The sequence below is a fragment of the Acetobacteroides hydrogenigenes genome (assembly GCF_004340205.1).
Lineage (GTDB): Bacteria > Bacteroidota > Bacteroidia > Bacteroidales > ZOR0009 > Acetobacteroides > Acetobacteroides hydrogenigenes.
Map to the genome: position 1 here is coordinate 230,686 of NZ_SLWB01000002.1, position 57,671 is coordinate 288,356.

Consider the following 57,671-nt stretch of genomic DNA (forward strand, 5'->3'; position numbering starts at 1 on the left):
TGCAATTGTGGATAACTACTACAAGCTGGGCAAGACCGATAAGGCCAATAGGATTGCCGAGGAGATGCTCAACCGAAACGTGAAAAACCTTAGCTTCTTCTTGAAGCTTGATCCAAAGATCGGCAACAACCTAGGCATGGAGAAGCAGCTGGGCTTCCAGAGCATCCTGTTTGTTTCGGAGGTGGTGAAGAAGTACAACCAGCCGGCCCTGTACAAGAAGTACGAGGATGCGCTGAACAGCTTCTACCCCTACTTTGCTCCATCGTTCCAGGAGCAGCAGCCGGAGTTAACCGATAGCATCGTTCAGGAATAGGCTACTTGTAGCTAATAGATAAAGAAAGAGAGAGCCCTAGGGCTCTCTCTTTCTTGTTTACGATGGTTGGCCTATATCTCCTGCAGCTTGAGCCGCTTTATCTGATCTTCGAAGACGGTTCTTATCTTCTGTAGATTTTCGAGGTGTATGTTGGGGTCGAAGATACGGACGGCATCAACGATGCCCTTTTTGCGGCAGAACACGGCAAGGGCGGCGTCGAAGCCTGTGTAGTCGATGTTATTCTTTACGGCTTCGCTTACCTTGCGAAACTGCCCGAAATCGAGCTTGCTCGATAGCGCGATGTAGCGCTCGCCCGGCTCGTCCAAATCCTGGTAGATGCCCTCTACGATTTCCTCGATGCAGAAGAGCTTCTGTATTTGGATGGCGGCCTCCTCGTCTATTCGCCTGTACTTAAGGAAGGCGATTCCTTCGGCCTTCAGAAAGTCTTGTAGCGCCTTCATCATGTCAAAATCCTTGAGGTACTTTACGCGGATGGCGTTGTAGCTGTCGGCGAAGATCGAGATCTTAGCGGGGGTAACGTCGATGTCGCAGCCGAGCACCTTGCGGGCCTCGTAGCCGAGCCGTACGACGTGCTCGATGCTGTACGCCTCTTTGGTGACAAAGAAGATGGTGCGGGGCTTGTCGGTATCCAGATCGTGTGCGCTGTAGTAGCCGGGGTAGGGCTGCGTGATTTCGAGGATGAGGGCGTTCGGGTGCCGCTGGTGGTTAAGGCTCATTACGTGCTCGAGCTTGGTAAGCAGCCCGAAGGTTTCGATAAATAGTCTTCGTTCCATGGTTTGTGTTGATTAGCCACAACAAATTACGAAAACCGTAGGGCGAAGTCAAGCGGACGGGGAAAAGTTTCGGCTAGGGGAGGCGGGGTGCAGGCGCGGGGCGGCTGCCCTTGCGCAAAAGGCAATCCCCAGTAGGCATCGCGCGTGCTGGGGATTTAGTGAAAAAAATTGAACTCATAATTAGTTCTTTCCTATTTCGTTGTGGCATTCTGATCGTTTTCGGAGCGGGTGGCGCGCTGCTTCTGCAGGGTCACGTACTTGGCGATAATCGTGTTGAGCTTAAACACTAGGTCCTTTAGCTCGGCCTTGTTGTAGAACTCGATTTCGCTCTCGATAAAGCGGAACTCCTTAGCGATGGCCTCGCCGAGCTCCTTGGCGGCCTGTACGGTGTTGCTCTTGGCCTCCTGCGCTGCGGTCTTGTCGACGCGTGCGGTGGAGTGCTGCTTGAAGCTGGCCTGTGCTTCCTCTATTTCGGTAACCCATTCTTGGGCCTGAATGGTTTCTACGGCCTGCCGGAGCTCGGGCTCGTTCTTGAGCATGCTCAGGAGGGTGTCTACGCGGGTGGTTTCGTCGGCGTAGGCCATTCGGTCCATATCCCAACCAATCTTGCGGTAGGTGTTTACGATGAGCTGCCCGGCCTGTGCCCAGGCGGCGTTCTTGCGTTCGGTGCAGAGCTGTGCGTAGTCGCGTAGGTTGGTCAAGCCGTTGTCGCGGTGGTCGTCGTCGCTTTCGATGAGGCTGCTTAGGTCTACCATGCTCAGCTTTTCGAGCGATTTGCGGTAGATGGCCAGCCTATCGTCTACGGTTTTCTTGTAGGCGGCCAGGGCGGGCATGGTTGCGGCAAAAGGGGCGGTGGCATCAGCGACTTCGGCAGCGAAGGTGCCTTTTTCGTTGATGTGCATTTTCTTAAAGTAGTATCCGTTGATCATTAGTTTACATATTTAGATTGTTATGGCCTTAAAGATATAATAAAAATTAATTCGATGCTTTTTTTGTGTTAAAAAATCATCCTTGATGTACAAAAAATTTAGCTGGAATAGCTGCGGTAGGGGGCTCTTGGGTGCTGCTTTGGGGGTACTTCCTATGGGTATAAGCCTGCCGCAGGGTTGCAGCGGCCCAATCCCCATGGGTATAAGCCTGCCGCAGAGCTGCAGCACCCCAATCCCTATGGGGATAAGCTTGCCGCAGAGCTGCAGCGGCCCAATCCCTATGGGTATAAGCTTGCCGCAGAGCTGCAGCAGCCCAATCCCTATGGGGATAAGCTTGCCGCAGAGCTGCAGCGGCCCAATCCCTATGGGTATAAGCTTGCCGCAGAGCTGCAGCAGCCCAATCCCTATGGGGATAAGCTTGCCGCAGAGCTGCAGCGGCCCAATCCCTATGGGTATAAGCTTGCCGCAGAGCTGCAGCAGCCCAATCCCTATGGGTATAAGCTTGCCGCAGAGCTGCAGCAGCCCAATCCCTATGGGTATAAGCTTGCCGCAGAATTGCAGCGGCCCAATCCCTATGGTCTTTTTTTGTTGGCTAGCGGCTGGCTACTCCATCCGCAGGAGCTCGGCGGCGGCTTGGGCGGGGTTGTCGTAGTCGAGGACGATGTCGATGAGGGCCTCGGGCGGGCGCTTCTGGTTTTGGATGAGGTAGGCCTTGTCGTAGTAGGCGAGGGTGAGGTCGGCGATGCGGGCGTAGTCGCTCTGGGCAAGGGCCTCCACGCACACCTTGTAGGTGTCGAGGCCCAGGCGGCGCTCGATCTTGTCGAGGGCCTGGCGGATGACCTCGCTGCCGAAGCCGGCGTAGTCGGCCACCAGGCGCTTAACGCGGAGCTCCTTGGGGATGCTGATGCGGTAGACGCTGGCGGCGCGCATCTTGGTAAAGAGCTCGTCGCAGATGGCCACGCGGCCGATGTTCTTGCTCTCGTCCTCGATCCAGATGGGCCTACCGAAGTCGAAGGTTCTCCACTCGTCGAAGAGCCGGTTCTCGAACATCTCGGCAAAGGGCTGGGGCTCCTGCCCGATGGCGCCGAAGGCCGATCCCTTGTGGTTGGCGTAGCCCTCGAGGTCGAGCACCTGCGCGCCCTGCCGCTTCATCTCCAGCAGGATGTCGGTTTTGCCGCTGCCGGTGTTGCCGCCCAGGATGCGGATGTCGGCCTGCTGGCTGCCGAGCTGCTCGCGGAGGTAGGTGCGGTAGGCCTTGTAGCCGCCGCGGAGCAGGTACACCTTAAAGCCGGCGGTTTCGAGCAGCCAGGCCACGCTGGCGCTGCGCATGCCGCCCCGCCAGCAGTGCACGGCAATCTCGCCTTGGGCGTTTACCTTTTTGCGGCCAAAGCGCACCATGTCGGCCAGCTTGGGGCCTACGAATTCGAGGCCGGCCAGCACCGCCAGGTCCTTGCCCTGCCGGGTGTACTTGGTGCCCACCACGGCGCGCTCCTCGTCGGTGAACAGGGGCATGCTTAGCGCCCCCGGGATGTGGCCTTTGGCGTACTCCTGGGGCGATCGAACGTCGAGAATGGCGGTATTGGGGCGCAGCTCCAAAAACTTGTCTGGGCTTAGGGTTGTTGGCATGGCGGCTTTGCTGATTTTCGGAGGGCAAAGGTATAAAAAAGGAGGCTAACGCCTCCCTTTTGCCTACTCTTCGTAGAACTTGCCGAGGATTTTACCCTCGTTTAGGTGCAGCTGGTGGATGCAGGTGGTGATGGTTTGGATCATCTTTTTGATGGGGTGCGACTGCATCCATACCTTACCGCTGCCGCTTAGCGTTGCCAGGGTGGCGCCGCTGTTGCCCAGCACCATAGTTTTTAGGCGGTCGTTGGCATCAACCGATAGGCTAATGCCGGGCTGAAAGGCTACAATGCTGCTGGTTTCGGCATGGATGGTTTCGTTGTGGAGCTCGCGCTCGATCAGCAGGCCACCTATGGAAACGTACACTTCGCCCTCGCCGCTGATCTTCTCGAGCGGCATGGTGTCGTTCTTGGCCGCTGCGCCCGTTCTGTTGAACAGGTAGGGCTGCAGCTTAAGGCCCTTAGGCCCGCATATAAAGGCGTTGCGCTGTATCACGATCTCGTGGTTGAACGATGCCAGGTCGATCAGGTGGATGCTGCCCACGTAGGGGGTAGAGAACGATATCTTCCGGCTTCCCCTGCCGTAGTTGGTAAAGTAGGTAAGGAAGAGCGTTTCGCAGGGTAGCGGTCTCGAACCGGAGGGGAATAGCTTGCCCATGATGCCCGGATTGGGCTCGGTGCCATCGCCAAGGCAGGTCTCGTACGATATGCCCTCCTCCATGAAGATCATGGCGCCGGCTTCGGCAATAATGGTTTCGCCTGGACTAAGGGTTACATCGAGGGTTTGGTAGCTTCCCCCCGTAATTTGGTAGCTAACTGGTTGCGGAATCATCGCGTGCTGATGTTAGATTTTGGTGACACAACTTAAATTTTAAGTTGGTTAACACAGCACGTCGGCGATTGTTTACTTAGGTGCAAAAAAGTTTTGGATCCGCTAAAACTTTGTGCGGTATTTTTCGTCCTCGTCCTCAAGTATTTTAAGGTAGCTCTCGTAGCGCGATAGGGCAATCTGCTCGTTGGTTACGGCCTCCTTTACGGCGCAGCCCGGCTCGTGCGTATGGGTGCAGTTGTAGAACTTGCAGCCTTCGGAGTACCTAAATATATCCTTAAAGAAGTGGAAGAGCTCGTCCTTCTTCACGTCGATAATGCCGAACCCCTTAATTCCGGGGGTGTCGATAACGTACCCGTTGCTGCCAAAGGGGAACATCTCCGAGAAGGTGGTGGTGTGGGTGCCCTTGTGGTGGTAGTCCGATATCTTGCCGGTTCTCAGCTCGAGGTTGATGTCGAGGGCATTCAGCAGGGTCGACTTGCCGACACCCGAGTTGCCCGAGAACACGCTCACCTTGCCCTCTAGACGGCTGCGGAGCGCGTCGAGGTTGGTACCTTCGGTGGCCGAAACCTCCATTACCTCGTATCCCGCAAGGGCGTAGTCCATCTTAAAGAGCTCGAGCTCCACCTTGGCATCGATGTCGTAAAGGTCTATCTTGTTTACAACGATGGTGGCTGGCACCTTGTAGGCCTCGGCGGCAACCAAAAATCGGTCCACAAACTCGCGGCTGGTCTTAGGCAAATCGATGGTAACCACCAGGAACACCTGGTCGATGTTGGCGGCAATGATGTGCGCCTCCTTCGAAAGGTTCGTCGAGCGGCGGATGATGTAGTTCCTGCGCTCATGGATTTTGGAGATGACGCCAATCTCGTCCTCGTCCGAGAAGTCGACCTTTACGTAGTCGCCTACCACGATAGGGTTGGTGGTTTTCACATCCTTCAGGCGGATTTTACCGCGTATCTTGCACTCCAGCTTCTCGCCCGTTTCGCGGTTTACCACCGTGTACCAGCTGCCGGTTGCCTTAACCACGAGTCCTATAAATTCTTTCGATTGTGCCATGACCATTATTTTGTCCAAATTTAGGAATAAAGATCGGGAATGGGGCCTATGCGGCTACTCGTCCCATTCCACCTTAAACTTTGTCTTCTTCTCCTCCTTTTTGGGCTCTTTTCTTTCGTTTTTTACCTGTGCGGTGGGTTGCTGCCCTGTTGCTTTACGCTGCGTAGACACCTCTTCGCCATCCCACTGCAGCTTAAAGCTTTTTGGTGGAGCGCTGGGCTTTGGCTCTTCCACCTTTTTGGGCGTTCCGTTTATAGGGGCCAATTCGGGGAGGTGCCAGCTTTTTCCGCTCCAATCGTAGCTCACTTTCGAAGTTTTACTGTTGCCCTCTATTTTGAAGTAGAGCAGAGTATTGTCTTCGAACTCTTGTTGAGAAATCTGCTTCCTTAATCCAGATCGGGCCTTTTTGAACAGAACATCCTTCAGCGCCAGCTTCACCCTATAGCTGTAGTCGCCATCAAAGCTGTGCGTGCCAATAAGGCCGAGGTTAATTGCCGTAGAGGCAATGTACATGGCAGGGATGTTAACCATTCCGTTTTTAATGGTTATCTGGTTCTTAAGGTTCGCAAATCGAATATTCTCCAGCTCTTTCAGGTCGATATACTTCGAGAGCTTGTATGCAGGCTCGAATTTGATCAGCTGCCCGTTGCTTATGGTGATGTTGGATACACAATCAATTGATTTGATGTCGAGCTTTCCGTTTTGGAAGTGCTGACCCCTAAAGGCGATATCGCCGCTTGCTGTTCCTCTTATGTTCTGGTTGGTTAGCGTCTTTTGCCCAAAATTGTTGAATGAAGAGAATAGCGACTCAATGCTAATGCTGTCTACCTGAGCGTATAGATCTACGTCAATTTTGTTTTTTAGGTTTGGCTCAATTTTGCCCACCATGTTGACTTTTCCTCCAAAGGCATTAGCGTTAAGGTGCGAGAAGGCAATTGTAGATCCCTCTTTCTGTATTATTGCTTCGAGGTTGTTCATTCGTACCCCCCTCAGAATTGCAGATTTTGATTTTACGTTTAAGGTTAGGTTAGCAAGATTAAGCTCCTTTTTAATAGTGCTTTTATTTTTTTTGAAGTTGAGCGAAAGCAGGTTGTCGAAGTTGATATCCTTTGTGTTGGCGGTAATGTCTACGTTGAATGGTTTTTCTAGCATTAATCCATCGTAGAGGTCGCTAACCGTTGCAGATATCTCCCCATTTATTGAGTTAGATATAAAGCTTATGTTAGCCTTTGTAATTGTCGGAATAAAAGATATTTCTCCTTTAAGAATATTGTATCTATTCCCATTAATAGGGAAGCTTACTTCGCTAAGCTTAAAGTTGCCATTGTTAACAAGTCGGACGAGCTTAAGCACCGAAAGCGAGTCAAAGTCTACAATTCCGTTTGCCGTGATATTACCTATTACCGTTCCATCAATTTGTTTTGTAGAATCTATGTGGTAAGCTTCGTTTAATTGACTGATAAATAAGTTAAAATTAGAAGACAAGCTAATTAGAGGTTTATTGAAATTGGTAAGCGTGAACTTCCCTTCAAAATCTCCAAAATTGGTGTTCACCTTGTACGAATCTAGAGTTATAAACGCTTTGTTGATATCTCCCTTCCCATTAGAAAAAGAGCCTTTCATGTTTACAGAAGCAATGCTTTTGTCTGTGAGCAGCTCGCTTTTCCCACCACGTACGTCAAATTCTCCATAAACAAAAGGATGATGCTTGTTATTCCAAAATCCTACTGCTTTTGCGCTTATGTTTACTTTTCCTTCAAAATTTATCTTTTCGAGGTTCTGGCTGACTTTAGGAATAAGCTCGTTCATTTCTTTAAGCACCAAATCTGTTCCGCTAATTGCCGCATCAACATAAAAGTTGTTTTCTGTCGAAAAACCACCGTCTACCGTTAGCTTATTACTCTTATAGGTAACTATAAAGTCTGCAAAGTTAAATGACTTGTAGGCTGCGGACTTAATTCTTCCTGAAAATTCGAATCGTTTACTGCTTACGTAGCTAATCTTACCAATAGCAAGCTGGTTTACTATTACATCTGCCTTAGATTTTACGTCGAACGTGTTGAGGCTAAAGCGCCCATTGCTCTTAAGGTTCTTTACAGTGTTTACCAGTGCAATTTGCTTGTTGAGATTTATGAATCGGAGCTTTGTTCGCTGAATCTTAACTTCGTTAACCTTTAGAAGTATTTCCTCTTTTTTTTCGCCTTCTTTGCTTTTCTTTACTATCTGATAGTTGTTCTTTCCTCTTTTGTCAACAAGAAGGTTTAGCTCGCCATCCTTTATGGCTATTTGCTTTAGCGTGATTTTGTTGTTGATAAGATCTAAAACATTTAGCCTAATGTTAAGGGCGCGGGCTTTTAGAAGCGTGTCGGGCTTAATTATTTGTCGAAAATCTTTGCGGGCAATATCTTTTGTTGATAGTATAGATACATCGTATAAGCGGATAGATGCGTAGGGGAAGTCTTTAATAAGCGAGAAAGATGCATCTCCAATGGTGATGCGGCTGCGAATGTTCTTCCGAATATTGTCTAGTGCAGAGCTGATGATTTTATCTTGGAAAATAAAACCCATAAGCGTTAGCAAGAATACAGCACCAATAGTTGAAAAAAATACGATCTTAGCAACTCTCCTTTTCATTTTAATACTCTAAATTTCCACCTTGTTAACCAAATTACACAAGAAACTTTTCCTATGGAATGGAGGCGGTTAAAGATAGCCCTTTTTACATCTACCTACATGCTTTTGATGGTTTGGCTAGCTTTTTTTGTGCGCTATCTTTGGGGCGATAGCATGCCTAATCTTGGAATAATGCCTCGCGATTGGGCTAGTGTGGCTAACTTTCTGGTCTCGCCACTTATTCATACCGGATTAGACCATCTTTTCAACAATAGCATAGCGTTTTTTATCCTTTTTCTTACGTGCTTCTACTTTTATGGGGGTATTGCGCTTTGGGTCGTGTTAGGCGGTGTAGTCTCTGGTTTTTTTGTCTGGATTTTTGGTCGTGAGGCCTACCATGTAGGGTTGAGTGGGGTATGCTATTGCCTGGCATCGTTCCTTTTTTTTAGCGGTATAATTCGAAAGAACCTGTCGCTTATGACTATTTCGCTGCTGGTTGTTTTTCTGCAAAGCGAGATGATTTGGGGTTTGTTTCCTTCGCTAAACGAGCCGCTCAACATCTCGTGGGAAGGGCACCTTTCGGGAGGGGTCGTTGGCTTTTTTCTTGCGTTTCGTTACCGTAAGCAAGGACCCCCTAATGATTCAATGCCGGAAGAGGATGACGATGAAGAAGAAGAAGATGATGTTGAAGATAATCAATATGAACGCGATGGTAGTTTATTAGATGAAGAAAATAGATAACTACAAATAAAGCTAAAGATGTGAAGATCGACGTACAAAAAGAATGTGCATTGCTTTAAGTTATATATTTGTCCAAATCTCAAGTAAAATGAAAATTCTAGGGAACATGGCGAAGAATACAGAGGTAGAGCCAATGTCTAATAATTTGAATATTATTGGTTTTGGTTCGGAAATTAAGGGGGAAGTGAGCACTAATGGCGACATCCGTATTGATGGATCGCTCAACGGAAACATTACGGCTAAAGGAAAGATTGTTGTGGGGGAAACAGGCCGTATTGTGGGTAATGTTTTTTGCAAGCAATGCGATGTTTTTGGCTATATTGAGGGGAATGTAAACACTCAGGATATTCTATCGCTAAAGGTATCTGCCAATGTTAATGGAGATATGGTTTGCTCTAAGCTTTCTATAGAGCCAGGTGCAAAGTTTAGCGGTAAGTGCGATATGAACCAAACTCTTGGAGAGGTTCTATAAGTAGAAATATTTTTGCTAGAGGATTTTGCTCTGCATATAGCTAAAGTCCTCTAGCGCATTTATACGAATCAAGAAAATGATGTTGTTTGTCCTTGGTGCAGGGGCAAACAATTTTTATATTTAGGGATATATTCAGCTTATACTATATGTACTCATTTACCGACCTACAAGCCATTGTCGAAAAGTCGCTTGTACAGCTTCAGCTTCCAAGCGAACCCCAAAATCTTTACGATCCCATTTCGTATACGATCTCATTAGGCGGCAAGCGCATTAGACCTGTTCTATGTTTGATGTCTGCTAACCTGTTCTCCGATATTGTTGATAAAGCGGTAAAACCAGCCTTGGCCCTCGAGATCTTTCACAACTTTACCCTTATTCACGATGATATTATGGATAAGGCAGAGGTGCGAAGAGGAAAGCCTACGGTTTACCGCAAGTGGAACACCAATGTGGCTATTCTATCCGGTGATGCCGCTTGTATCCTTGCCTATAAGTACCTTGTCCAAACGAATGCCGCCATCCTTCCGGAGGTGCTCAAGGTGTTTACCACCACCGCGCTGGAGGTCTGCGATGGGCAGCAGCTCGATATGGAGTTCGAGCATCTTCCCTTCGTAACCGAGGAGGATTACCTTCGGATGATCGAGCTTAAGACCTCGGTTCTGCTGGCTGGCGCTGCAAAAATTGGGGCGCTCATCGGCGGGGCATCGATGGTTGATGCCGATCGCATCTACAACTTCGGGCGCTACCTTGGCCTGGCCTTCCAGCTGCAGGACGACCTGCTGGATACCTACGGCGATCCAAAGGTATTCGGAAAGGCCATCGGCGGTGATATTCTGGCCAACAAGAAAACCTTCCTAATGATAAACGCGCTTAAGCTTGCAGGGAAAGAGAGCCTTGCTAAGCTGCACCTGATGATGAAGGCCGCTGATGTTTTGCCCGAGGTGAAAATTGCCCAGGTGAAGCAGGTTTTCGACGAGGTTGGGGTGAGAACGATTGCCGAGGACAAAATTGCCCACTACTACGGGCTGGCCCTTGCTGAGCTGGGCAAGGTTACCGTTCGCGAGGAGCGCAAGAGCGTTCTCCTTCATTTTGCCGAAAAGCTGATGGGCCGAAACCGTTAGCCGGGGATACCCTTTTGGCTGTAAGAATCCCCAAAGGAGCGATTAGGCGTAAGATATTGGGCGAGGAGCGCAGGCGGAACGGTATAGCCTTCCGCTAAGCGCTCCTCGCTACATTTTTGCCGATAGGTAAGAGGATTCTTCCCAATACCTCGAAGGTGCTCCTGCTGCCGCTTCACGAAGCTCGAACACCCGTTGGAGCCATTCGTCAGATGCCTTTAATGTATTTCCAATATACCTCGAAAGTATTTCCGATATACAATTAAAGTATATCCAATATACTATTAATGTATCTTCGATATACATTAATAGTATATAAAGTATACTATGTAAGTATTCCAGATATACATTAAAAGTATTATCAATATAGCTGTAATGTATATCTAATATACCTCGAAAGTATTTCTGATATACTATTAATGTATATCCAATATACTTTGAATGTATTTCTGATATACCTTTTGCCTAGCTAGAGGATTTCTTAGATGCTGCAGAGCGGGTGGTGTAGGCTATTTTCTGGGGGCTACGTAGCCAATTCCGGCCTCCAAAGATTGCTTGGGTTGATGGTAAAGTATCCCTTTATTTCCTTGCCTGCTTACATTTTGCCCGTAAATATTCATCGGTTGCGGCATAATTTGCTTTCTTTGTGAGTTAAAATCGTTGAATTGCATGTCCGCATCATCAAAAATTATAAAGGCGCCTGTTTTAGAGGAGATGGCATCGTTCGAAGGGTACTTCAAGAATGCGATGGCCTCGAAGATCCCATTTCTGCAGACGATCGTAAACTACATCCTTCGCCGAAAGGGCAAGCAGCTGCGTCCAACCATTGTATTTCTTACCGCTAAGCTCAACGGAGCTGTTACCGAGAAAACCTACGTGGCCGCTTCGATGATTGAGATGCTGCATACGGCCACGCTTATTCACGACGATGTGGTGGATGAGGCCTACGAGCGGCGAGGGGCGCTATCCATCAACGCCATGTGGCGCTCCAAGATTGCGGTGCTCCTTGGCGACTACCTCTTGGCGCGTGGCCTACAGCTTTCGGTGGATTCCAGCTCGTTCGACTTGCTCCGCATCATGTCGGAGGCCGTTAAGGAGATGAGCGAGGGCGAGCTGCTACAAATCGAGAAGGCCCGCAAGCTCGACATCACCGAGGAGGTGTACTTCGATATTATCCGCAAGAAAACAGCTACGCTGATTGCATCCTGCGCGGCAAACGGGGCACAGTCGGTTGGGGCCGAACCCGAGGTTGTACAGCGGATGAGGCTGTATGGCGAGTATATCGGTGTTGCTTTCCAGCTGAAGGATGATCTGTTCGACTACCAGCATACCAACCTTGTCGGTAAGCCTACGGGTAACGATATCAAGGAAAAAAAGATGACGCTTCCGCTGATCTATGCGCTCCACCATTCATCCAAGGATGAGCGTAAGCGCGTGCTTAAGCTGGTTCGTGGAGCCCGATCGAAGCCCAAAAATGTAGGAGAAGTTGTCGACTTTGTTACGGCAAGTGGCGGTATTGCCTACACCGAAAAGCTTATGCACGACTATCGTGATAAGGCCATAGCCATACTTGCAGCCTATCCCGAAAGTGAGGTTAAGGCTGCACTGGTTGAGCTGGCACACTATACCACGCAGCGGAACAAGTAGCTTTCCGTTTTTCACCCTAAAGATGGGTAATTCCTAGCTTTTTAGGGTAATTAGTTCTACCTTCGTACATGTTATGAGCGATTTTAAGTTTATAGATCTATTTTGTGGAATTGGGGGATTCCATTCAGCAATGAGCCAGCTAGGTGGCGAGTGCGTATTTGCTGCCGATATCGATGCTGACTGCCGTAAGGTATACGAGAATAACTATGGATTGGCGCCGCACAGCGATGTTAGCGCGGTGGATGCCGCCGATATACCCCAGCACGATGTCCTCTGTGCCGGCTTTCCCTGTCAGGCATTCTCTAAAGCTGGTAAGCAAGCTGGGATGAACGACCCTCGCGGTACTCTTTTCTTCGATATTGTTCGGATTGCCAAGCATCATAAGCCAAGCTACATGCTGCTCGAAAACGTCCGTAACCTTGTTGGACACGACAACGGCAACACCTGGCGCGTAATAAAGGCGAACCTCGATGAGCTAGGGTACGAATTCTCGCACGAGCCCATCATCTTTAGTCCGCATAACATAGGAATACCACAGTTTCGCGAGCGTGTTTTCATCCTCTGCAAGCGTAAGGATGTTAAGCGTGGTGAGGTGGAGTTTAGCGAGCCTCGTAAGCGTCCGCACTGCGATATCAGAAAAGTAGTAGACCGTTCGCTAACCGACGAACGCTATACCATTACCGACAGCGAGCGCGAGATCCTCGAAATCTGGAACGATTTTGCCAAGAACGTAAGCAAGCCACTACCCACATTCCCCGTTTGGACCGCCGAATTTGAACCTGAAAACCTAAAGGCTGATATCTCTGGCTATCCGAAGTGGAAGAAGCGGATTATCGAGCAAAATAGGGCGCTCTGGGAGCAAAATAAGCCATTCCTGAAGGATTGGTGTGCCAAGGCAAAGAAGAACAAAAATTTCACCGGAGCCAAGGCAAAATTCGAATGGCAGGTGGGCGATGCAAAGCCCGAAGTTTGGAGCCACCTCATACAGTTTCGTCCATCGGGTGTTCGCATAAAAAAGGCCACCTACTTTCCGGCACTGGTGGCTATTACGCAAACATCAATAGTGGGCGAGCTATCTCGCCGAATAACACCCAAAGAAGCGGCAGCGCTACAGTCGTTTCCTTCTAGCTTCAAGCTGCATCCTGTTGATAGGATCGCCTACAAGCAGCTTGGCAATGCGGTAAACGTAGAGGTCGTTAAGTTCTTTGCCAAGCGGCTACTTGGCAAGTAGGGGAGAAATAGGTCTAGCCTATTCGTTCTCCTCCTTTGCCGCAGTACCCTTTTTGCTAGTCTTGGCAGTCTTCTTATCCTTTACGTAAACCTGACGTTCGAATGCTTGGTCTAACGAAATAAGGGTTTCAGTACGTGCCACGCCAGGAATCTTTTGTACCGTATTAACCAGCACATCTAAAAGGTGGTCGTTGTCGCGGCAGTAAATCTTTAGCAGCACGGCGTAATCTCCGGTAACAAAGTGGCATTCCACAACTTCAGGTATTCGCTTAATAACCTCTACGGCCTCGGTGTAGTAGCTGGTTTGAATGAGCGATACTCCAACAAAGGCGCATACGTCGTAGCCAAGGGCTTTGGGTTTAACAATCAGGCGCGAACCGTCTATGATACCGGCATCTTCCATTTTTTTTACGCGCTGGTGGATTGCAGCTCCCGAAATACCGCATTCTCTTGCAATTTCCAAGAACGGCATACGGGCATTTTTAATTAGGTACGACAAGATCTTTTGGTCGATGTTGTCTAGATGAATTTTACCTGCCATAACGTTGCAATTATTACTTGTTTTGCGAATATAACTATTAATTTGAAAGATCCAAGAGTTAAAAAAAATAAATCAACTTGTAAGAGCCAGTATTGTAGCTATTTGATGGCTTATATATTGTAATCGTTTAGCTAATGCTATGAATTTGAAGCTTTATTTTTAGCGTTTGCTATTACAAACTGTAACGAAAATGCCTTATTTAATGATACTTTAAAGTGGCTATTCTTCTATTTCTTAATAATAGAATTGCAGCTTACAATTTGTAACCGATAGCGCTTTTTAAGGCGCATCAATCGCGTTATAGAACGGATGGAATCTGGCATTATGTCGTATGAAAAAGGGGAGAGTCTGAACAAAGTCCGAATACGCTCCGTTCGTATCCCGATGTCAAATTGGCATATCCCTGCGGGGAATGGTTATGCTCTTCGCTTTGGTTTCGTAAAATCGTTTACGTAGACTTGCCGATATTAGTCTTGAATAGAGGGGGAGTAAGGGTTTAGAGTGTAAAAGAGTAGGGAACTATTTGGTGTTCTTTTTATTTGGGTGTTAACAAAAAAAGTCGTCACTAAAATCAGCGACGACTTTTGTAGCTCCAACAGGACTCGAACCTGTATTTAAAGTTTAGGAAACTTCCGTTCTATCCCTTGAACTATGGAGCCATTCGGAACGCGAATGTAGTAAAAATATCGCGTTCGAGCAATGCTTTTTTACTTGCCGACCTTCTCGCCGTCGTAAGCCCACTTAAGGTAGAGTGCACCCCAAGTAAAGCCACCGCCAAAGGCCGCAAATATGATGTTGTCACCCTTCTTCAGCTGCTTCTCGTAGTCCCAAAGGCAAAGAGGAAGCGTTGCAGAGGTAGTATTTCCGTACTTTTCGATGTTGATCATTACCTTTTCGCGCTCAACGTTTGCACGGTTAGCGGTAGCGTCGATGATTCGAAGGTTGGCTTGATGGGGAACCAACCAAGCGATATCTTCGCCTTTAAGATTGTTTTTTTCCATCAACTCTAGGGTGGTGTCGGCCATGTTCGAAACAGCCCATTTGAAAACCGCTTGACCTTCTTGGTAGATGTAATGTTCGCGATTTTCTACCGTTTCGTGTGTTGCAGGATAACATGAACCGCCAGCCTTCATGTTTAAGTGTTTGCGTCCAACTCCATCAGAGCGAAGGATCGAGTCAACAACACCTAGACCTTCGTAGTTAGGTTCCAAAAGAACCGCTGCTGCACCATCTCCAAAAATTGGACAGGTAGTTCTATCAGTATAGTCAACAATAGCTGACATCTTGTCTGATCCTACTACAATTACCTTTTTGTGGCTTCCAGACTCGATAAACTTCTGTGCAACAGTTAGGGAGTATAGGAAACTCGAGCAGGCTGCGTTTACGTCAAAACCAAAGGCATTTTTAATGCCGCACTTGTCGGCAATGATGTTTGCCGTAGCAGGAAACATCATGTCGTGGGTTACGGTAGCGCAGATGATCAGATCAACATCTTCAGGATTGGTATTCGTTTTTTCAAGAAGTTGGTTAACTGCAGCTGCACCCATATCTGAGGCTCCTTTGCCTTCGCCTTTTAGGATATGGCGGGTTTTTATTCCAATCCGAGTCATTATCCACTCATCGGTGGTATCCACCATGGTACTTAACTCGTCGTTGGTGAGAATATATTCGGGAATATATCCTCCAATACCTGTTATTGCAGCCGAAATTTTCTCCATCTGACTTGTTTTAGTACCTCTCTTTAATGGGAGAGGTATAAGTTAAACAAACCTCACCCATTAGAAATGGATGAGGTTTAAATTTATTGTAAGTTTTCGCGAATGTGCTCTACAATTCCTCCGTTGGCGCAATCAATCGCCTGTTTTATCATGTTTTTGATTGCCTTTGCGTTGGAAATGCCGTGGCCGATAATTACCACGCCGTTAACACCTAGCACAGGGGTACCCCCAATGTTCTCGAAGTTGAAGCCTTCAAAGAATTCGTTTCTGATGCCTTCTTTGTGTAGCAAACCGTAAAAGCTTTCTGCTGTTTTGAGCAGTACATTTCCGGTAAAGCCATCTGTTACGATAACATCGGCTTTTCCATGAAATACATCGTGGCCTTCGATGTTGCCAATAAAGTTTATTCCGCTAGCATCCTTTAGCTGGCCGTAGGTGGCTTGGGTTAGAATGCTACCTTTTTCTTCCTCTTCGCCAATATTCAGCAAGCCAACGCGTGGGTTTTCGATTCCAAGCACGTATTGCGCGTAAACCGATCCTAGCATAGCATACTGTACGAGTACTTCAGGCTTACAGTCGGGATTTAGCCCAACATCTAAAAGGATGGCCTTTTTGTCTAGGCTAACAGGAATAGGACTTGCAATTGCAGGACGCAACAAGCCAGGAATCTGCTTGATGGTGTACATTGCGCCAACCATCATACCTCCTGTACTTCCAGCACTGGCAAAACCTTGGATTTTGTCCTCCATAAGGAGCTTAAATCCGATTGCAATGCTAGATTGTGGCTTTGAACTAAAAGCTTTTACAGGATGTTCACCCATCTCAATCACCTGGTCGGTATGTACTATGTCAAAACTAGCGATATCGGCACCCTCACGAACGAGGACTTCTTCAATCCTAGCCTTGTCGCCTATCAGCACCAAGCGAACATCTGAAAATTGCTTTTGGGCTTCGATTGCTCCTAAAACTACTGCTTCAGGAGCAAAATCGCCACCCATTGCATCAACTCCAATTTTCATACAACTTTAATTGATAAGTTTGTTTGAAAGCGGATTATGCGTTTACTTGTTTTTCTACTACAAGACGTCCTCTGTAAAAGCCGCACTCTGGACATACTCTGTGGTATTGTACAGTAGCACCGCAGTTTGAGCATGTAGAAATCGTTGGAGCTACAGCTTTGTAGTGAGTTCTACGCTTATCTCTTCTTGTCTTCGAGATTTTGTGTTTGGGATGTGCCATTTTACAACTTGTTTATCGTGTTAACTATTTTACTGTCCGGTGATTTTCTTTTTTTGCTCTTAAAGCATTTCGTCTTCTTCCTCCTCTTCCACCTCTTCCTCTTCGTTGTCCGAAGGTTCTTCGTAGAAGTTGGTTTCGATTGCCTCTAAGCGTTCCAGCATTTCTGGATTGCAGGTGCTTTTGCCATTCTCGTCCATCGGATGAATCTTCTGGTAGGGTAGGCTTAGGCAAATGCTTTCGTAGATATACCGGGCAAGATTTAACTCGCCTTCATTAGGATCGACATAGATGACATCACCTTCTTCTTCTTTAATCAAGGAAGAAAACTTTACAAACAGGCTTCCTTCGAAGCGGATATTTTGAGAATATTCTTCTAAGCAGCGATCGCACGTAACCATGACATTCCCTTCAATATCGAAATCGAGTTCGATAAAGGAACTTGCTTTTTTTGCATGCACTAGAACGTTGACATCTCCTTTTTGTATCTCCGAATCCTCGAAGCATTTAAAGAACTTGTCGTTAACGTCGTAGCTTACTTCATGCTCTCCTAAGGCCAAGCCCTTAACGGGAATCGTATAGCAGTTTAGATAGCTCACTTGTAAAAAATATCGCGCAAAGGTAGAAATTAATCTCGTATTTAAAAATAGTAAACAGCTTTAAGCCAGCCGATGTTGTCTCGGATGGCTTAAATACAGCTTCTTACTATCTTGAATTGCGCTTCCGTTGGTTTTCGTCGAGGAATATCTTACGGAGACGCATTGAGTTTGGTGTAATTTCCACGTACTCATCTTCTTGTATGTACTCTAGGGCTTCTTCTAGGCTAAATACGATTGGAGGAGCAATGGCGGTTTTCTCGTCGGAACCGCTGGCGCGCATGTTGGTTAGCTTCTTCGATTTGGTGACGTTGATAACCAAGTCGCCAGCACGGGTATGTTCTCCAATTACCTGTCCAGCGTAAACGTCCTCGCCAGGTGCGATGAAGAACTTGCCTCTGTCCTGAAGTTTATTGATGGAGTATGCGTAGGCGTTGCCGGTTTCCATTGCGATGAGCGAACCGTTGATGCGCATTTCGATGTCGCCCTTGTAGGGTTCGAATCCTTTTACGCGGTGGGCAACGATAGCCTCGCCTTGGGTTGCGGTAAGCAGGTTGCTACGTAAACCAATAATACCACGCGATGGAATTTCGAATTCGAGGTGTGAGCGGTCGCCGCGTTGTTCCATGTTCATCATTACACCCTTACGCTTGGTAACAAGCTCGATGGCTTTACCTGCTACTTCTTCGGGAAGGTCGATGGTTAGGAACTCGATTGGTTCGCATTTCTTGCCGTTAACTTCTTTGAAGATAACTTTTGGCTGACCAACCTGAAGCTCGTAACCTTCGCGGCGCATGGTTTCGATAAGCACGCTGATGTGGAGTACACCACGTCCAAACACAATAAATGAGTCGGCCGTTTCGCCACTCTCTACGCGAAGGGCAAGGTTCTTTTCAAGCTCCTTCTCAAGGCGTTCCTTAAGGTGGCGCGAGGTTACGAATTTACCATCTTTGCCAAAGAATGGCGAGTCGTTGATGGTGAAGAGCATGCTCATGGTTGGCTCGTCGATGGCGATCGGCTCCAGAGGCTCTGGGTTTTCGTAGTCGCAGATGGTGTCGCCGATTTCGAATCCTTCGATTCCTACTAGGGCGCAGATTTCACCTGCTTGTACTTCTTCTACCTTTGCCTTGCCAAGTCCTTCGAAAACCATAAGGTCTTTAATGCGGGTTTTTACCTGGCTGCCATCGCGCTTCGAAAGAATAACTGGCATGTTTGCCTTAAGCGTTCCGCGGTGTAGTCGGCCAATGGCAATACGGCCTACGTACGACGAGTACTCCAGCGAGGTAATAAGCATTTGGGGAGTTCCCTCGTGCGCCTCGGGTGCTGGAATGTTTTCGATGATGCAGTCGAGCAGCGCAGTGATGTCGGTAGTTGGGTTTTGCCAATCGGTAGACATCCAGCCCTGCTTTGCGCTACCGTAAATGGTAGGGAAGTCGAGCTGCTCTTCGGTAGCATCGAGGTGGAACATTAGGTCGAATACCTCTTCGTGCACCTCATCGGGGCGGCAGTTAGGCTTGTCTACCTTATTTACTACTACAATAGGCTTCTTACCCAGCGCTAGCGCCTTTTGGAGCACGAAGCGGGTTTGGGGCATGGTGCCTTCGAATGCGTCAACCAGCAGAAGAACACCATCGGCCATGTTAAGCACGCGCTCAACCTCGCCACCGAAGTCGGCGTGGCCTGGGGTATCAATAATGTTGATCTTAAATCCTTTGTACTGAACAGATACGTTCTTTGCAAGAATGGTAATACCGCGTTCGCGTTCTAGATCGTTGTTGTCGAGAATAAGCTCTCCTGCCTTGTCGGAATCTCTAAAGAGCTTACCCTGAAGGATCATCTTATCCACGAGCGTAGTCTTACCATGGTCTACGTGGGCGATGATCGCAATGTTCCTAATATGTTCCATCGAATGAAATTTGGACTGCAAATGTAAACATTAATTGCAGTCCCGATAAGTTGTTAAAAATCATATTACTAAAAATTAGCTTAGGAAAAAGGAGGGTTCTTTTGGCAAAAAATATACCTTTGGAGGTGTCGATGGTTTTGCACGAAACAATGCGTTTCAGCAAATTAAAAGGGAATCAGGTGTGACTCCTGAACAGTTCCCGCTGCTGTAATTTCGGAGAAGAGTCGAGGCAATCAGAGCCACTGTGCGAACGGGAAGGCGCCTACGATGCGAGAAAGTCAGAAGACCTGCCAGTCGATGTTCGATTTAAAGCTTTCGGGTAAAAAGCGAGGGTCCTTCCACACTCCTCATTCATTCCCCCGAACAAAAAGAAAAGCGAGGTAGTGCTTCCTGCCATAACAATGTTGCACTACTTCGCTATTTTTGTATCACGATCACGTATTATCACTAGAATATGCAAATGAAAAAGGCAACCGTTGGGGTTGCCTTTTTACTTATACGGTCATTATCTCTTTTTCCTTTAGGGCGAGTAGCTCGTCTATTTTTTTGTTATAGCTGTCGGTTACCTTTTGTACTTCGGCTTCGCCGTCTTTAGCCACATCTTCGGGAAGGCTTTCGGCTTTGATCAGCTTTTTAATGGCTTCGTTGGCATCGCGGCGGATGTTACGAAGGGCAACGCGGGCATTTTCGCCTTCGTTGCGCACCTGCTTTACGAGTTCCTTACGGCGATCCTCGGTAAGCGGTGGAATAATCAAGCGGATGTGCTCTCCATTGTTGCTTGGGGTTAGCCCAATTCCTGAGGTAAGAATTGCCTTTTCGATAACGGGAAGCATCTTCTTTTCCCAAGGAGCAACAATAATGGTTTTGGCATCGGGGGTGTTGATGCTGGCAACTTGGTTGATGGGCATCATGCTGCCGTAGTAGTCTACCATTACAGGGTTAAGGATGGCTGGGTTTGCTTTACCCGCGCGGATGGTTACCAACGATTCTTCGAGGTGAAGAACAGCCTTTTCCATCTTCTCCTTGCCTTGTGCTATAATTGCTTTAACTTCTGTCATATGCGGTTATCTTGATTGTCAAATCAAAATTAATAATTCTTTACGATTGTTCCAATCTTTTCACCTAAAAGGAGCTTTTTTAGGTTACCGGCGGTATTCATGTCGAATACGATGATTGGGAGGTTGTTCTCCTTGCACATGGCAAACGAGGTAAGGTCCATCACCTTCAGATTCTTGTTGTAGGCCTCGTCGAACGAGAGCTCGTCGTACTTAATGGCGGCTGGGTCTTTCTCGGGATCGGCGGTGTAAACGCCATCGACGCGGGTACCCTTAAGCAGAACCTCGGCTTCGATCTCCACTCCGCGGAGCGACGAAGCGGTGTCGGTGGTGAAGAAGGGGTTGCCGGTGCCACCGCCGATAATCACTACGTAGCCTTGGGCAAAGAGCTCAAGCGCCTTATCCTTCGAGTAGATTTCGCCGACAGGAGCCATGTTGATGGAGGTTAGTACCTTTGCCTTTTGGCCGATGCTGTTGAGGGCCGATTGGATAGCAATGGAGTTGATAACCGTTGCCAGCATCCCCATTTGGTCGCCCTTTACGCGGTCGAACCCTTTGTTTACGCCCGAGAGGCCGCGGAAGATGTTGCCGCCGCCGATTACTATTCCTACTTCAACGCCCAACTGGGCAACTTCCTTGATTTGTTCGGCGTACTCGTTGAGCACTTTGGTGTTAATGCCGTACTTGTCGGCGCCCATCAGGGCCTCGCCGCTAAGCTTTAGCAGAACTCTCTTATACTTGAGCATGAACGTATGATTTTGGAGGCAAAGGTATTCAATTCGTACGAATTGGCAATAATTTAGTGAGTAGCGAACAGTGATTAGTGAATCGGGCGGATGGTGGAAGTATCGCTAGTCGAAGAGCTCGTGCACCACGCTGAGCGACTTTAGCTCGATGCTCCCTCCAAAGTGAATGGAGTAGAACTCCAGCATTTTTTTGATGAATTCCTGGCGCTCGGAGCGGCTCATGTGTACGGAGGCTAGGCTGGCAAGCGGAATGGAGTAGAGCTGCTCGAAGCAGCGCGAAAGGTGGCGGTTCATATACAAGGGGTGCTTGGGCTCGATAGGGGTAAAGTGGCCCGACTTTAGGTCGAAGAAGGCGGGTGTACCCTCGTCGAGCAGGGTGGGGTGAAGGCCGAGGTACTTGGTGAGCTGCACCATCAGGTAGAGGTGAAAGTTGTATACCCCCTCGTCGAGCACATCGAGAGCGATGAGGGCGTTGGATAGGAACTCGAATAGCTGTGGATTTGGATGCTCCTCCCTAAGCAGCTTGTAGAGCAGCTCGCTGATGAAGAAGGCCAGCGAACTTTTAACCGGGTCGAAGGGGATGCTCTGGTAGGGCGTGCTGAGGCGGAAATCCTTTACCCGCTGAATCTCGGCCTTATCGTTTTGGTGGACGTCGAGGTCGAGCAGGAAAAGGGGCTGCAGCATGGCTGCCTTCCCCTTGCTCTTAGCCTTGTATACGCCGTTAAAGATGTAGGTCTTACGGCCAAACGTGCTGGTGTAGATGTGGCAGATGAGGCTGGTCTCCTTAAAGCGAATGCCGTGCAGTATGATTCCTTTTACCTTGTGCTCCATCTGCCCATGTTTTTATAGGTTGTTTAAGAATGCTACCAGCTTGGCAACAGCGCGGCCGCGATGGCTGATGGCGTTCTTGGCGTCGAGCGACATCTCGGCGAAGCTCTCGGTGTAGCCTTCGGGCCTGAAGATGGGGTCGTATCCGAAGCCGTCGGTGCCGTGGCGCTCGGTGAGGATGTCGCCATCCACGCGCCCTTCGAAGAGGGTTTCCTTGCCGTCGAGGATTAGGGCGATTACGGTGCGGAAGCACGCCTTGCGGTTGCTGCTGTCGCCCAGCTTAGCTAGCACCTTGTCGATGTTATCCTCCGACGATTTTTGCTCGCCAGCGTAGCGGGCCGAGTACACGCCAGGCTCGTTGTCGAGCGCCGCTACCTCTAGTCCGGTATCGTCGGCAAAGCAGCTGTAGCCGTACTTCTCGAAGATGTAGCGGGCCTTCTGCAGCGCATTCCCTTCGAGGGTAGGATAGTCTTCGGGAATATCCTCGTTGATGTTGACCTGTGCGAGGGTTAGCAGCTCGATATCCTGAGGAAGCATCTCCTGAACCTCCTTTACCTTGTGGAGGTTGTTGGTGGCAAAAACGATTTTCATCTAATGGCAAAATTTTGAGCAAAAGTAGGAATTCGCCGCTTTTGTTGTGAGCTACTTACCGCAATTTGTGGGTTGGCTGCCTTACGAGTGCGGTTAATGTCCGTAAAATCAACCTTCAACGATTTTGATAAAAATATAGCGTTAACACACAGTTAAAAAGTAATAATTTATATATTTACGCAGTTCAAGAATTCTTTTAATAAGCGGTTTATGGATAAGGGAAAAACTTACATTGTTGTCTTGTGGGATGGCTCGGAGCAAGCGGAAAATGCGTACAGGCATGCACAGTTCATGAGAAAAAAAATTGAGTACCCGGTTCTGCTTGTTAGAATAGTAAAGGAGAAGGGCCTGTTCGAATCGAAGGCTTCCTACGATATGGAGGTGGAACGGGAACGGGAGCTGTTAAAATCGGCCGCCGAAGAGCTGGGCCGTAAGTATGGCATTGTGCCGGATTGTATCGTAAAGCAGGGTGCTTTTAAGAGCTGTATGAAAGAGGTCTTGAACGAGTACAGCTGCTCCATTATTATTTCACCCGAAACCTACTCCATTCCAAAGGGCGAAGAGGTTGCTATTGCACGCGAGTACTCGAAGTACGGCGATACCGACGTGGCGGTTTTGGTTACCAACAAGGCCCCCCAAACTAAGCATAGCTCCATCGAAATCGTTATCCCCATGGAGCATGAGGCGGAGTTTAAGGATGTGATCGATTGCGTAATTGCGTTTTCGCGCAAGTACGAGTGCAACTTCAACTTTGTAAAGCCGGTTCTTTCGGATGCCCAGCCCAAGCGCGAGCTGCTTAGCAACATCTACTTCACCAAGCAGGTTCTCGAAGCTAACAACATCGTGTACGGAATAAAATCGGCCACCGGATCGGATAATTTCGTGGACGAGATCTTCAGCTTTGCGGGTAGCATCGAGGCCGACTACATCCTTACCACCTCCATCAACTACGGGCTGATTCGGAAGAATCCAAAGTACGGCGAAGTCCCCATAATTTGGATCAACCCCCATAAGCGACTTCTACAGAATTTCAACTAGCAGCATAGCATAAGGGCTGTCTTAAAAGGCGTATCAGGTATTGCGATATGCGAATTGCGACATGCTAAACCACGTTGCCGTAGGCCGTGGTGGCGTTTCGTGATTCTTGATACCAGTGCCGAGATACTTTTAAGACAGCCCTTTTTGTATCGTTTAGCGGGCCGATGCTGGCTCTCCCGCCTTCAGCGTTCGGTTTAGGAAATCGACCATCAGCTTAACCGTTGGGCTAAACCAGGGATGGAAGAGCCAGAACGGGTGCACCTTCACGTCGATGTTGTGCACCTGGTGGTAGATGCCGTGCTGGTTGAGGATGCCCACCATCTCGTCTTGCCCCGCGTGGAAGCGCGGAAGGCCGCTGTTGATGAAGAGATAGGGCACCGTGCTCTTGCCCACCCAGAAGATGGGCGAGGCCTCCTTCCATACCTCGGGCTTCTGGACGAAGGTGCCGCCAAACCACCCTACATCGGCAGCATCGGGCTTACGGATGAGGTTGAGCGAGGCCGGTGCCAGAAAGTCGACCACCCCGTCGATGTCGATAACGGCCTGCACCGCGCTCGAGTGCTGGAGGTTTCCTTGGTTTCCCTCGAACTTAGAGATGCCGTTGGTGGCGCCAACCAGCGCGGCCAGCTGCCCACCTGCCGAGCAGCCCGATATGGCGATGCGGCTGGTGTCGATGCCGTACCTGTTGGCGTTGGCGCGCAGCCAGCGGATGGCCGCCTTAACGTTGTGCACCGCCGCAGGGTAGGTGGCCTCGAGCGAGAGCTGGTACTCCACCGTCACCGTAATGTAGCCGTTGGCCGCCAGCTGCATGGCCAGGGGGTGCTGCATCGATCGGTCGCCCGAGCGCCAGCCTCCGCCATGCACCATCACCACGGCGGGGTAGCTTCCGGCTTTGCGGGGGTGGAACAGGTCGAGGTGCAGCGTGCGCGGGCCCCAAACGGTGCTGTCGAGCACCGCGTAGGCGATGCTGCGCTCGGCGGTAACGCCCTCGGGCAGCACGGGTAGGGCGGGCGCGGCATCGGGGTACGCCTTGCGCACCTTAAGCAGCGATTGGTATACGGTATAGCTGGTATCCCTAGGGATGGCGCCCTGTCCGATGGCCTCCTGCGCCATCGGCGCCGAGCACATCAGCCCCCAAAGGGCGGAAACAAGGATTCTTCTTCGCATGACGGTTTACGTTAGGTGGTGGCTAAGGTATAAAAAATGGGCAAGCGGCATGATGGCCTGGGCGTGCTGCCTCCGAGTGTCAGCATCGGTGATATTCGTTCCAGCATCCCATTTGTCGGATTGCACAAATGGCTTTTACGATCCAACATCTCGTTTGTTGAGTCGAACAAATGGCTTGTACGATCCAACATCTCGTTTGTTGAGTCGAACATATGGTTTGTAGGCTTCAACATCCCATTTGTCGGATCGAACAAATGGCCTGTACGATCCAACATCTCGTTTGTTGAGTCGCACAAATGGCTTGTACGATCCAACATCTCATTTGTCGGATCGCACAAATGGCTTGTACGATCCAACATCCCATTTGTTGAGTCGAACATATGGCCTGTACGATCCAACATCTCATTTGTTGAGTTGCACAAATGGCTTGTACGATCCAACATCCCATTTGTTGAGTCGCACAAATGGCTTGTACGATCCAACATCTCATTTGTTGAGTCGCACAAATGGCTTGTACGATCCAACATCTCATTTGTTGAGTCGCACAAATGGCTTGCGCGATCCAATATCTTATTTGTTAAACCTAGAATAGGTTGTTTCAGCTAAAAAAAATAGCTTTAATGGTACAACCTATTGGTTAAAAGATTACATTCGAAAATGTAAATCGTTAACATAACTAAAATGAAAGTTAAGATTCCACGTGAACCCTTTAAAATGGGGGTGCTTGGCGAGTCAATCTTAGCCAAGCACACGGCCGATGGTGCCTCATCCATCATTTCAGTACTGGTAAAGGACGACGTAAAAGTGTCGGTGGCCAACCTTAATACGCTTACCAAGCGCGCCGAGGAGCTTCGCCGCCAGAGCGAGCTTGCCACCGAGCAGCGCGACCAGGAGGCCAAGAAGGTTGAACAGTTCCTGCGCTCGGTTCGCGATGTGGTTAACGCCAACTTCCCCGACCAGCCCAAGAAGCTTACCGAGTACGGATTCGAGGTCGATGAGACCACCGCTAAGGCTGCTCCTAAGAAGTAGTCCTTACGCCACGAAACATAAAAAGCGTAGCCGTAGCTACGCTTTTTTTATGGATCAGGCTTCGGGTTTCTTCCTTGCTTAACGTCTTCTTATTTTGGTTGCATACTCTCTAAATCTCGAACCTAAAGATTCCTCCATCTCTGTGAGCATTGTAACAAGCCTCATAGCGTCTTCTTCAATATTTACGTAGTCAATATTAATAACAACCTTATGCGCTATGCTTCTTGCGTCAAACCAATCAAACCATGTAAATCTTTCATCGTTTAGTTGGCAGTTTTGGAATGATTTCTTTGTATTCTCCCCTTGGAAATGTAGTTCTACTGAAACTTTTTCATAGCGACGGATTATTTCGTAATGCAGAAGATTCATTGGATAGCCGTTAAGGGGTATCTCAATAAAGTATCCCCTCGTAATTTGCCTTCCTTGGATGGTTAAGTTGTCAAATTTACCATTTGCAGCTTCTCTAAATTCATCAATGAGTTTTTGGAACAGTTCTTCTCTCATATTTTTTTGTTTTAGTTTTTGAACTGCAAACTTACTATCAAAAGTCCAGAAACATGAAAAGCGTAGCCGCAGCTACGCTTTTTTTATTTGGGGGTGGAGTAAAACCTGTCAGGTTTAAAAATATATCTACAAGTTCTTCTTAGGGTACAGCTCGTTCCACCACTCGTCGTTGCCCTGTAGGTACTTGGCAAACCAGGCGAAGATGGTGTTGTTCCAGGCAATACGGGGCTTGTAGCTAACAATGGTGTGGTTCTCGCCCTCTACAGTTACAAACTCGGTGGTCTTGCCGAGGATCTTAAGGGCGGTGTACATCTGGATGCTCTCGCCGATGGGCACGTTGGTATCCTGCTGACCGTGTAGGAAGAGGATGGGGGTGTTCACCTTGTTGGCGCTGAAGAGCGGGCTCTGGCCCACGTAGAGCGATGGGTTATTCCAAGGGTAGCTGTTGGCCGTTGCGCCCGAGCTGTAGGTGTAGCCCCAGTAGCCCTCGCCCCAGTAGCTGGTGATGTCGCTGATGCCGGCATGCGAGATGGCTGCCGCAAAGATGTTGGTGCGGGTTTGCAGGTACTGGGTCATAAATCCACCGTACGATGCCCCGATGCAGCCCACCTTGGTGGCATCAACGTAGGGGTGCTCGGCGATAAACTTCTTGGTACCCTCAATAATCTCGTCGGCGGTTCTCTTTCCCCAAGCGTTCACGTGACGGGCCGAGAACTCCTGTCCGTACCCAATGGCGCCGCTAGGCTGAACAAGGTACACCACGTAGCCCATCGAGGCGTAGAGGTGCAGCGGATAGCGGCTCTCGAAGTTGCGCTCGGTAGGGGTGGTTCCTGCGTAGTAGTTTACGATAAGCGGATACTTCTTGGCGGGGTCGAATCCAGGTGGCAGGTAGATGCGCCCCTCGATGGTGGAGCCATCCTTTGCCTTGAAGCTCCAGTCGCGCATCTCGCCCAGGTTGATCTGCGCAATTCGTTCCTTGGCAGGATCGGCAAGCGTAACGGTGCTGCTATTCGATGGGTTGTAGTAGTAGGCCACGCTTGGGTAGCTGCCGCTCTGTCCGGCGTATACCATGCCGTCGGCTTCCTTGGCGAAATCGAACGACGAAACTACGTCGCAGCTGGTAGCAATCTTATTAAATGCTGATGAGGCAATATCGTAGCGGTATAGCGTGTTGCGATCCCTCTCGCTCACCTGCATTAGGATCGATTTTCCGTCGATGCTCCAGTCAGCGCCGTCAACCGATGGGTCGAAGTTTTTGGTGATGGGCTCCACCTTACCGTTTTCGATGGTGTAGAGGAAGGCCTGGTTGTCGTAGCTGTTGGCAATGGGCGACTTTTTTACGTTTTGGCCTATCTTGTTGAAGGCCTCGGGGCCACCTAGCACGAGCAGCGTCTTGCCATCGGGCGATAGCTTAACGCTACCGATGAACTTTTGATCCTTTAGAAGGGTATCAACCTTAAAGCTGCTGGCGTCGATTCGGTAGATGCTGGTGGTGGAGAATGGACGCTCGGTGTACACCTCGCTGTTCACCGTTACGATGAGCGACTTGGAGTCGGCCGAGATATCGGCAAGGTAGGTGCTCTTGTTGCCAAAGGTGATGCGCTGCTTGATGCCGCTCTTTAGGTCGATCTTGTAAAGGAACGAGCGATCTCTCCAGCCGGGCTGGCGATCCTCGGGCGATACGATCTGCTGCATGGGGCCCTTCTCTTCGATCTTCACCTCGTCCTCGATGGTGGCGATAACGTACTCCTCGTTGGGGGCCCACCTCATCCACGCCTGCGATGGGAGGTTTTTGGCGATAACCTTCGTTTCGCTGGTTTCGAAGTCGAAGGTGGTAAGGGCATTGTCGTTGTTGGCGTCCATCCACCAGATACGGCTACCGGTAGGCATCCACTCGCAGGCCGAGCTACCCTTGGGGGAGTAAACCTCCTTCATGGAGGCTATGCTGAAGTACTTGGTAAAGCGGTTGGCCTTGCCGGTTTGGGGATCAACCTTCGAGAACGATACGCTGGTGTACTTGCCCGATGGCGATATGGATGTTGAGGCAACCTTAACCCCCTCGAGGATGTCGTTGATGGTGAGCAGGCGCTTGGCGCTGTTGATGGCCAGCTGCTCGCGCTGCTTTTCGGGAACGTCGAGCTTGATGGCGATCTTAGCGGTATCCTTGTACTCTTTTGGGATTAGAACTTTCACGAGTACTTGATGCTGTTGGCGGGTAAGCTTAAGCTGGGCCTTAGCGCTTTTGGCCTCCTCGCCCGACGACTTGTCGGCCGCCTTAGCGCCATCTACGTAAACCTCGAGCTGTAGGCGCGAAGTTACCGAGAGCGATCCCTTGGTAAAGCTGCCGGCATCTACAAAGAACAGCGCGTAGGCTATGGAGGCCGATTGGCTGTTGGCGGTAAAGATGTACTCGCCGTTGCCGCTTTCGGTGCGCTTCCAAGCGTTATCGGGTTTGCCATCGTTGCCGCACACGCTTCCGTTAATAAGGGAAAGGTTGCTGTAGGGGATTCCCATTTTCAACAGCTCGTCGGCTGCGAAAACATCGCCCTTGATGTTGGCAACTTTGCCAAAGGCGGGCTCGTTAACGGGGTGTGGCCCCGCGATAAAGAGGTTGTCGATGGGTTTAGGCTGGGCCATTGCCATCACCGTGGCTCCGATCAGGAGAACTAATGTTGAAAGGTAATGCTTCATGTGTCTGGATCCAATTGGTGAACAAGTGAAATATTTTGCAAACAAAGATATATAGTTCACTAACACGGCTATGGTTGTAGGGTAATATTTGTTGGTAAAAAGGTTGTAGACATTTGATGCAAAAAATCATTTGCAAACGAATACGTTTTATAACTCTTTTTTTATAAGTTTGAGCCGATTAGAGCAAATATTTTACTAAAACACATCCATAAGCTATGGGCTGGTTGGGGAAAATCCAAAAAATGTCGATTAAGTCGAAGATGCACCTGTATATTGGGGCTTCGGTGGCATTGATAATGCTAGTGTCGTTTACCTACTTCATTGTTTCGCTAAGAAACAATACTCGGGAGGGAGCTACAAAAATGGCGGAAGAGCAGGTAAAAGGTTACTCAGCGCAAATTCAACGCATAAATAATCAGGCGATAGGCTTTTGCGAATCGTTAGCCTCGTCGGTGGTGTACATGTTCGATCAGGGTGTTTCGAACCGCGAGAGTCTTTTACAGCAATCGCTGCTCAATATTTCGAAGAACAATCAGAACTACAAGTGCATCTTTGTATCGTTGGAGCACTCGGCTATAACACCAGGCTATAACAAGGCTTCGGGTCGTCGCTCGTTCCTTACGGTTCCCCTCTCCAATATGCCAATCATGGCACTCGATAAGGATATGGATTCGTTTGATGCCAGTACTCAGTACTACGTGGTTAAGAATTCTGGCAAGTCGGATATAAAGGAGCCTTACTACTACAACTACTACAACAACAGCAGCCAAGAGCTGCTAATTACAACGCTGGCTTGTCCTGTTTTTTACAATGGGCAGGCAGTGGGTATTTCAGGAGTTGATATAGGAATTGAAGAGTTCCAAAAGGTGGTAGATCAAATTAAGATCTTTCCTGGAACATCGGCCTTTTTGGTGTCTGCAAAAGGGTTTGTCGCTGCTCATACCGACAAGGCAATGGTTGGAAAAACCTTCGACAAAATTGTTGATAGTAAAAGTGGCGAGCTGGAATTGGAGAAGATTCTGTCATCAGCAGATATAACCAAAACATACATCAAGGCTGATGGTAAAAGCTACTATACGGTTATCGTTCCTATTACCATCGGAGATAGAGGTACCCGTTGGGCACTTGGGGTAACAATTCCTACAAACGAAATCTTTGCACAATCGCGGAAGTCTGTATTGATTGCGCTTTTAGTGTGTATTCTAGGGTTGATCGTAACAACGTTTGTTATCAACTATCTTGCTAAAGCCATCACAAAGCCTTTGGGCGATGTAACGACATCTATAAAGCAGCTGGCAAATGGCGATATCAACGAAAAGGAGAAGTTAAGCATTCAAACCGGTGACGAGATGGAGGAAATTGCCGGATCGTTGAACGTACTCGTTGATGGGCTAAGCCGAACTGCAAAATTTGCTCAAGAGATTGGAAACGGAAACTTGAATGCCAACCATCAGCTGTTAGGCGAAAAGGATGTACTGGGAATATCTCTGGAAGAAATGCGAAGCAGCCTTATAAAGGCCAACGAGCAGGAAGAGGAGCGCAAAAAGGAAGAAGAGAAAAACCGATGGGCCAACCAAGGCTATGCAAATTTTGCGGAGCTACTACGCTTTAATAACGACAACATTAAAGAGCTCTCTTTCTCAATCGTAAGCAACCTTGTAAAGTACCTTGGCATTAATCAAGGGGGAATGTTTATCCTAAACGAGGATAATGACTCGGATCGTTACCTTGAAATGACTGCCTGCTTTGCGTACAACCGTCGTAAGATGATGGAGCGCCGCTTCGATATCGGAGAAGGCTTGGTGGGTCGTTGCTTTGTTGAAGGTGAAACAATATACCTGCTAGAGATTCCGGAAACCTACATTTCTATCACTTCCGGACTAGGAGATACCAATCCACGTTGCCTGTTGCTCGTTCCGTTGAGGGTAAACAACGAAATTAATGGGGTTATTGAGCTGGCATCGCTGGCGCCAATTGATGACTATAAGGTAAAGTTCGTAGAAAAGATTGCCGAAAGCATAGCTTCTACCCTTTCTAGCGTACGGGTTAACATTCATACAGCCGAGCTTCTAGAGCAAACTCGCCAGCAGGCCGAAGAGATGGCTGCTCAGGAAGAAGAAATGCGCCAAAACCTGGAGGAGTTACAGTCTACTCAGGAGGAGATGGCTCGTGTTCAGGAAGAACAAAAGTCTGCTCAGGAGGAACTGTTCAAGGAGAAATCTATGTTCGCAAACTTCCTTGAAGCTGTTCCCGAATACGTATACTTTAAAGATCTTCAGAGCCGCTTTATCCGAATAAGCAAATCGCTGGTGCGACTTCATGGGGTTAAGGACGATTCCGAGCTTATCGGAAAATCGGACTCTGATTTATTTGGGAAAGAGCACTCGCAGAAAGCTTTTAACGACGAGCAAAATATTGTTCGTACCGGAGAGGCAATCTACAACATGGTAGAGCGCGAAGATCATAGTGATGGTAGTATAACCTGGGTAGAAACCAGCAAAATGCCATTGAAGGATCTTAACGGACAAATTATTGGTACCTTTGGTGTTTCTAAGGATATTTCTAATATCAAGCATCTCGAAGCCGAGCTTTCCTTGGAGCGAAACTTGTTCAACAACTTCTTGGTAACCTCTACAGATCTTATCTACTTTAAGGATATGGAGGGACGCTTCTTAAGGGTAAATAAGCGAAAATACGAGAAGCATGGTTTTAAGTCGGAAGCAGATATTATTGGAAAAACGGATAAGGATCTTTTCGGCGAAGCCTACTCGTTAGAGACTGTGCTTGAGGAGCAAGAGATAGTACGTACAGGAGTTCCTATACTGAATAGAATAGAGCATCAGCAAAGTGGCGATGGAGCAGAAAGATGGCTATCCATAAGCAAGTTGCCGCTACGCAATGAAGCTGGAAATATTATTGGTATTTGGGGCATAACGAAGGATATCACCGAAATAAAAGAAATGGAGAAGAAGGTGGCAAACGATGCTGCACCATCGGTAGGTAAAAAAGTGGATAGGAATTAGCTTAATCCGTTTTTTAGCGTATAAATATTAAGGCAGCTCGAATCTGTCGGGTTCCGACATCTAAGCTAAAAGCTCAGATGAAAAACGGGGGCGGTAGGTTGAGTTGCCTTTTTATTTTGGTCTATTCCGATTTAGTATTAGGTTTATTACAAGGATATTTCGAAAGATGAATACACATTTATTGTACCTTTGTAAACTTTTCTAGATTAAAACTTACGAGCGTGTTGAATAGGGGAAAATCTTTGTCGATTAGGACTAAGATGCATTTTTATATTGGGCTATCGGTTGCCGTAATTATGCTACTATCGTTTGCATACTTTATTGCTGCATTAAGGAGCAATACACGGGCAAACGCTACGCAGATGGCCGTAGAACAGGTAAAAGGATATTCTTTTCAGCTGCAAAAAATTACGAACCAGGCATTAGGTTTTAGCGAATCGCTGGCATCTTCGGTTGCATATATGTTTGACAAGCGTATGGTAAACCGTGAGGATCTCATAAAGCTGCTGCTGCAAAATAGTGCAGCAAACAATCAAGCATACACGTGCATTTGGGTATCCTTGGAGCATTCTGCTATAACATCAGGCTATACGAAGCAATCGGGGCGTCGTAGCTACCTTTCTGTTCCTTTCTCGAACATCCCGGTTATGGTAGTAGATAAGGATACCGCATCTTTTGATCCGAACTCATTGTACTATCAGGTGAAAAATTCGGGGAAGCCAGATGTTAAAGATCCATATTTCTATAACTACTACAATAGCAGTAGCGAACAGCTGCTTATTACAACGTTGGGATGTCCGGTGGTTTACAATGGTCAGGCAAAAGGTGTGGCCGGAGTTGACATTGCTTTGGACGAGTACCAAAAGGTGGTTGATAACGTTCGCATATTCCCTGGAACCTCGGCTTTCTTAGTATCGCAATCGGGTTTTGTTGCCGCTCATAGCAACAAATTGATGGTTGGAAAATCATATGAGTCAACCATTGAAGGAAAGAGAACAGAACTTGCTTTGGGAACGATTTTATCTTCGAATGATATCACACAAACCTTTACAGAAATAGGAGGTAAGAGTTACTTTGTCGTTGTAGCACCCATTCCAATGGGAGATAGGGGAACCCGTTGGGTTTTAGGAGTGGTAATTCCATCTAGCGAGATATTTGCTCAGTCGAGAAAATCAGTGTTTATAGCTATTCTAGTGTGCCTGTTAGGGCTTGTTATTACCTACTTTGCTATTAACTATTTGGCAAAATCTATCGCTAAACCGTTGGGAGATGTAACCTCGTCTATTAAACTGTTGGCTAGTGGGGCTGTAAATAAGAGCAAACTGTTGAATGTAAATACAGGCGATGAGATGCAGGAAATAGCGGGCTCGTTGAATGTTCTTGTTGATGGTTTAAATCGTACGGCTTTGTTTGCTCAGGAAATAGGAAGAGGGAACCTTAGTTTAAGCCACAAACTATTGGGCGAAAACGATATAATTGGAGCATCGCTAGAAGAAATGCGTAGTAGCCTTATTAAGGCTAAAGAAGCAGAAGAGATGCGAAGGGTAGAAGAGGAAAAGAACCATTGGGCCAATCAAGGTTATGCTGAATTCTCAGGGCTACTACGACAGAATGGAAACAATGTCAAAGAACTATCGTTCTCTGTTGTTAGCAACTTGGTGAAATACTTAGGTCTCGTACAAGGTGGAATGTTTATACTTAACGAAACTGACCAATCGGATAGGTATTTAGAAATGGTAGCCTGTTTTGCCTACAACCGTAGGAAGCTTATGAGTAGGCGATTCGAACTGGGGGAAGGTTTAGTTGGCCGTTGTTTTGATGAGGCCGAGACCATATATCTGCTTGAAATACCAGATGGGTACATTTCCATAACCTCGGGATTGGGAGACGCTAAGCCTAAATGCCTTTTACTAGTTCCTCTTAAAGTTAATAGCGAAGTTAATGGGGTAATAGAACTTGCTTCCTTATCTCCTATAGAGGAGTATAAGGTTAAGTTTGTCGAAAAGGTAGCAGAGAGTATTGCGTCTACGATGGCAAGCGTACGTGTTAATGTTCATACCGCCGAACTGCTAGAGCGAACACAACAGCAGGCTGAAGAAATGGCTGCACAAGAGGAAGAGATGCGCCAAAATTTGGAGGAGTTGCAGTCTACTCAGGACGAGATGTTGCGCATTCATAGTGAGCAGCTAAAAATGCAGGATAAACTGGCTCTTGAACAGAATTTGTTGCGAAACCTACTCGATTCCACGCAAGAGGTTATATATTTTAAGGGCTTGGATGGTAGATATATAAAGGCTAGTCGGGCAAAACTTGCTATGCATGGCTTTACCTCGGAAGAGCAAATTATTGGGAAAAGCGATAGGGAGTTGTATGGAGACAAGTTCGACGTAAACTTCGAAAACGAGGAAAAGGAGATTATCAGAACAGGGAAAGGAGTTGTTGACATTCTCGAAAAAGTAGAAGGGGCTGACGGCTCTGTTACTTGGTTATCTGTAAGCAAACTCCCTATTTTTGATAAAGAAGGGGGTGTTGTAGGAATATGGATCTCATACCACGATGTCACAAAAATGGTTCTTCTCGAAGAAAAAGTTTCAAGGCTTGCAGCATCAGAGGGTAATCTATTACATTAGCGAAGTATTGTGTAAATGAACTATCAGGAAGAAGTCGGTATGCAGAATCAACGTTTTGCCGTTGTCGACATCGAAACATCGGGAGGAGATCCAAAGCGGGAGCGAATTACCGAGATCGCTATCTACCTGCTCGAAGGGGGTAAAATCGTTGAGGAGTTTTCGACCCTGCTAAACCCGGAGAAGTCGATTCCCAGCTACATTACCAAGCTTACCGGCATTACCAACGAAATGGTTCGGAATGCACCGAAATTCTATGAGGTGGCCAAGCGGATCGTCGAAATAACCCAGGATGCCATTTTTGTGGGGCATAACGTTGGGTTCGACTACGGTTTTGTGCAAAACGAGTTTAAGCGGTTAGGATACCGCTATCGCCGTGTTACCTTCGATACCGTCAGGGTAAGCCGTAAGCTACTGCCCGGACATGCCAGCTATAGCCTCGGTAATCTGAGCGCCGATTTGGGCATTACCCTCGAAAATAGGCACCGTGCTGCCGGCGATGCCCGTGCCACCGTCGACCTATTTCGAATATTGCTGGATAAGGCAGTAGAAGAGGAAATTGTGAGTACCATCCAAATCGAAAAAAAATTTGGGAAGAACATCTCCCGTATGCTTTTCGAAACACTACCCGAGGATACGGGTGTCTACTACCTTCACGACAGCAGCGGAAATATCATCTACATCGGTAAGGGAACGAATATCGCCAAGCGGGCAACTACACATTTTGCCAGCTATAACGATCCGAAAGCGCACGATATGTGCTCTCGGGTTGCGGATATCAGCTACGAGCTAACCACCAGCGAGCTTATTGCGCTACTGAAAGAAGATATTGAGATTAAGCGACAGCGTCCGCTGTTTAACCACCTGCAGCGGCGTAAGAGTAGCGGGTACGGGCTTTACGCTACATATAACGATGAGGGGTATTTGGCCTTAGGTATTGCGAAATCATCGAAAAACGGGGTGTTGGTTGCAACCTTTCCCTCGGTACAAAAGGCGAAGAAAATGCTCTTTTCGCTTATCGAGCAGTTTAGCCTATGCCAAAAGATTTGTGGGCTATATAAATCGACAGGTGCCTGCTTTCACTACCAAATTGGCATTTGTAAGGGGGCATGTAGGGGCGAGGAGGATCCCGATTTGTACAACCAGCGCGTGGAGCAGGCTATTGCCTACCTAAACGATATCACCAAAAATTTTTTCGTGGTTGAAGAGGATAAGGATTCCGATATGGTATCAATCGTAAAGGTTGAAAAGGGAAAGTTTGTAGGGTACGGATATGCATCCAAAGACTTTCTGTCCGGCAATCAGCACGAGCTACACGACCTGATAACCTCATCTACAGAAACAAGCAACTCGATTAAAATAATTAACGCCTATATTGGTAAGTCGAGAACTGCAAAGGTCATACAATTCTAATCAGCGAGCTATAGCTCGCTTTTCTTTGGGATTATGGTACAACCCTCGAGTGCTCTGGTGCTCGAGGGTTTTTTATTATTTCCTAAAAAGAAATAATGCACAAAACTAGAATGCATAAGAATAAAATGTATATTTGTGGTATGTATACAAAAGAGCTACTTAAAGGAACGCTGCAAACAATAATTCTCAAGCTGCTTGAGGATAACGGCAGAATGTACGGTTACGAGATCACCCAAAAGGTTAAGCTGCTAACCGATGGAAAAATATCTATTACCGAAGGTGCGCTATACCCCATACTTCATAAGCTGGAAGCCGACGGAACGGTTACCACCGAAGAGGAGTACATCGGTAAGCGTGTCCGCAAGTACTACACGCTTACTCAAAGCGGTAAGACCGTAACCGAAAGCAAAGTAAACGAGCTTGCCGATTTTATAAAGACAATTGGCGTTTTGCTATCACCTAAACCTGTGGTATAATGGAGCTGTTGGATTGTCATATTGAGCGAATAAAAGGTGATTTGGAGAGCCATGGGGTAACGATGGATAAGCTCTCGGATAGCTTGCTAGACCACATCTGCTGCGCCATAGAGGAGATGGAGGGCGACGATTTTGAACTAGCCTACGGACAGGTACTGGAACGATTTGGAGAGGAAGGCATTCGTAGGATACAGGAGGAAACTACTAACCTAATCTATAAAAAGGAGTTTGCTATGAAAAAGACCATGTACATTTTAGGCTACTTTGCATCAATGTTTGCGGTAACCGGCGTGCTTTGTAAGATGATGCATTGGCCTGGGGCAGGTCCGTCGCTGTTACTAAGTGCGCTTCTGCTCAATTTCGGTTTTCTACCGCTTTACTTTCGCGATAAGTACAAGCAGTCGATTAGCCGATAAGAGATTAAGGGAGATGTTTTTGAAGACTTCTCCCTTTTGCATTATTATGACTACCGCTATTTCTCTTCTCTTTAAACTTTGCGTACATGGCTGGTGTTTTGTAGTTGTGTAGGAGAAGTCCTGCAATACGTTGTCGCTACATTTACTAAAGGATTAACGTATGCTACGATGGAGCACCATTCTCATTTTTTTCGTTACCCTATTCTTAGGTGACGATGCTATTCCCCAAACTCCAACCGCTAAGGAAATCATCCAAAAGTCCGACGAGAAGAGCCGCGGGCGAACCAGCCAAGGCGAAATGGTAATGACCGTTATCCGTCCCGACTGGTCGCGCTCGGTGACCATCAAGAGCTGGGAGAAGGGCGATAAGCTTACCATGCTGCTGGTCACGGCACCTGCCAAGGATAAGGGGCAGGTGTTCCTCAAGATTAAAACCGACATGTGGAACTGGGTGCCCTCCATCGAAAAGATGGTGAAGATACCGCCCTCGATGATGATGCAGGCGTGGATGGGCTCCGACTTTACCAACGACGATCTGGTGAAGGAGTCGTCCATCGTAAAGGACTACACCCACAGGCTTGTGGGGAAGGATACGGTTAGGAGCCAGCTGTGCTACAGGATTGAGCTGACTCCGCTGCCCAGCGCTGCCGTTACCTGGGGAAAGGTGCTGATGTGGGTTACCGTGGGCGACTACCTCCAGTGGAAGGCGGAGTTCTACGACGAGGATGGCGAGCTGGTGAACGTGATGAACGCCTCCGCGGTTAGGCGGATGGGCGATCGGGAAATCCCTACCCGGTTGGAGATTGTGCCCGTTGGCAAGCGCGGGCATAAGACGGTGATCGACATCCGAAGCACGGTGTTCAACCAGCCGATGGAGGACGCCTTCTTCTCGCAGCAGAACATGAAAAGGTTAAGCCAATCAACCCGATAAACCGCGCTGCTATCCATGATGAGCTACCCGAAAATAGCCTGGCGCAATATCTGGCGCAACAAGCGCCGAACGCTTATTACCACGGCATCCATCTTCTTTGGCGTGCTGCTCTCCTGCTTTATGACCTCCTTGCAGGAGGGCTCCTACGCCCAGTACATCCAAGCCATCGTCAACTCCTACTCGGGCTACCTGCAAATCCACCAGAAAGGCTACTGGGACGATAAGGTTATCAACAACACCTTCGAGATGAGCCCATCAATATCATCAAAAATAGGAATGGTAAAGGAGGTGACCCTTTTTACCCCACGGCTGGAAACCTTTGCGCTTGCCTCCACCGAGGAGATCACCAAGGGGGTGATGGTAATCGGCATCGACCCTGCGAAGGAGGATAAGATCACCAATATTTCGGGGAAACTAGTGCAGGGACGCTACCTAGGGAGCGATGCCAACGGCGTTGTGCTGGGCGAAAGGCTTGCCCAATACCTAAAGCTTCGGCCAAGCGATACGCTGGTGCTCATCGGGCAGGGGTACCACGGCGTAAGCGCTGCCGGAAAGTACCCGGTGCGGGGGATTATGAAGCATCCTGCGCCCGAGTTCGACCGAAGCGTGGTGTACATGGATATCAAAACCTGCCAGGAGCTCTACTCTGCCGAGAATCGGCTTACCTCCATCGTGGTTATGGTGCACGGTAGCGATGAGGTAGCACCTGCCCAAGCAAAGTTCAGCCTGCTGCTGGGTAGCGGCATGGAGGTTATAGACTGGGAGGAGATGAACCGCATCCTGCTGAAGCAGATCGAAAGCGATAGGGCCGGCCATCTAATCATGAGGGGCATCCTGTACATGATTATTGGCTTTGGCATACTGGGTACGATTATGATGATGATGGCCGAGCGCCGCAAGGAGTTTGGCATTATGATGGCCGTGGGCATGCAGAAGTACAAGCTTGCCGTGGGGCTGATGCTGGAGACCTTTTTCATCGGCATGGTAGGCGTTGCAGCCGGAATTGCGGCAAGCATTCCGGTTATCTCCTACTTCCTTTTCCATCCGATTCCCCTAACGGGGCAGGCTGCGGAGATGATGATGCAGATGGGGTATCCGCCCGAGATGTACTTCTCAAACGAGCCATCGGTTTTTTTTGAGCAGGCTCTTGTGGTTTTTATCCTAACTATGGCTGTTGGGCTATACCCCGTAGTGAATATTGGGCGTCTTAGGGTGATTGGGGCGTTGAGGGGGTGAGAAAAGACACAAGACACAAGATACAAGATACAAGATACAAGATACAAGATACAAGACACAAGATACAAGATACATGATTAATGCACGTTATCCCTTCCTTGGTAGGGGTGGGTTACGAACGCTAAGTGTATTGGAAAAACAATTGGAAATGAAAGTTTGCAGGGTATCACAATGTAGGATTAGCGCGATTCCCCTCCTTCGTAAGGAGGGGTGCCCGTAGGGCGGGGTGGTTATGAGCATTTAACTACAACTACCCCCTGCTTCGCCGACCCCTCCTTGAAAAGGAGGGGAGTACCCTTTTTGCAACCTTTGTCGATAACATTAAGTTCCTATACCGAACGAACGTTAATACCGGATTTATGAGCATGCTTTGGACCCTTGCATGGAAGAACATTTGGCGCAACAAGCTGCGGAGCATCGTGGTTATGGTTGCCGTGGCGCTGGGGGTGTTTGCCGGGGTGTTTATCAATGCGCTGGTGCTGGGCATGGTGGACGAGCGCATCGGCACCATCATCCGAACGGAGATTGCCCACCTGCAGGTGCACCAGCCCGGGTTTGCCGATAACAACGACTTTGCCCTGCGGATGCCCAACGCCGACAGCCTCGTGCTCGTCGCCAAGGGGGTGGCGCATGTTGCTGGGGTAAGCAAGCGGATCGTCATCACCTCCATGGTGGCCTCGGCCGAGGCCAATACGGCGGTAAAGATCATCGGGGTGGAGCCCGAAAGCGAGCGGAAGGTATCGAACCTCAGCAGCAAGCTCATTGAAGGAAAGTACCTGGATGGGCATGACAAAAATCGGGTGGTGATTGGCAAGAAGCTGGCCGAGAAGCTGAAGGTGACGCTTAAAAAGAAGGTGATAATCACCCTGCAGGATGCCAATAGGATGATTACCGGCGGCGCGTTCCGCGTGTGCGGCATCTTCGAAACCGACAACAACCTCTTCGACGAGGGCAACATCTTCGTCAGGTATGCCGATCTCTGCCAGCTTAGCGCCCTAAAGGGCACCGAGGCGCACGAAATCGCCATTATGCTCGACAGCAGCGCCAGCGTTGCAGCGGCAAAGCCGAGGCTTGTTAAGGCATTCCCCGGGCTGCTGGTGCAGGACTGGACGGAGCTCAGCCCCGAGGCGGGCTACCTGGTAAGCGCCATGGATCAGTACATGTTCATCATCATGCTAGTAATTCTGCTGGCGCTCTGCTTTGGCATCGTCAACACCATGCTGATGGTGGTGCTCGAGCGCGTTCACGAGCTGGGCATGCTAATGGCCATCGGGATGAGCAAGTCCCGGATATTTCTGATGATCGTGCTCGAAACCATCTACCTCTCCATGACGGGCGGCTTAGCCGGAATAGCCGTAGCCTACGCGGTTTGCAGCCATCTCCACCGGGTAGGGCTCAACCTCTACTTCTGGAAGGAGGCCTACGCGAGCTTCGGCTACTCCTCGATGGTTTACCCGTCGGCAAACATGGGGATGATGCTAACCACTGCGCTGATGGTAATGGCCGTTGGGATGCTCTCGGCCCTATACCCGGCCTACAAGGCGCTGAGGCTAAATCCGGCCGATGCTATTCGGGTTGGGTAGGATCTGCAAGGTGATGATGGGGGAAAATAACAGTTCCTAGATAGACCGCTATTAAATAAGATGGGTTGCCATGAAGGTTATCGAAGTAAGTAATTTGCACAAGACGTATGAGCAGGAGGCGCTGCCCGTTCGTGCGCTAAACGGCATCGACCTCACCTTTAACGAGGGCGAGTTCGCCGCCATTGTTGGCCCCTCGGGTTCGGGGAAAACCACGCTGCTCAACATCATCGGCGGGCTCGACGATCCTACGCAAGGCGAGGTTGTCATCGACGGCATCAACCTAAGTGAGCTTAGCGGAAGAGCAAAGACGCGGTTCAGGATGCGGAACATCGGCTTTGTATTCCAGTCGTACAACCTTATCCCCGTGCTTACCGCGCACGAGAATGTCGAGCTGGTGATGCAGCTACAGGGGGTAAAGCGGAAGGAGCGGGATAGGCGAACCAACGAGCTGCTGGAGGCCGTGGGGCTCTCCGATAGGATTACCAGTCGGCCCAACAAGCTCTCGGGCGGGCAGCAGCAGCGTGTAGCGGTAGCCCGGGCGCTGGCCTCGAAGCCCAAGTTTGTGCTGGCCGACGAGCCCACGGCCAATCTCGACAGCAAATCGACCGAAAATCTGCTGGAGATCATGGAGAAGCTCAACCATGGGGAGAACATTACCTTCATCTTCTCCACCCACGATGCCCGTGTGGTGGCCAAGGCCCATCGGGTTATCACCATCGAGGATGGAAGGGTGGTGAGCGATGTGAAACAGCCGCACTAACACAGAGACGCAGAGGCACAGAGTTCGCAGAGAGATTTGTGATTTTTCTTGCTATTCTGAGGTGACATCCCGCCATAGCGGAACTAAACGGAAGGAGCGAAACGAGCATGAATGCAGAAATTCACCAAAGTAGATGAAAGTCTGCTATGCGAGTTGCATGTGACCATTAAGAAACAATTACTTTCACATGAAACCAAGGATACTAGAGAATATGACAAACCTTTAAAAGAGCGATTCCCCTCCTTCTTAAGGAGGGGTGCCCGAAGGGCGGGGTGGTTTAAGTTCGAATAGCAATGTATTGTTATAAATTTCACCTACAACCTCCCCCGGCTACGCCGACCCCTCCTTGAAAAGGAGGGGAGTCGCTCCGATAAAGCCATGTCCTAACTTTCAACCTTGGTTTTTAGTATAAAGCATGATACTAAACACCCACATACAACCGACTACCACCCGAAGGATTATTATCCTCCTTCTAACCATCTTTACACACCTTTACGGCTACTCGCAGGATACGCTGCAGCAACCGAAGCTGCTCGTTAACGGCTACGTTAAGGATGTGGAGATGGTGCTATTCCAGAAGGAGAGGAGCTACAACACCTCGGCTAACTTTCTGCATAATCGCATCAACCTAAAGTGGCTGCCAACGGCATCGGTTACGGCGTCGCTGGAGCTGCGGAACCAGCTCGTGTGGGGTAACCTGCTTAAGAAATATCCCGCTTACGGTGATCTGCTGGCTACCGATCCGCGCTATGCCGATCTATCCTTCAACGTTTTTAGCGAGCGGTTGGCGCTGCTTAACGTTGCGGTGGATAGGGCTTGGGTGCAGTACTCGATGGGTAAGCTGCAGCTGGTGGCGGGCAGGCAGCGCATCAGCTGGGGGCAGACCTTCGTGTGGAACCCCAACGACATCTTCAACACCTACTCCTACTTCGACTTCGACTACGAGGAGAAGCCTGGCTGCGATGCCCTGCGGCTGCAGTACTACCCAAAGGCTACCTCCGTTATTGAGGTTGCCGCGAAGGTTAACCCTCGGGGGAAGGCTACCGTGGCGGGGCTCTATCGCTTCAACCGTTTGGAGTACGACTTTCAGCTTATCGGGGGCATTGTGGATGAGACCGACATTGCCCTCGGCGCGGGCTGGTCGGGGCAGCTGCTCGATGGAGGCTTTAGGGGCGAGGCAACCTGCTTCCTCCCCAAGCGCCGCTTCCTAAAGTCCGATGGCGTGCTGGTAGCCTCGGTGGGGTACGACTACACCTTCGAAAGTTCGCTGTTTATCCAAACCGAGGTGCTCTATAACGGCAGCAGGGAAACGGTAAACCTACTGTCATTAGGACAGCTTTCGGGAGGAGGGCTTAGCGCCAAGAATATCTTCGTACCCAGCTTCTCGGTGTTTGGATCGGCATCGTACCCGGTAACGCCGCTTTTTACCTGTGCGCTATCCAGTATAGTCAATCCAAAGTATGAGCTACTTTTCGTTATCCCATCGGTAAGCATATCGCTAAAGGAGAATCTGGAGTTAAACCTTAATGCCCAGCTGCTATGGAGCTACGGTGCAGGCGATAGCTATCAGAACCTATATGCTCTTTTCGGAAGGCTAAAGTGGAGTTTTTAGGCGTGGCGTAGCGTTTGTAATGACCATTGAGATCCAGCAATATTTCAAAACTTGCGCTACTCTATAAATGCACAGCCCTCACCATGGCTGCGCTTTACTTTTTGGCTATATTTGGTTGCGAGTAGTAGAATGTAGCCTAGCAAAGGTGACGTTTTAAAATATTTGACTTGCCTCGAACGTTGATATAAGGCTACTACGAGCGGGGAAAAGACTATAATAGGGTTGTAAGATATTTTTCAATAATAATTGGTAATGAGGACAGGATTTCAATTGGTTAAAACGCGGCAGTTATCTGATAAAGTTAGAATTTCAGAGATAGAAACTCAACTTGGGTTTTCTTTGCCTCCATTGTATAAATTATTTATTGAGAATTTTGAAACAGGTAAAGATTCATTTGTCAATGATGTTTTTTTTAATACTAAGCGTAATGAAAATTATCTTTTGAATGCTCCTCTATATGAACCGTTAAAAGATAATGAAAAATGGTTTTTATCGGTTTCATATTTTGATGATATAAGTAAAGTCGTCAATGATTGGAAAAGTTATTTATGCTATGAGAAAGAATGGTTAGAATATCGGTTTTTAAGAATTGCAGATATTGGTCAAGGTGGTGGACTTTTTGTGAGCACAAAAGATGAATATTTAGACGAAATTTATCAAGTTATTTGGGATGGAGAAGAACCTTATTTAAAGGTTGCTGATAATATATTTGAATTGGTAAAAGGATTTGTAATGCCTGATTTAACAGGTATGATAGCAGATAACTATCAAACGTCACAACTCTATAAAAACTACGGAGAAGATTTTTGGCGAGTTCGAGAAAAATTGTAGAGTTACTTTAATGTCACCTAAATTAAAAGCACGGAGTTCAGTGGCATTTAACTTAGGTTTCAAACCCTGTCAGGGGTAGTAGTTCCAAAAACAAAAGGGCATCCCGCCTCCGGAATGCCCTCTGCAAAATCTATCTTTAAAAAGGAATTACTGCGCCTTGATGATGAAGTAGTTCTTCTTGCCCTTCTGCACCAGCAGGAACTTGCCGTTGAGCAGCAGGTCCGAACCAATGGTGGCATCAACCGCATCAACCTTATTCTTGTTGATGCTTACGCCGCCGCCCTGGATCATCTTGCGGGCTTCGCCCTTTGATGGGAACACGGTGGTGTTGGTTGCAAGCAATTCGATAACGTTGGCGCCTGCATTAAGTATCGACTTCTCGATCTCGAATTGTGGTACGCCTTCGAATACCGATAGGAAGGTATCCTCGTCGAGTTTAACCAGCGCATCGGCGGTGGCGTTGCCAAAGAGGATTTGCGATGCCTCTACTGCAGCGTTGTAGTCCTCCTCGGAGTGAACCATGATGGTTACCTCCTGTGCTAGGCGCTTCTGAAGGATGCGGGTGTGAGGCGCCTCGCGGTGCTCGGCTACGAGCTGCGCGTACTCCTCCTTGGTGATGAAGGTGAATATCTTGAGGTACTTCTCGGCATCCTCGTCGGATACGTTGAGCCAGAACTGGTAGAACTTGTAGGGCGAGGTGTAGGCTTTCGATAGCCAGATGTTGCCGCTCTCGGTTTTACCGAACTTGCCGCCGTCGGCTTTGGTGATCAGCGGACAGGTGAGCGCGTAGGCTTCGCCGCCAGTCTTACGGCGGATGAGCTCGGTGCCGGTGGTGATGTTGCCCCACTGGTCCGATCCACCCATCTGCAGCTTGCAGCCCTTATGCTGGTTGAGGTACAGGAAGTCGTACCCCTGAACGAGCTGGTAGGTGAACTCGGTGAACGACATGCCGTCGCGCGTTTCGCCGGTGAGGCGCTTCTTTACCGAATCCTTGCTCATCATGTAGTTTACGGTGATGTGCTTGCCCACGTCGCGGATGAAATCGAGGAACGAGAACTCCTTCATCCAGTCGTAGTTGTTTACCAGCTCGGCGCGGTTGGGCTCATCGCTTTCGAAGTCGAGGAACTTAGCCAGCTGCGCCTTGATGCACTCCTGGTTGTGGCGAAGGGCTGCCTCGTCGAGCAGGTTGCGCTCTACCGACTTGCCCGATGGGTCGCCAATCATTCCGGTTGCGCCGCCCACTAGGGCGATGGGCCTATGGCCCGCACGCTGGAGGTGGCGCAGCATCATCACGCCCACCAGGTGGCCGATGTGCAGTGAGTCGGCGGTGGGGTCGATGCCCACGTAGGCCGATACCATCTCTTTGGCAAGTAGCTCGTCTGTTCCGGGCATCATATCGTGGATCATGCCCCTCCACGTAAGTTCTTCTATAAAGTTCATCGGTGTAGTATTTGCTTAGGTTGATGCGCGAGGTGCCCTCCTGCGAGCGGCATCCGGCATTGTGCTCCCTATTAATGAGTAAAACTGGGGCAAAGATAGTAAAATGGTATGACTTAGCGCTAGGGTGTTGGGGCGATGTACATGGAGCGATTCTTTCAAAGGGTTCACTCCATGGGTAAATGTCCCAACTGAGTTCGGTTGGAGGCTTTACCACATTGGTCAATCGTTCTCCGCAGTTCGGTTGGAGCCTTCAACTGGTGGTCGAAGTGCTCCCCTGAGTTCGGTTGGGGCATCAACCAATGGTTGAATAGCTCTTCGCATTTTGGTTGGAGGAGCCAACCATCGGTCGAATCGTTCCCCGGAACTCGGTTGGGACATCAACCATCGGTTGAATCGTTCTTCGCATATCGGTTGAAGATACCAACTATTTGTCGAATTGTTCCCCGAGGTTCCATTGGAGCATTCTAACCTTTGTTCGGCTGAGGCGCAGCCTCAGCCGAATCTATTCCGCAGGCTATAGCCTGCAATGATAGAATTGACGAAGGCTGGAGCCTTCGCCTAACACGGTTGCTTCGTCGGGATTTCGCTGGGGTTTCAGCAAAGCAAAAGACCTAACCGGTTTTCAAAACCGGTTAGGTCTAGCATATATCAGAATAAGAATTTCCGACTAGAATAAGCCCTTAACGTAGGGGAATAGCCATGGGATGATCTTCCACATGCCCAGAAGCGATGATTCCTTGGTAAGGTGCTCGGGGAGGAACTGTACCACGTTGTTCAGCGCGGAGAGGATCCAAAGAACGGCGCATACCAGCAGAAAGCTTTTTAGCAAACCGAAAGCCAGCCCCAGTAAGCTGTTAATCGTTCCCACCGAAGTATCCTTAAAGGCTTTCCCGATGATTTTTCCGGTAAGGTGAAGCAGAATAAATACCCCAACAAAGATGATGAATGATGCCACCACAATGCTGGTTCGTACGCCCACCTTAAAGTGCTCGCTTACGAAGGTGCCAATCCAATCGGAGAGGTGAAATGCCAGGTAGATACCTAAAAACACGGCACCAAAGCTGATGAGCTGGGTAAGGAATCCCTTGATGTAGCCCGAGATGGCTCCCCAAGCCAGCAGGGCAATAATGACGATATCAATAAAGTTCATTGCAGACAGGTTTGTTCGGCAAAAGTAGCGGAATTAGGCAAAGGTGCGAGCCTCTAAAACGTGGAATTGAACCTTGTCCGGTAAGTTTTGTTATTTTTCACTTTCTTTACCCACCGTAAAAGGACAACGTTGTATGAATCTTTTTAGAAAGCTTGCTTTTCGAATAAAGCCCGGAGTTCCCAAGCGCTACCTGCTGCTGGTGGCTGCTGTAGTTTGGACCTTTGCCGGAGGGATGCTTCTGGGCAAGGGCGCGAGCTACCTAATGGCGCACTCCGATATGCTTCTGCTACGGCTTATTGTTGGAGTAATTTTTGGGGTGGCCTTCTTTTGGCTACTGTTTATGCGGATATCGCTGAAGCATATCAACCGTATCAGATCTATCGACGTGGTGCGCCCCTGCATCTTCTCGTTCTTCGACTTTAAGAGCTACCTGATGATGGGAGGGATGGTATCGATGGGTATTGCGCTCCGCCACTTGAACTTTATCAACAAAACCTACCTCTTTAACTTCTACGTGGCGATGGGGGTACCGCTGCTGCTTTCAGCGGTTCGGTTCTTATGGGCGTGGGTGCGCTACCATAGGGTGGTAGAAGATTGACGCTAGATATTAGATGTTAGACTTTAGACGATCCTACATCTATGTTTGTCCTTACAACAAGTAGTAAGTTGAAGTCGTCAAAGAATTCGTATACCGTAGAATAGCGCTAGTCCCCCTTGGATAAGGGGGCAGGGGGATGGAATTACATCGCACATCGCACATCGCACATCGCACATCTCACATCACAAATCACATATCAACTCCTGCACCTCTCTATGCCTTTCGCAGCTTACCAAATGGTCGTTCACCAGTCCGGCAGCTTGCATGTGGGCGTAAACGGTAGTTGGCCCTACAAACTTAAATCCGCGCTTCTTCAGGTCCTTGCTTAGTAGTACCGATTCGGGCGTTTGGGCAGGTAGTTGGCCCAGCTCCGTGAAGTGGTTTACGATAGGCTTTCCGCCAACAAAGCTCCAGATGTATTTCGTAAACGATCCAAACTCCTGCTGAACCTCCAGAAAGCGGCGGGCGTTGTTCACCGCTGCCTCCACCTTTTGGCGGTTGCGGATTATACCTTCGTCCTGTAAAAGCTCCTCCACCTTTGCCTGGTCGTACAGCGCTACTACTTGCGGGTCGAAGTTGGCAAAGGCTCGTCGGTATCCCTCGCGGCGGCGAAGGATGGTAATCCAGCTAAGCCCTGCCTGGGCGCTTTCTAGGGTAAGGAATTCGAAGTGCATGCGGTCATCGTAAACCGGAACACCCCACTCGCAGTCGTGGTACTGCACGTATAGCGGATCGTTGGTGGACCAAGGACATCTCGTCATAACGGCAAAAGTTTGATTGTAAGTAAAGAAAATTAATAAAAATATTGATGGTGTTAAACATTACTTAACAAGCGCTGTTATCCTCTAAATTAGCGGAGCATGCTGCTTTTTTTCAAGCTACACAGCTTGCAGACGGTATAGATGGTCGCGAATATGGCGAGGCAGAAAACCCAACCTCAAAATTCTTACAATTATGAAAATATTGGTTGTAGAAGACGACGAAGTTACCCTAAAAGCTTTGGAGTATCGGCTAAGGCTAAGTGGCTACGACATCTCTATTGCTTCGGATGGAGAAGTTGCTACAAAGCTTATTAAGGGTGAAACTTTTGACCTGATTGTGTCGGATATACTAATGCCACATGCTAATGGGATGGAACTGTTGAACCTTGTTCGTCGCGAAATGAAGCTATCTACTCCGTTTATTGTCATGTCGTTCTTAGGACAACCCGGAAATACGCGTAAGGCAATGGAAATTGGCGCATCCGATTACGTAGAAAAGCCAATTGATGTTGATGAGTTAATTGCAAAAATTGAAAAATACAAAAGGTAGCTATATGACTAAAATGCTTAAAGCTATTTCTGCACTTGCAACGATGCTTTTACTAACAGCATCGCTGCTGAATGCCCAGAGCACTTCCGAGCTTTTTAGCCAAGCCAAAGCGTTGGTAAAGGAAAAAAGGTACGAGCAAGCTCAAGTAATCTTACGCGATATTCTGAGTAAGGAGGATAATGGGGATGTTAGATTCTACCTTGGCTTAATCTATTCCTGGAATGGCCAGTACAATGAGGCACGTAAGGAGCTTCAAGAGCTGGCAAAAACGAGGCCAAGCAGCTTAGAGCTGATAAATGCCCGTTATAACGTAGAGTATTGGTCGGGCAGTTACAGCGCTGCCATCGATGTGCTCGATAGGGGAATAGAAGCATATCCGGAAGAGCTAGACCTTCAGCTGAAAAAAGCAAAAATGCTAAGCAACCTTAACCGAAAGAAGGAGGCTACCTTGGTAATCGAAAACGTGCTTAGCAGGGAACCCAATATGTTCGAAGCCCGAGATTTGCTCGTGTTTATTAAGAACTCGAATCTGAAAAACACGGTATCGGTTAATGGATCGGTGGATTTCTTTAGCGATAGTACAGACCCTTGGTATTCGTCGTATCTGCAGTACAGTCGAAAGATTTCTATCGGAACGCTAATAGGTAGGCTTAACTATGCCAACCGGTTTAACAGCAGTGGCTATCAGCTCGAAGCCGATGGCTACCTTTCGTTTTGGGAAGGTGGCTATTCTTACGCCAATATCGGTTTCTCGCCATCATCTATTTTTCCCGATTTTCGGTGTGGTTATGAGTACTATCAATCCTTACCTAAATCCTTTGAGGCATCGCTGGGGTTCCGTTACCTTAGATTTGCACCTTCAGATATAATCCTTTATACGGGTAGCTTGGGTAAGTACTATCGCAGCTACTGGTTCTCGCTACGTCCGCAGCTTAGGTTTAAGCAGGGCGATGTTTCCTATTCGTTTAGGCTTTCGGCACGGCGCTATTTTAGTGATCCCGATTCGTACATCGGGCTCGATGGAAGCTTTGGTACTGCTCCAGATTTCGACCATCAGAATATTGACTACTCGTACCTAAAGAGGCTAAAGTCGTACGGTGTAAGAGCAACCTATAGCCAAAAGTTTGCTAAGATTTGGGTTGCCACTACAAAGCTAAGCCTAAGTCGCGATGAAGTTATAAAAGGGGTGTATAGAACCCAAACTAGTATTGATTTGACAGTTTCCAGAGCATTTTAAACAATAGGCAGATGGAAAAGGGTAATGTTTCTAATATTCATAGATTAGTTAAGGCATCGTATCGCTACTTCAACAACGTGCTGGCCTTACTGCTTGTCTTTTGGCTGATAAGGCTCTTCGATGTGTTTGTTCTTGCAAAAGCATTTGCATTTCCTTCGGGGCTAAGGAATAGTCACCTTTTAGGAATACTTTACGATACCTACTTTGTGCTTAAAGTAGCTGGTTTGTTCCTATTGCCCTACCTCTTGCTTACGTTTCTTCGCATGCGGATTGCTCAGGTTCTCTTCGTCGTTTCGGGGGTACTATTGGTGATGGTAAACCTAGTATTGGTGCTCTATTTTGCAACAACCAAAATAATGTTGGGTTCCGATCTATTTGGCTATTCGATGTATGATATACAAGAGACGTTGCAATCTACCAGCTCTTTATCAATTGTAAACACCATTCCATTTTTTGCATTTCCCATACTTTATATAGCGCTTCATCACTACATCTCACGAATAAAACCTCCAAATGTAGTTTACTACATCTTTTATCCAATAGTTGGAGTGGTACTCTTAACTTCGGGTTATTCGGTAGCCAATGCCAGCTCTTTTAAAAGCAGCTTCGAAGCTTCATTAGCAACCAACAAGTTTGGGTACTTTGCCCGAAAAACGTCCGACTACATTAAAGAAATTGAAGAACTTGAAAATGCCAAGAAAGGAAAGCTTGTTGACGACTATACTAGCTTAATGGTAAACAGTAAGGACTATGTTAGCAAAGAATATCCATTGCTTCGTAAAGATAACACGCCCGATGTGCTAAGCCCATTTTTTGATACTACAAAGGTTAAGCCTAACATCGTATTTATTTTTGTGGAAAGCCTTGGTAGAGCATATAGCGGCGAAGGTGCCGAATTGGGCAGCTATACGCCGTTCCTAGATTCGTTAGCGAGAAGGGGACTTTACTTCGAGAACTTCTTGAGTACCGGAGGACGTACATTTGCCATCTTCCCTTCGCTTTTGGGCTCGTTACCTCTTGTCAGCAGAGGCTTTATGGAGCGAGCTAACAGCACTCCAAACCATAATACGCTTTTAACCATACTTCAGGCTAACGGGTACAATTCGAACTTTGTATACGGAGGTGATTCGAAGTTCGATAATATGAGGCAGTTTCTTGAAAGGGAAAATATTGGTAGAATTGTTGATAGTAAGAACTTTGGGCCAAAGTTCAAAAAGATGCCCCCTGCCAAGGGCGGTTTTAGCTGGGGATATGGCGATAATGATATTCTGACAAAGCTTATAGAATTGCAGGATCCCAAAGCTTCAGAGCCATCGGTTAGCATAGCGCTTACGCTTTCTATACACGATCCGTTCCTTGTAACCAATCAGAAAGCGTACTATAGGAGGTTTGAGCAGATTCTGAAGGATTCGTCGATACCCGATAGTAAGAAAGAATTTGTAGCTAAGTATGGTCAGCAGCTTTCTACAGTACTGTACTTCGACGAATCGTTGAGGCAATTCTTTAAGAAGTTCGAAAGGTTACCATCTTTTAAGAATACGATTTTTATTATTACGGGCGATCACCGTATGCCTGAAATTCCTATAAGTACACAGATAGACAGGTTTAGAGTTCCATTTTTAATATACTCGCCCATGCTAACTAGGTCGGCTCGATTCAGCTCTGTTTCCTCTCACTTCGATGTTGCTCCTAGCCTTATCGCGCTTCTTCGCAGCAAAAACGATATGCGGCTTCCTAAGCTAGTTCACTGGGTTGGCTCCGGTTTGGATACTTCGCGTTCCTTTAGGAATATACACTCGATACCGCTTATGGAGAATAAGAATGAGGAGACCTGCTTCCTCGATGGTCTTAACTTTATTGCAATGGAGAAGCTATACACAATTACTCCACGGTTGGGATTGGTAGAGGTAGAAAACCCGAAGATGCTCGACGATATGGTGCGGAAGTTAGCTACGATAAAAAGAAGAAGTGAGTTTGTTTGCTCTAACAATAAGGTTATGCCTGACTCTCTATTGGTTACTTCTAGTGTTGTGAAAAAGTAGCATCGAATATAAAATGGTTTGCCATGGTTGAAAGAAAGATAAGCAGAGCCCTAGTTCTAAATCGGGATATATTTATCTCGTTGGCTGTTGCTATGCTCTTTGTTGCATTTCTAGTTGGGCTTTACGGCATATTTGGTGTTAATCTTGCTTTTGCGTTTCCCATACTATCCTTTTTCTACAAGCTGTTCACCATACTAGCTATAGTGTATGCTGTAGTAATAATTGCCGCGCATAGGAGTAAGAAGAAGTATATTATCTATAACTATTCGTTGCTTGCTCTTTACTCGCTTTCGGTAGTGCTGCTCCTTGTTTTCATCCTTGCCACTTACTACCATTTCGAGAAGAGTATAAACGGTGTAATTGCATATGTAACCGAGAACTTTAGGTTTCCATCCTATACGCGATACTTTCTTTACATGATCTACTTCAGCCAGCTTTTGGTGATGGCTTTCTTTTTGGCAAGTCTTGCCTCCCGAACGCGCCGAATAGGATTTACCATCATCCAGCGGATGTACTACGTTGGCTTTTACAGCAACATTCTCGACTACATCTATGGCGATAAGCAGGCAAGGTATAAGGCATTTAGTATTATTCGTCGGATGCTCCGAACCCGGTATTCGAAAGAGGCGTTTGTTAATACGCTGAACATGTTCAATATCAACTTCAAGGGCGATCTTAAGCTAAAGACTCACGAGCTGTACTCTGCTTTGAATTTGAAGGACTTTATGCGCACAAACCTTAGCTCGTGGAGAAGCAAAAAGGTGATTTGGGCCATAAAAATGATGTCGTCTTTTAACGATACCCACTCGATTTCGCTGCTAAAGCAGAAGTTCGGCACTAGCAACGACTATATCCGCTTTGAGGCAATTATTGGGCTGATTAAGCTAAATGAGGTAGACTTTGTGCTCGACTACCTATGCAATTCGTCAAGGTCTGTTAATGAGTACATCTCCAATAAAATAGTATCGGCGGTAAAGCTGCAAGGCTACGCTACAAAGGATTATGGTTTTCTGCTCGATTCGAAAAACGAAGGAGTGCTGATTTTGGGATTAAACCTCGTTAACGAGTTTACCCAGGAAAAGCATCTTGAAAGGGTTAAGCAGCTGCTCGTTCATCCGAATGTAAAGGTTTCGTACGCAGCCACTCGAACGCTAATGACTCTCGATTATATAGGCTTCGAGAAGCATATTGTAGAGGCAATTAGGGATGCCCCTGAGCGTAACAAGCTGGAGCTGCTAAACGCCATTAAGCCGTACTTTACCGAAGATTCGCTCCTTTGGGCAAAAGAGCTTCTTGTTACCGAGCGTAACAGGGATATTCGAATAACCATTCTTCGGATGATGTACAGCGTGCTGTCTAAGCCGGAAATTATTCTGAATCTTTACGACGATTCGCAGAAAAGCGATGTGCAGGAACTGATGGATTCCATTACTAAAACGACTATGAAATGAGCATAACTTTTGTTGAGATTAACCATGTTGTAGAGGTGGTGTTCTTGGTAATACTGCTTGTTATCGTTTTCTCGTATGCTGTGTTAGCCGTTGTTTCTATTGCTGCCATTAGAAAGCATCAGCGTAAGAATAGGTATCAGTCTGTGGAAGATTTGCTTTCGTCGAAATACTTGCCTGGCATCTCTATTGTTGCGCCAGCCTATAACGAAGGGCTAACCATTGTAGAGAATGTTCGGTCGATTCTTTCGCTTAGCTACTCCGATTTTGAGATTATCATTGTTAACGATGGCAGCAAAGACGATTCGCTCCAAAAGCTTACAGAGGCTTTTAGCCTTGCCAAGGTGCGAAATATGCCGGTTGCCGATATACCAACGCAAGAAATTCGAGGTATCTACAAATCGAGGAACCTGGCATATAGCCACCTGATTGTTGTAGATAAGGAAAATGGAGGAAAGGCTGATGCGCTGAATGCTGGAGTTAACCAGTCGACAAAGAAGCTGGTGCTATGCATGGATGTAGACTGCATTATAGAGCCCGATGGGCTGCTTAAGCTGGTTCGTCCGTTTCTCGAAGAAACGAAGCGTAGGGTTGTAGCTGTTGGCGGGGTTATTCGTGTGGTGAACTCGTGCGAGGTGAAAAGCGGAAAAGTTACTCAGGTAAACTTGCCCAACGGATGGTTGGAGCGCTTCCAGGTGCTCGAGTACTTTAGGGTATTTACTCTAACCCGCATGGGATGGGCCCATATGCGCGGCTTGCTGCTGATATCTGGTGCTTTGGGAATGTTCGATAAGGAGATACTCATAAAGGCTGGGGGCTATACCCCAAACATTGTGGGCGAAGATATGGAAGTGGTGCTAAAGCTGCACCGCTACATGCGCGAGGTGGCGAAGGAGAAGTACTCTATTGGCTTTATACCCGATCCTTTATGCTGGACCGAAGTTCCCAATACGGCTAAGGTACTTAACCGCCAGCGTAACCGATGGAGCAGGGGATTTATTGAATCGATACTCGAGCATAAGCGGATGTTCTTTAACCCAAAGTACGGTTTTGTTGGGCTGGTTAGCTTTCCTTACGCCGTGTTCTTCGAGTGGATGCTGGCTCCCATAGAGGTGTTCGGCTACGTATACTTTGCCTACTGCATTTACAGCGGATTCTTTAACCTTCCCTACTTTCTGCTTCTTTTTGTGCTGGTGTACTCCTACTTTATGATGGTTACGCTGCTCTCCATTCTATCCGAAGAGCTGGTTTACCACAACTACAACAAGAAGATAGATTTGGTTAAGCTGATGCTTATTGCCATGGTAGAGCCCTTCTTCTACCATCCGCTAAACCTTTACTGGACCATAAAGGGCAACTTCGACTACTTTGTTAGGGGCAAGCGCGAGTGGGGAAAGATGGACCGCCGTGGATTTGATGAAAATATTATTTAACGTCAGTTCGACATAAGGCGATAATGCCAATGTATATCTCCTACGGAGAAAATGCGGGGGCAGAAATGACAAGCGACAAGGCTATAACCGCTACGCGGTATTCTTGTCGTTCGAATTTTGTCTGTAGGACATTAGGATTTGTAGTAAAACAACCATAACTCGCCCATTTCCCTTGTAGAGGATAAAGTTGTTATTAGCTTATGGCAGCCCTTCGTAAGGTTCGCAACCTATATCGAACGGACATCATCTAGGTTCTACTCCACGTTTAGCCGTTGCTCCACCAGCGTTTTATAGCTGCGGCCAATCGGTATCTGGTACTTCCCAATCATAATGGTTGTGCCCGAAAAGGCGGTAATCTTATCGGTAGATACGATAAAGCTGCGGTGAACGCGGAGGAATTTGGCCTCGGGAAGCTTCTCCTCGATAAGCGATATGGACGAGTACGAGGTTACCACCCGCTCGGTGCATACAATCTTTACGTAGTTACCCTGGCTTTCGATGTACAGAATCTCCGAAAGGAAAATCTTTTGGGTAATCTTATCCTCGCGAACGTAGATGTATGGTTCGTTTGAGGCTACAGATTGGTTGGGTTGGCTTGGCGTGCTGCAGGTAAGCAGCTTCGATGCCTTGTCGATGGCGCGGAGGAAGCGCTCGAACGATATCGGCTTCAGCAGGTAGTCTACCACATCGAGCTCGTAACCCTCGAGCGCATACTCGCTGTAGGCGGTGGTAAGAATTACCTTAGGCGGATTGCGCAGCGACTTAAGAAACTCGATGCCCGTGAGCTTGGGCATCTGGATATCCAGAAACATTAGGTCGACCTTCTTTTGCGATAGGATGCTAAAGGCCTGAAGCGCCGTGTTGCACTTGGCCACCACCTCGTAGCCATCGATGCGCGATAGGTATTCCTCTATGATATCGCTGGCTAATGGCTCGTCGTCTACAATAAGGCAGCTGATCTTCATCGGTATTCTCGGTTTATAGCGTTCTTAGCTGTTATGTCCTGGTCTATATTGTTTTTGGTTTAGCATTCAACCGCTTCGCGGTTGTTGCTTTATTGTGCATGGCCTCCCCGCATTGCATGCGGGACTATTCAAGTTCAATCCTTTCAGGATTACCGCTCGGCACACATTAATGCTGCCATAAGCCCATAAGGGCTTCAATGTAAATAGCCCCGGGTGAAACTCGGGGGAATGGGGAAGATGGTAAACAACCACGGAGTGGTTGAATAATTCCTCCCATAAGAGGCAAAGCCATGTTTGGTTTTTCGTAATATTTGTTGTAGAACTTCAACTTGTCGGTTTTTAGGTTTAGCTAAGCTGCAGCTTCAGCTTGCATAGGTACGAAAATCCATCGGAAATAGCCTTAAGCTCGTACCTGTTTGGGTATAGCAGCTCCAGACGTCGTTCCACATTTCTTAGGCCAACGCCCTGCCGTTGCTCCTCCGCAGTATCTGGTTGCTCGTCCATGCTGTTTTCTGCAATCAGAAGAAGCTGGCTGTGTTCTACGTTAATGCTGATGTGTATCCAGCACTTGCTATCGGATGTTGTGTTTACATGCTTAAAGCAGTTCTCGATGATAGGGGTCAGCAGCATGGGCTCGATGGCCATTGCCAGGGTATTTCCGGTTACCTCGAAGCGTATTTCGGCATTTTGCGGTAGCCGCAGCTTTTCGAGGTTGATGTAGTTGCCGATGTGCTTGAGCTCCTTCTCGAGCGATACCTTGGGCACGTTGGAATCGTAGAGCACGTAGCGCATGAGCTCCGATAGCATCAGCACCACGTCGGGGGCCTTGTCGGACTTGCGCAGCACCAGCGAGTAGAGGTTGTTGAGCGTATTGAAGAAGAAGTGGGGGTGAATCTGAGCCTTAAGGAACTTCAGCTCGGTTTCGAGCTTCTCCTTTTCGAGCAGCTCGCTGCGCTGCAGGTTGCGGTACCCGTGCTCAACAATCTTTATCACCAGCGGAATAATCAGCACGGTGTTGATGTCTACCATGGCCGATAGCGCCTTAAAGCGGTTAAGGTAAACGGGCGATTCGACGTACAGATTCAGCACGTACTTCGTAACCAGGTACTGGTCGAAAAGAAGGATGATGCCGCACACCACCATCACGGCAAGGGTGAGGATGGTGAAGAGCAGTACCCTCTTTTTGAACAGGAACTGGGGAACCAGCACCAAGAGTAGGGTGTACACAGCAAGGAGCTTGGGCGGTAGCATCAGCAGCTCGTTGAGGAACACCACCCCGTAGCTGTTCTTCTCCGATCCCCAGAAGAGCGTAAAGAAGCCGATTGTAACGCACCAGTACAGCAGGTGGCGAAACCATCTGAGGTTGAGGAGGTCGTTAACTCGTTTGCTTCCGGTGATATCGTATATGCTCATTTTTAGCTGACTATGGTGTGCTAAAGATAGCACTTGTTGCGGTATTCCTGCAGTAGGTAATGGGTAGCGTTGGCTTCCAGCTATTTCAACAGCAGGATTGGAGGGGTAAACGGCAGGCTGGCTGCTGCATAAAGTGTGTGTTTATTGCAGGTTACAACGTTTGGCGGAGGCTGTAGGACTAGCTATTGAACTAAGGATGTTGTTATAGCAGTATTTCTTAATAGCAGCACGTTATCCTCCCGCCTTAGCGGGAGGGGCAAGGGGTGGGTAACAAGCTGTCTTTAAAACCATCAATTTTATTTCACTTAGCGTTCTTAACCAACCTCTACTTCCCGCCCAAGCGGGAAATGAAAAAGGCGCCCTTGCAGACGCCTTACTATACTACATTCTGTTGATTAGGCTACAGAGTGCTGTCCTTTGCAGTTTCGTTGCCCGGCATGTCGTAGGCCGTGATGGTAATCTTATCGCCCGCAAGGCTGTCGTTCTTTGCCGTTGCCTTGTAGCTCCAGTCTACGCCGCCAAGCAGCTGAACCGCATTACCCTCCTCTACCAGCGAGCCATCGGGGTTGTGGATGGATACCTTTACTTCGGCAACCTTAAAGTCGTCGGTTACACGAATAGTGATTACATCGCCCACGTTACCCTTGTACCCCTTCAGGTTTACATCCTCGATATCAGGTGCGTTTAGAAAATCGGCTACGGCAACCTGATAG

Annotated in this window: 50 protein-coding genes, 1 tRNA gene and 1 riboswitch (2 of these 52 only partly in view); of the genes, 25 read left to right on the forward strand and 26 right to left on the reverse strand. The window is 48.1% G+C overall.

Annotation, left to right across the window (positions count from 1 at the left end; translation table 11 throughout):
• Positions 1 to 313 carry the 3' portion of a glycosyltransferase family 117 protein gene (locus CLV25_RS03725; RefSeq protein ID WP_131838296.1) on the forward strand. The gene continues 2,801 nt to the left of window position 1, outside the view, so only the last 313 of its 3,114 coding nucleotides appear in the window; its start codon lies beyond the left edge, outside the window; its stop codon occupies positions 311 to 313.
• Between the two features lie 71 nt (positions 314 to 384).
• Here the strand turns inward: CLV25_RS03725 and CLV25_RS03730 are convergent, their stop codons facing one another.
• The 6 genes from CLV25_RS03730 to CLV25_RS03755 form a co-directional block, all read right to left on the reverse strand.
• Positions 385 to 1,107 (reverse strand): hypothetical protein, encoded by a 723-nt coding sequence (locus tag CLV25_RS03730; protein WP_131838297.1) that lies wholly within the window; start codon positions 1,105 to 1,107, stop codon positions 385 to 387.
• Between the two features lie 191 nt (positions 1,108 to 1,298).
• Positions 1,299 to 2,036, reverse strand: coding sequence for a DUF6261 family protein (locus tag CLV25_RS03735; protein WP_131838298.1), 738 nt, complete (start codon positions 2,034 to 2,036; stop codon positions 1,299 to 1,301).
• A gap of 603 nt (positions 2,037 to 2,639) precedes the next feature.
• Positions 2,640 to 3,662, reverse strand: coding sequence for a tRNA 2-selenouridine(34) synthase MnmH (gene mnmH / locus CLV25_RS03740; protein ID WP_131838299.1), 1,023 nt, complete (start codon positions 3,660 to 3,662; stop codon positions 2,640 to 2,642).
• Positions 3,663 to 3,725: 63 nt separating this feature from the next.
• On the reverse strand, positions 3,726 to 4,490 hold the full coding sequence (locus CLV25_RS03745) for a TIGR00266 family protein (protein ID WP_131838300.1): 765 nt from the start codon (positions 4,488 to 4,490) through the stop codon (positions 3,726 to 3,728).
• A gap of 102 nt (positions 4,491 to 4,592) precedes the next feature.
• Positions 4,593 to 5,546 (reverse strand): ribosome small subunit-dependent GTPase A, encoded by a 954-nt coding sequence (gene rsgA / locus CLV25_RS03750; RefSeq protein WP_131838301.1) that lies wholly within the window; start codon positions 5,544 to 5,546, stop codon positions 4,593 to 4,595.
• 54 nt (positions 5,547 to 5,600) lie between these two features.
• Positions 5,601 to 8,180 (reverse strand): AsmA-like C-terminal region-containing protein, encoded by a 2,580-nt coding sequence (locus CLV25_RS03755; protein WP_131838302.1) that lies wholly within the window; start codon positions 8,178 to 8,180, stop codon positions 5,601 to 5,603.
• A 171-nt stretch (positions 8,181 to 8,351) separates the two neighbouring features.
• Between CLV25_RS03755 and CLV25_RS03760 the strand changes: the two genes are divergently transcribed.
• The 5 genes from CLV25_RS03760 to CLV25_RS03780 all read left to right on the forward strand — a co-directional run bounded on the left by CLV25_RS03760 (position 8,352) and on the right by CLV25_RS03780 (position 13,368).
• Positions 8,352 to 8,900 carry a rhomboid family intramembrane serine protease gene (locus CLV25_RS03760; RefSeq protein WP_165876975.1) on the forward strand — a complete coding sequence of 183 codons (549 nt, stop codon included), beginning with the start codon at positions 8,352 to 8,354 and terminating at the stop codon, positions 8,898 to 8,900.
• 88 nt (positions 8,901 to 8,988) lie between these two features.
• Positions 8,989 to 9,372, forward strand: a complete 384-nt coding sequence (locus CLV25_RS03765) for a bactofilin family protein (protein ID WP_207895583.1) — start codon at positions 8,989 to 8,991, stop codon at positions 9,370 to 9,372.
• A gap of 146 nt (positions 9,373 to 9,518) precedes the next feature.
• Positions 9,519 to 10,493: a polyprenyl synthetase family protein gene (locus tag CLV25_RS03770; RefSeq protein WP_131838304.1), complete on the forward strand. Its 975-nt coding sequence runs from the start codon at positions 9,519 to 9,521 to the stop codon at positions 10,491 to 10,493.
• A 666-nt stretch (positions 10,494 to 11,159) separates the two neighbouring features.
• Positions 11,160 to 12,137: a polyprenyl synthetase family protein gene (locus CLV25_RS03775; protein WP_131838305.1), complete on the forward strand. Its 978-nt coding sequence runs from the start codon at positions 11,160 to 11,162 to the stop codon at positions 12,135 to 12,137.
• A 73-nt stretch (positions 12,138 to 12,210) separates the two neighbouring features.
• On the forward strand, positions 12,211 to 13,368 hold the full coding sequence (locus CLV25_RS03780) for a DNA cytosine methyltransferase (RefSeq protein ID WP_131838306.1): 1,158 nt from the start codon (positions 12,211 to 12,213) through the stop codon (positions 13,366 to 13,368).
• A gap of 18 nt (positions 13,369 to 13,386) precedes the next feature.
• On the opposite strand, the gene CLV25_RS03785 is transcribed toward CLV25_RS03780, so the two are convergent.
• The 11 genes from CLV25_RS03785 to CLV25_RS03835 form a co-directional block, all read right to left on the reverse strand.
• Complete coding sequence (locus CLV25_RS03785; RefSeq protein ID WP_131838307.1) at positions 13,387 to 13,908, reverse strand: Lrp/AsnC family transcriptional regulator; 522 nt, start codon at positions 13,906 to 13,908, stop codon at positions 13,387 to 13,389.
• A gap of 587 nt (positions 13,909 to 14,495) precedes the next feature.
• Positions 14,496 to 14,567, reverse strand: a tRNA-Arg gene (locus CLV25_RS03790).
• Positions 14,568 to 14,615: 48 nt separating this feature from the next.
• Positions 14,616 to 15,626, reverse strand: coding sequence for a beta-ketoacyl-ACP synthase III (locus CLV25_RS03795; RefSeq protein WP_131838308.1), 1,011 nt, complete (start codon positions 15,624 to 15,626; stop codon positions 14,616 to 14,618).
• Positions 15,627 to 15,709: 83 nt separating this feature from the next.
• Entirely contained in the window at positions 15,710 to 16,645 is a 936-nt protein-coding gene (plsX, locus tag CLV25_RS03800) for a phosphate acyltransferase PlsX (protein WP_131838309.1), read from the reverse strand.
• A 34-nt stretch (positions 16,646 to 16,679) separates the two neighbouring features.
• Complete coding sequence (gene rpmF, locus CLV25_RS03805; protein ID WP_081981553.1) at positions 16,680 to 16,865, reverse strand: 50S ribosomal protein L32; 186 nt, start codon at positions 16,863 to 16,865, stop codon at positions 16,680 to 16,682.
• Positions 16,866 to 16,924: 59 nt separating this feature from the next.
• Positions 16,925 to 17,461, reverse strand: coding sequence for a YceD family protein (locus tag CLV25_RS03810; RefSeq protein ID WP_131838310.1), 537 nt, complete (start codon positions 17,459 to 17,461; stop codon positions 16,925 to 16,927).
• Between the two features lie 106 nt (positions 17,462 to 17,567).
• Complete coding sequence (gene typA, locus CLV25_RS03815; protein ID WP_131838311.1) at positions 17,568 to 19,364, reverse strand: translational GTPase TypA; 1,797 nt, start codon at positions 19,362 to 19,364, stop codon at positions 17,568 to 17,570.
• A 115-nt stretch (positions 19,365 to 19,479) separates the two neighbouring features.
• Positions 19,480 to 19,674: riboswitch (cobalamin riboswitch) on the forward strand.
• A 184-nt stretch (positions 19,675 to 19,858) separates the two neighbouring features.
• A complete protein-coding gene (gene frr / locus CLV25_RS03820) occupies positions 19,859 to 20,422 on the reverse strand; it encodes a ribosome recycling factor (protein WP_131838312.1) in 564 nt (187 codons plus the stop codon).
• Positions 20,423 to 20,451: 29 nt separating this feature from the next.
• Positions 20,452 to 21,165 carry a UMP kinase gene (gene pyrH / locus CLV25_RS03825; RefSeq protein WP_131838313.1) on the reverse strand — a complete coding sequence of 238 codons (714 nt, stop codon included), beginning with the start codon at positions 21,163 to 21,165 and terminating at the stop codon, positions 20,452 to 20,454.
• Positions 21,166 to 21,270: 105 nt separating this feature from the next.
• A complete protein-coding gene (recO, locus tag CLV25_RS03830; protein ID WP_131838314.1) occupies positions 21,271 to 21,996 on the reverse strand; it encodes a DNA repair protein RecO in 726 nt (241 codons plus the stop codon).
• Between the two features lie 12 nt (positions 21,997 to 22,008).
• The gene (locus tag CLV25_RS03835; protein ID WP_131838315.1) at positions 22,009 to 22,584 is read right to left on the reverse strand and encodes a non-canonical purine NTP diphosphatase; all 576 of its coding nucleotides are present in this window, start codon (positions 22,582 to 22,584) and stop codon (positions 22,009 to 22,011) included.
• Between the two features lie 210 nt (positions 22,585 to 22,794).
• Here CLV25_RS03835 and CLV25_RS03840 point away from each other — a divergent pair, with 210 nt between their 5' ends.
• Complete coding sequence (locus CLV25_RS03840; RefSeq protein ID WP_131838316.1) at positions 22,795 to 23,622, forward strand: universal stress protein; 828 nt, start codon at positions 22,795 to 22,797, stop codon at positions 23,620 to 23,622.
• A gap of 153 nt (positions 23,623 to 23,775) precedes the next feature.
• Here CLV25_RS03840 and CLV25_RS03845 read toward each other — a convergent pair whose 3' ends face one another.
• A complete protein-coding gene (locus tag CLV25_RS03845; RefSeq protein ID WP_131838317.1) occupies positions 23,776 to 24,789 on the reverse strand; it encodes an alpha/beta hydrolase in 1,014 nt (337 codons plus the stop codon).
• Between the two features lie 681 nt (positions 24,790 to 25,470).
• On the opposite strand from CLV25_RS03845, the gene CLV25_RS03850 reads away from it, so the two are divergent.
• Positions 25,471 to 25,818, forward strand: a complete 348-nt coding sequence (locus tag CLV25_RS03850; protein WP_131838318.1) for a hypothetical protein — start codon at positions 25,471 to 25,473, stop codon at positions 25,816 to 25,818.
• Positions 25,819 to 25,896: 78 nt separating this feature from the next.
• On the opposite strand, the gene CLV25_RS03855 is transcribed toward CLV25_RS03850, so the two are convergent.
• Complete coding sequence (locus CLV25_RS03855; protein WP_131838319.1) at positions 25,897 to 26,322, reverse strand: hypothetical protein; 426 nt, start codon at positions 26,320 to 26,322, stop codon at positions 25,897 to 25,899.
• 126 nt (positions 26,323 to 26,448) lie between these two features.
• Positions 26,449 to 29,013 (reverse strand): S9 family peptidase, encoded by a 2,565-nt coding sequence (locus CLV25_RS03860; RefSeq protein ID WP_131838320.1) that lies wholly within the window; start codon positions 29,011 to 29,013, stop codon positions 26,449 to 26,451.
• 242 nt (positions 29,014 to 29,255) lie between these two features.
• Here CLV25_RS03860 and CLV25_RS03865 point away from each other — a divergent pair, with 242 nt between their 5' ends.
• The 11 genes from CLV25_RS03865 to CLV25_RS03915 all read left to right on the forward strand — a co-directional run bounded on the left by CLV25_RS03865 (position 29,256) and on the right by CLV25_RS03915 (position 43,921).
• Positions 29,256 to 32,036: a PAS domain-containing protein gene (locus tag CLV25_RS03865; RefSeq protein WP_165876976.1), complete on the forward strand. Its 2,781-nt coding sequence runs from the start codon at positions 29,256 to 29,258 to the stop codon at positions 32,034 to 32,036.
• Between the two features lie 260 nt (positions 32,037 to 32,296).
• Entirely contained in the window at positions 32,297 to 34,666 is a 2,370-nt protein-coding gene (locus tag CLV25_RS03870) for a PAS domain-containing protein (protein WP_131838322.1), read from the forward strand.
• A gap of 15 nt (positions 34,667 to 34,681) precedes the next feature.
• A complete protein-coding gene (locus CLV25_RS03875; RefSeq protein ID WP_131838323.1) occupies positions 34,682 to 36,076 on the forward strand; it encodes an exonuclease domain-containing protein in 1,395 nt (464 codons plus the stop codon).
• A gap of 140 nt (positions 36,077 to 36,216) precedes the next feature.
• On the forward strand, positions 36,217 to 36,552 hold the full coding sequence (locus CLV25_RS03880; protein ID WP_131838324.1) for a PadR family transcriptional regulator: 336 nt from the start codon (positions 36,217 to 36,219) through the stop codon (positions 36,550 to 36,552).
• Positions 36,552 to 36,968: a hypothetical protein gene (locus CLV25_RS03885; RefSeq protein ID WP_131838325.1), complete on the forward strand. Its 417-nt coding sequence runs from the start codon at positions 36,552 to 36,554 to the stop codon at positions 36,966 to 36,968. The genes CLV25_RS03880 and CLV25_RS03885 overlap by 1 nt, the downstream gene beginning before the upstream one ends.
• A gap of 160 nt (positions 36,969 to 37,128) precedes the next feature.
• On the forward strand, positions 37,129 to 37,899 hold the full coding sequence (locus tag CLV25_RS03890) for an outer membrane lipoprotein-sorting protein (protein WP_131838326.1): 771 nt from the start codon (positions 37,129 to 37,131) through the stop codon (positions 37,897 to 37,899).
• A 15-nt stretch (positions 37,900 to 37,914) separates the two neighbouring features.
• Positions 37,915 to 39,135 carry an ABC transporter permease gene (locus CLV25_RS03895; RefSeq protein ID WP_131838327.1) on the forward strand — a complete coding sequence of 407 codons (1,221 nt, stop codon included), beginning with the start codon at positions 37,915 to 37,917 and terminating at the stop codon, positions 39,133 to 39,135.
• Positions 39,136 to 39,494: 359 nt separating this feature from the next.
• Positions 39,495 to 40,718, forward strand: coding sequence for an ABC transporter permease (locus tag CLV25_RS03900; RefSeq protein ID WP_131838328.1), 1,224 nt, complete (start codon positions 39,495 to 39,497; stop codon positions 40,716 to 40,718).
• A gap of 70 nt (positions 40,719 to 40,788) precedes the next feature.
• On the forward strand, positions 40,789 to 41,478 hold the full coding sequence (locus CLV25_RS03905) for an ABC transporter ATP-binding protein (protein ID WP_131838329.1): 690 nt from the start codon (positions 40,789 to 40,791) through the stop codon (positions 41,476 to 41,478).
• Between the two features lie 415 nt (positions 41,479 to 41,893).
• On the forward strand, positions 41,894 to 43,090 hold the full coding sequence (locus CLV25_RS03910; RefSeq protein WP_131838330.1) for a hypothetical protein: 1,197 nt from the start codon (positions 41,894 to 41,896) through the stop codon (positions 43,088 to 43,090).
• A gap of 252 nt (positions 43,091 to 43,342) precedes the next feature.
• Complete coding sequence (locus CLV25_RS03915; RefSeq protein WP_131838331.1) at positions 43,343 to 43,921, forward strand: SMI1/KNR4 family protein; 579 nt, start codon at positions 43,343 to 43,345, stop codon at positions 43,919 to 43,921.
• A 147-nt stretch (positions 43,922 to 44,068) separates the two neighbouring features.
• Here the strand turns inward: CLV25_RS03915 and tyrS are convergent, their stop codons facing one another.
• Both tyrS and CLV25_RS03925 read right to left on the reverse strand, forming a co-directional pair.
• Positions 44,069 to 45,361 carry a tyrosine--tRNA ligase gene (gene tyrS, locus CLV25_RS03920; RefSeq protein ID WP_131838332.1) on the reverse strand — a complete coding sequence of 431 codons (1,293 nt, stop codon included), beginning with the start codon at positions 45,359 to 45,361 and terminating at the stop codon, positions 44,069 to 44,071.
• A gap of 667 nt (positions 45,362 to 46,028) precedes the next feature.
• On the reverse strand, positions 46,029 to 46,511 hold the full coding sequence (locus CLV25_RS03925) for a CvpA family protein (protein WP_131838333.1): 483 nt from the start codon (positions 46,509 to 46,511) through the stop codon (positions 46,029 to 46,031).
• Between the two features lie 133 nt (positions 46,512 to 46,644).
• Between CLV25_RS03925 and CLV25_RS03930 the strand changes: the two genes are divergently transcribed.
• A complete protein-coding gene (locus CLV25_RS03930; protein WP_131838334.1) occupies positions 46,645 to 47,109 on the forward strand; it encodes a hypothetical protein in 465 nt (154 codons plus the stop codon).
• A gap of 182 nt (positions 47,110 to 47,291) precedes the next feature.
• Here the strand turns inward: CLV25_RS03930 and CLV25_RS03935 are convergent, their stop codons facing one another.
• A complete protein-coding gene (locus CLV25_RS03935; protein WP_131838335.1) occupies positions 47,292 to 47,870 on the reverse strand; it encodes a DNA-3-methyladenine glycosylase I in 579 nt (192 codons plus the stop codon).
• Between the two features lie 193 nt (positions 47,871 to 48,063).
• On the opposite strand from CLV25_RS03935, the gene CLV25_RS03940 reads away from it, so the two are divergent.
• From CLV25_RS03940 to CLV25_RS03960, 5 genes are read left to right on the forward strand one after another with little or no spacing between them, the layout of a single operon-like run.
• Complete coding sequence (locus CLV25_RS03940; RefSeq protein ID WP_131838336.1) at positions 48,064 to 48,420, forward strand: response regulator; 357 nt, start codon at positions 48,064 to 48,066, stop codon at positions 48,418 to 48,420.
• A 4-nt stretch (positions 48,421 to 48,424) separates the two neighbouring features.
• Positions 48,425 to 49,657 (forward strand): YaiO family outer membrane beta-barrel protein, encoded by a 1,233-nt coding sequence (locus CLV25_RS03945; RefSeq protein ID WP_131838337.1) that lies wholly within the window; start codon positions 48,425 to 48,427, stop codon positions 49,655 to 49,657.
• An 11-nt stretch (positions 49,658 to 49,668) separates the two neighbouring features.
• Positions 49,669 to 51,699, forward strand: coding sequence for an LTA synthase family protein (locus tag CLV25_RS03950; RefSeq protein WP_131838338.1), 2,031 nt, complete (start codon positions 49,669 to 49,671; stop codon positions 51,697 to 51,699).
• Between the two features lie 23 nt (positions 51,700 to 51,722).
• Entirely contained in the window at positions 51,723 to 53,150 is a 1,428-nt protein-coding gene (locus CLV25_RS03955) for a hypothetical protein (RefSeq protein ID WP_131838339.1), read from the forward strand.
• Positions 53,147 to 54,580, forward strand: a complete 1,434-nt coding sequence (locus CLV25_RS03960; protein WP_131838340.1) for a glycosyltransferase family 2 protein — start codon at positions 53,147 to 53,149, stop codon at positions 54,578 to 54,580. The genes CLV25_RS03955 and CLV25_RS03960 overlap by 4 nt, the downstream gene beginning before the upstream one ends.
• A gap of 254 nt (positions 54,581 to 54,834) precedes the next feature.
• On the opposite strand, the gene CLV25_RS03965 is transcribed toward CLV25_RS03960, so the two are convergent.
• From CLV25_RS03965 to CLV25_RS03975, 3 genes are all read right to left on the reverse strand, one after another.
• Positions 54,835 to 55,545 carry a LytR/AlgR family response regulator transcription factor gene (locus tag CLV25_RS03965; protein ID WP_131838341.1) on the reverse strand — a complete coding sequence of 237 codons (711 nt, stop codon included), beginning with the start codon at positions 55,543 to 55,545 and terminating at the stop codon, positions 54,835 to 54,837.
• Positions 55,546 to 55,890: 345 nt separating this feature from the next.
• Complete coding sequence (locus CLV25_RS03970) at positions 55,891 to 56,958, reverse strand: sensor histidine kinase (protein WP_131838342.1); 1,068 nt, start codon at positions 56,956 to 56,958, stop codon at positions 55,891 to 55,893.
• Positions 56,959 to 57,358: 400 nt separating this feature from the next.
• A protein-coding gene (locus CLV25_RS03975; RefSeq protein ID WP_131838343.1) for a hypothetical protein crosses the window boundary here: on the reverse strand, positions 57,359 to 57,671 show its 3' portion. The gene runs 251 nt beyond the window's last position; only the last 313 of its 564 coding nucleotides appear in the window; its start codon lies off the right edge, out of view — the gene reads right to left on this strand; its stop codon occupies positions 57,359 to 57,361.

Coding starts and splice junctions, on each gene's coding strand:
- CLV25_RS03890 (WP_131838326.1), top strand. CDS start 37,129: ATGCTACGATGGAGCACCATTCTCATTTTTTTCGTTACCCTATTCTTA.
- CLV25_RS03950 (WP_131838338.1), top strand. CDS start 49,669: ATGGAAAAGGGTAATGTTTCTAATATTCATAGATTAGTTAAGGCATCG.
- CLV25_RS03845 (WP_131838317.1), bottom strand. CDS start 24,789: ATGCGAAGAAGAATCCTTGTTTCCGCCCTTTGGGGGCTGATGTGCTCG.
- CLV25_RS03835 (WP_131838315.1), bottom strand. CDS start 22,584: ATGAAAATCGTTTTTGCCACCAACAACCTCCACAAGGTAAAGGAGGTT.
- CLV25_RS03755 (WP_131838302.1), bottom strand. CDS start 8,180: ATGAAAAGGAGAGTTGCTAAGATCGTATTTTTTTCAACTATTGGTGCT.
- CLV25_RS03885 (WP_131838325.1), top strand. CDS start 36,552: ATGGAGCTGTTGGATTGTCATATTGAGCGAATAAAAGGTGATTTGGAG.
- CLV25_RS03960 (WP_131838340.1), top strand. CDS start 53,147: ATGAGCATAACTTTTGTTGAGATTAACCATGTTGTAGAGGTGGTGTTC.
- CLV25_RS03930 (WP_131838334.1), top strand. CDS start 46,645: ATGAATCTTTTTAGAAAGCTTGCTTTTCGAATAAAGCCCGGAGTTCCC.
- CLV25_RS03875 (WP_131838323.1), top strand. CDS start 34,682: ATGAACTATCAGGAAGAAGTCGGTATGCAGAATCAACGTTTTGCCGTT.
- mnmH (WP_131838299.1), bottom strand. CDS start 3,662: ATGCCAACAACCCTAAGCCCAGACAAGTTTTTGGAGCTGCGCCCCAAT.
- CLV25_RS03865 (WP_165876976.1), top strand. CDS start 29,256: ATGTCGATTAAGTCGAAGATGCACCTGTATATTGGGGCTTCGGTGGCA.
- CLV25_RS03900 (WP_131838328.1), top strand. CDS start 39,495: ATGAGCATGCTTTGGACCCTTGCATGGAAGAACATTTGGCGCAACAAG.
- CLV25_RS03965 (WP_131838341.1), bottom strand. CDS start 55,545: ATGAAGATCAGCTGCCTTATTGTAGACGACGAGCCATTAGCCAGCGAT.
- rsgA (WP_131838301.1), bottom strand. CDS start 5,546: ATGGCACAATCGAAAGAATTTATAGGACTCGTGGTTAAGGCAACCGGC.
- CLV25_RS03770 (WP_131838304.1), top strand. CDS start 9,519: ATGTACTCATTTACCGACCTACAAGCCATTGTCGAAAAGTCGCTTGTA.
- CLV25_RS03745 (WP_131838300.1), bottom strand. CDS start 4,490: ATGATTCCGCAACCAGTTAGCTACCAAATTACGGGGGGAAGCTACCAA.
- CLV25_RS03775 (WP_131838305.1), top strand. CDS start 11,160: ATGTCCGCATCATCAAAAATTATAAAGGCGCCTGTTTTAGAGGAGATG.
- CLV25_RS03940 (WP_131838336.1), top strand. CDS start 48,064: ATGAAAATATTGGTTGTAGAAGACGACGAAGTTACCCTAAAAGCTTTG.
- rpmF (WP_081981553.1), bottom strand. CDS start 16,865: ATGGCACATCCCAAACACAAAATCTCGAAGACAAGAAGAGATAAGCGT.
- CLV25_RS03905 (WP_131838329.1), top strand. CDS start 40,789: ATGAAGGTTATCGAAGTAAGTAATTTGCACAAGACGTATGAGCAGGAG.
- CLV25_RS03780 (WP_131838306.1), top strand. CDS start 12,211: ATGAGCGATTTTAAGTTTATAGATCTATTTTGTGGAATTGGGGGATTC.
- CLV25_RS03850 (WP_131838318.1), top strand. CDS start 25,471: ATGAAAGTTAAGATTCCACGTGAACCCTTTAAAATGGGGGTGCTTGGC.
- CLV25_RS03765 (WP_207895583.1), top strand. CDS start 8,989: ATGAAAATTCTAGGGAACATGGCGAAGAATACAGAGGTAGAGCCAATG.
- CLV25_RS03915 (WP_131838331.1), top strand. CDS start 43,343: ATGAGGACAGGATTTCAATTGGTTAAAACGCGGCAGTTATCTGATAAA.
- tyrS (WP_131838332.1), bottom strand. CDS start 45,361: ATGAACTTTATAGAAGAACTTACGTGGAGGGGCATGATCCACGATATG.
- CLV25_RS03785 (WP_131838307.1), bottom strand. CDS start 13,908: ATGGCAGGTAAAATTCATCTAGACAACATCGACCAAAAGATCTTGTCG.
- CLV25_RS03945 (WP_131838337.1), top strand. CDS start 48,425: ATGACTAAAATGCTTAAAGCTATTTCTGCACTTGCAACGATGCTTTTA.
- CLV25_RS03760 (WP_165876975.1), top strand. CDS start 8,352: ATGCCTCGCGATTGGGCTAGTGTGGCTAACTTTCTGGTCTCGCCACTT.
- plsX (WP_131838309.1), bottom strand. CDS start 16,645: ATGAAAATTGGAGTTGATGCAATGGGTGGCGATTTTGCTCCTGAAGCA.
- CLV25_RS03870 (WP_131838322.1), top strand. CDS start 32,297: ATGCATTTTTATATTGGGCTATCGGTTGCCGTAATTATGCTACTATCG.
- pyrH (WP_131838313.1), bottom strand. CDS start 21,165: ATGCTCAAGTATAAGAGAGTTCTGCTAAAGCTTAGCGGCGAGGCCCTG.
- CLV25_RS03895 (WP_131838327.1), top strand. CDS start 37,915: ATGATGAGCTACCCGAAAATAGCCTGGCGCAATATCTGGCGCAACAAG.
- CLV25_RS03860 (WP_131838320.1), bottom strand. CDS start 29,013: ATGAAGCATTACCTTTCAACATTAGTTCTCCTGATCGGAGCCACGGTG.
- CLV25_RS03970 (WP_131838342.1), bottom strand. CDS start 56,958: ATGAGCATATACGATATCACCGGAAGCAAACGAGTTAACGACCTCCTC.
- CLV25_RS03795 (WP_131838308.1), bottom strand. CDS start 15,626: ATGGAGAAAATTTCGGCTGCAATAACAGGTATTGGAGGATATATTCCC.
- CLV25_RS03935 (WP_131838335.1), bottom strand. CDS start 47,870: ATGACGAGATGTCCTTGGTCCACCAACGATCCGCTATACGTGCAGTAC.
- CLV25_RS03730 (WP_131838297.1), bottom strand. CDS start 1,107: ATGGAACGAAGACTATTTATCGAAACCTTCGGGCTGCTTACCAAGCTC.
- CLV25_RS03955 (WP_131838339.1), top strand. CDS start 51,723: ATGGTTGAAAGAAAGATAAGCAGAGCCCTAGTTCTAAATCGGGATATA.
- frr (WP_131838312.1), bottom strand. CDS start 20,422: ATGACAGAAGTTAAAGCAATTATAGCACAAGGCAAGGAGAAGATGGAA.
- CLV25_RS03735 (WP_131838298.1), bottom strand. CDS start 2,036: ATGATCAACGGATACTACTTTAAGAAAATGCACATCAACGAAAAAGGC.
- CLV25_RS03925 (WP_131838333.1), bottom strand. CDS start 46,511: ATGAACTTTATTGATATCGTCATTATTGCCCTGCTGGCTTGGGGAGCC.
- recO (WP_131838314.1), bottom strand. CDS start 21,996: ATGGAGCACAAGGTAAAAGGAATCATACTGCACGGCATTCGCTTTAAG.
- CLV25_RS03910 (WP_131838330.1), top strand. CDS start 41,894: ATGATACTAAACACCCACATACAACCGACTACCACCCGAAGGATTATT.
- CLV25_RS03840 (WP_131838316.1), top strand. CDS start 22,795: ATGGATAAGGGAAAAACTTACATTGTTGTCTTGTGGGATGGCTCGGAG.
- CLV25_RS03855 (WP_131838319.1), bottom strand. CDS start 26,322: ATGAGAGAAGAACTGTTCCAAAAACTCATTGATGAATTTAGAGAAGCT.
- typA (WP_131838311.1), bottom strand. CDS start 19,364: ATGGAACATATTAGGAACATTGCGATCATCGCCCACGTAGACCATGGT.
- CLV25_RS03880 (WP_131838324.1), top strand. CDS start 36,217: ATGTATACAAAAGAGCTACTTAAAGGAACGCTGCAAACAATAATTCTC.